Origin of the sequence: Geofilum rhodophaeum (genome assembly GCF_002210225.1) — a bacterium.
Lineage (GTDB): Bacteria > Bacteroidota > Bacteroidia > Bacteroidales > Marinilabiliaceae > Geofilum > Geofilum rhodophaeum.
Map to the genome: position 1 here is coordinate 173,015 of NZ_MWUJ01000004.1, position 57,671 is coordinate 230,685.

Annotated in this window: 46 protein-coding genes and 1 tRNA gene (2 of these 47 running past the window's edge); 21 read left to right on the forward strand and 26 right to left on the reverse strand. The window is 50.3% G+C overall.

Features of this window, described 5'->3' with window-relative positions; all coding sequences use genetic code 11:
- Window positions 1–704, reverse strand: the 5' portion of a protein-coding gene (locus B4W65_RS05785) for an HU domain-containing protein (RefSeq protein ID WP_158522785.1). 217 nt of this gene lie to the left of the window's left edge; only the first 704 of its 921 coding nucleotides appear in the window; the start codon lies at window positions 702–704; its stop codon lies beyond the left edge, outside the window.
- 148 nt (window positions 705–852) lie between these two features.
- On the opposite strand from B4W65_RS05785, the gene galE reads away from it, so the two are divergent.
- Both galE and rfbB read left to right on the forward strand, forming a co-directional pair.
- Entirely contained in the window at window positions 853–1,878 is a 1,026-nt protein-coding gene (gene galE / locus B4W65_RS05790; RefSeq protein WP_088654178.1) for a UDP-glucose 4-epimerase GalE, read from the forward strand.
- 53 nt (window positions 1,879–1,931) lie between these two features.
- Entirely contained in the window at window positions 1,932–2,984 is a 1,053-nt protein-coding gene (gene rfbB, locus B4W65_RS05795) for a dTDP-glucose 4,6-dehydratase (protein ID WP_088654179.1), read from the forward strand.
- A gap of 81 nt (window positions 2,985–3,065) precedes the next feature.
- Here rfbB and glmS read toward each other — a convergent pair whose 3' ends face one another.
- The 3 genes from glmS to B4W65_RS05810 form a co-directional block, all read right to left on the reverse strand.
- Window positions 3,066–4,901 (reverse strand): glutamine--fructose-6-phosphate transaminase (isomerizing), encoded by a 1,836-nt coding sequence (gene glmS, locus B4W65_RS05800; protein ID WP_088654180.1) that lies wholly within the window; start codon window positions 4,899–4,901, stop codon window positions 3,066–3,068.
- A gap of 29 nt (window positions 4,902–4,930) precedes the next feature.
- Complete coding sequence (locus tag B4W65_RS05805; protein ID WP_088654181.1) at window positions 4,931–6,916, reverse strand: DUF4954 family protein; 1,986 nt, start codon at window positions 6,914–6,916, stop codon at window positions 4,931–4,933.
- A 207-nt stretch (window positions 6,917–7,123) separates the two neighbouring features.
- Complete coding sequence (locus B4W65_RS05810; protein ID WP_088654182.1) at window positions 7,124–7,405, reverse strand: GNAT family N-acetyltransferase; 282 nt, start codon at window positions 7,403–7,405, stop codon at window positions 7,124–7,126.
- Window positions 7,406–7,525: 120 nt separating this feature from the next.
- Here B4W65_RS05810 and B4W65_RS05815 point away from each other — a divergent pair, with 120 nt between their 5' ends.
- The 6 genes from B4W65_RS05815 to cdd all read left to right on the forward strand — a co-directional run bounded on the left by B4W65_RS05815 (window position 7,526) and on the right by cdd (window position 12,384).
- Window positions 7,526–7,867 carry a DUF5684 domain-containing protein gene (locus B4W65_RS05815; RefSeq protein WP_088654183.1) on the forward strand — a complete coding sequence of 114 codons (342 nt, stop codon included), beginning with the start codon at window positions 7,526–7,528 and terminating at the stop codon, window positions 7,865–7,867.
- Between the two features lie 211 nt (window positions 7,868–8,078).
- The gene (locus B4W65_RS05820) at window positions 8,079–9,467 is read left to right on the forward strand and encodes a glycoside hydrolase family 28 protein (protein ID WP_088654184.1); all 1,389 of its coding nucleotides are present in this window, start codon (window positions 8,079–8,081) and stop codon (window positions 9,465–9,467) included.
- Window positions 9,468–9,664: 197 nt separating this feature from the next.
- Window positions 9,665–9,738 (forward strand) — tRNA-Met (locus B4W65_RS05825).
- Between the two features lie 198 nt (window positions 9,739–9,936).
- A complete protein-coding gene (fmt, locus tag B4W65_RS05830) occupies window positions 9,937–10,890 on the forward strand; it encodes a methionyl-tRNA formyltransferase (RefSeq protein ID WP_088654279.1) in 954 nt (317 codons plus the stop codon).
- 52 nt (window positions 10,891–10,942) lie between these two features.
- A complete protein-coding gene (locus B4W65_RS05835) occupies window positions 10,943–11,893 on the forward strand; it encodes a glucosaminidase domain-containing protein (protein ID WP_088654185.1) in 951 nt (316 codons plus the stop codon).
- A gap of 11 nt (window positions 11,894–11,904) precedes the next feature.
- On the forward strand, window positions 11,905–12,384 hold the full coding sequence (gene cdd / locus B4W65_RS05840; RefSeq protein WP_088654186.1) for a cytidine deaminase: 480 nt from the start codon (window positions 11,905–11,907) through the stop codon (window positions 12,382–12,384).
- 25 nt (window positions 12,385–12,409) lie between these two features.
- On the opposite strand, the gene B4W65_RS05845 is transcribed toward cdd, so the two are convergent.
- From B4W65_RS05845 to bcp, 12 genes are all read right to left on the reverse strand, one after another.
- Entirely contained in the window at window positions 12,410–12,610 is a 201-nt protein-coding gene (locus tag B4W65_RS05845) for an exodeoxyribonuclease VII small subunit (RefSeq protein ID WP_088654187.1), read from the reverse strand.
- A complete protein-coding gene (gene xseA / locus B4W65_RS05850) occupies window positions 12,610–13,998 on the reverse strand; it encodes an exodeoxyribonuclease VII large subunit (RefSeq protein ID WP_088654188.1) in 1,389 nt (462 codons plus the stop codon). The genes B4W65_RS05845 and xseA overlap by 1 nt, the downstream gene beginning before the upstream one ends.
- Window positions 13,999–14,015: 17 nt before the next feature.
- On the reverse strand, window positions 14,016–14,825 hold the full coding sequence (locus B4W65_RS05855) for a toxin-antitoxin system YwqK family antitoxin (RefSeq protein WP_146697720.1): 810 nt from the start codon (window positions 14,823–14,825) through the stop codon (window positions 14,016–14,018).
- A 94-nt stretch (window positions 14,826–14,919) separates the two neighbouring features.
- Window positions 14,920–16,827: a molecular chaperone DnaK gene (gene dnaK / locus B4W65_RS05860; protein WP_088654190.1), complete on the reverse strand. Its 1,908-nt coding sequence runs from the start codon at window positions 16,825–16,827 to the stop codon at window positions 14,920–14,922.
- Window positions 16,828–17,308: 481 nt separating this feature from the next.
- Entirely contained in the window at window positions 17,309–18,547 is a 1,239-nt protein-coding gene (locus B4W65_RS05870; protein WP_088654192.1) for a bifunctional 3,4-dihydroxy-2-butanone-4-phosphate synthase/GTP cyclohydrolase II, read from the reverse strand.
- 11 nt (window positions 18,548–18,558) lie between these two features.
- Entirely contained in the window at window positions 18,559–20,022 is a 1,464-nt protein-coding gene (locus B4W65_RS05875) for an LptF/LptG family permease (RefSeq protein ID WP_088654193.1), read from the reverse strand.
- Between the two features lie 85 nt (window positions 20,023–20,107).
- The gene (locus tag B4W65_RS05880) at window positions 20,108–20,497 is read right to left on the reverse strand and encodes an START-like domain-containing protein (RefSeq protein WP_088654194.1); all 390 of its coding nucleotides are present in this window, start codon (window positions 20,495–20,497) and stop codon (window positions 20,108–20,110) included.
- A 41-nt stretch (window positions 20,498–20,538) separates the two neighbouring features.
- Window positions 20,539–21,504, reverse strand: a complete 966-nt coding sequence (locus B4W65_RS05885) for a glycoside hydrolase family 43 protein (protein ID WP_088654195.1) — start codon at window positions 21,502–21,504, stop codon at window positions 20,539–20,541.
- Window positions 21,505–21,515: 11 nt separating this feature from the next.
- Window positions 21,516–22,349: a CvfB family protein gene (locus B4W65_RS05890; RefSeq protein ID WP_088654196.1), complete on the reverse strand. Its 834-nt coding sequence runs from the start codon at window positions 22,347–22,349 to the stop codon at window positions 21,516–21,518.
- Between the two features lie 82 nt (window positions 22,350–22,431).
- The gene (locus B4W65_RS05895; RefSeq protein WP_088654197.1) at window positions 22,432–29,400 is read right to left on the reverse strand and encodes a fibronectin type III domain-containing protein; all 6,969 of its coding nucleotides are present in this window, start codon (window positions 29,398–29,400) and stop codon (window positions 22,432–22,434) included.
- Window positions 29,401–29,589: 189 nt separating this feature from the next.
- Window positions 29,590–30,606 (reverse strand): recombinase RecA, encoded by a 1,017-nt coding sequence (gene recA / locus B4W65_RS05900; protein ID WP_088654198.1) that lies wholly within the window; start codon window positions 30,604–30,606, stop codon window positions 29,590–29,592.
- Window positions 30,607–30,725: 119 nt separating this feature from the next.
- Window positions 30,726–31,181 (reverse strand): thioredoxin-dependent thiol peroxidase, encoded by a 456-nt coding sequence (bcp, locus tag B4W65_RS05905; RefSeq protein WP_088654199.1) that lies wholly within the window; start codon window positions 31,179–31,181, stop codon window positions 30,726–30,728.
- Window positions 31,182–31,331: 150 nt separating this feature from the next.
- Between bcp and B4W65_RS05910 the strand changes: the two genes are divergently transcribed.
- The 4 genes from B4W65_RS05910 to floA all read left to right on the forward strand — a co-directional run bounded on the left by B4W65_RS05910 (window position 31,332) and on the right by floA (window position 35,756).
- Window positions 31,332–33,920, forward strand: coding sequence for a PD40 domain-containing protein (locus tag B4W65_RS05910; protein WP_088654200.1), 2,589 nt, complete (start codon window positions 31,332–31,334; stop codon window positions 33,918–33,920).
- Window positions 33,921–33,983: 63 nt separating this feature from the next.
- Window positions 33,984–34,259, forward strand: coding sequence for an ATP-dependent Clp protease adaptor ClpS (locus B4W65_RS05915; RefSeq protein WP_088654201.1), 276 nt, complete (start codon window positions 33,984–33,986; stop codon window positions 34,257–34,259).
- 24 nt (window positions 34,260–34,283) lie between these two features.
- Window positions 34,284–34,742: an NfeD family protein gene (locus B4W65_RS05920; RefSeq protein WP_088654202.1), complete on the forward strand. Its 459-nt coding sequence runs from the start codon at window positions 34,284–34,286 to the stop codon at window positions 34,740–34,742.
- Window positions 34,743–34,748: 6 nt separating this feature from the next.
- A complete protein-coding gene (gene floA / locus B4W65_RS05925) occupies window positions 34,749–35,756 on the forward strand; it encodes a flotillin-like protein FloA (protein WP_088654203.1) in 1,008 nt (335 codons plus the stop codon).
- 102 nt (window positions 35,757–35,858) lie between these two features.
- Here floA and B4W65_RS05930 read toward each other — a convergent pair whose 3' ends face one another.
- The 6 genes from B4W65_RS05930 to B4W65_RS05955 all read right to left on the reverse strand — a co-directional run bounded on the left by B4W65_RS05930 (window position 35,859) and on the right by B4W65_RS05955 (window position 44,081).
- A complete protein-coding gene (locus B4W65_RS05930; RefSeq protein WP_088654204.1) occupies window positions 35,859–36,233 on the reverse strand; it encodes a heavy-metal-associated domain-containing protein in 375 nt (124 codons plus the stop codon).
- 30 nt (window positions 36,234–36,263) lie between these two features.
- Window positions 36,264–36,650 carry a DUF302 domain-containing protein gene (locus B4W65_RS05935; RefSeq protein WP_088654205.1) on the reverse strand — a complete coding sequence of 129 codons (387 nt, stop codon included), beginning with the start codon at window positions 36,648–36,650 and terminating at the stop codon, window positions 36,264–36,266.
- Between the two features lie 27 nt (window positions 36,651–36,677).
- The gene (locus B4W65_RS05940; RefSeq protein WP_088654206.1) at window positions 36,678–38,456 is read right to left on the reverse strand and encodes an efflux RND transporter periplasmic adaptor subunit; all 1,779 of its coding nucleotides are present in this window, start codon (window positions 38,454–38,456) and stop codon (window positions 36,678–36,680) included.
- A gap of 1 nt (window position 38,457) precedes the next feature.
- Window positions 38,458–39,693, reverse strand: coding sequence for a TolC family protein (locus B4W65_RS05945; RefSeq protein WP_088654207.1), 1,236 nt, complete (start codon window positions 39,691–39,693; stop codon window positions 38,458–38,460).
- Entirely contained in the window at window positions 39,680–43,513 is a 3,834-nt protein-coding gene (locus B4W65_RS05950) for an efflux RND transporter permease subunit (protein WP_088654208.1), read from the reverse strand. The genes B4W65_RS05945 and B4W65_RS05950 overlap by 14 nt, the downstream gene beginning before the upstream one ends.
- 160 nt (window positions 43,514–43,673) lie before the next feature.
- Window positions 43,674–44,081 carry an HYC_CC_PP family protein gene (locus B4W65_RS05955; protein ID WP_146697721.1) on the reverse strand — a complete coding sequence of 136 codons (408 nt, stop codon included), beginning with the start codon at window positions 44,079–44,081 and terminating at the stop codon, window positions 43,674–43,676.
- 187 nt (window positions 44,082–44,268) lie between these two features.
- On the opposite strand from B4W65_RS05955, the gene B4W65_RS05960 reads away from it, so the two are divergent.
- A complete protein-coding gene (locus B4W65_RS05960) occupies window positions 44,269–44,751 on the forward strand; it encodes a glutathione peroxidase (protein WP_088654210.1) in 483 nt (160 codons plus the stop codon).
- 102 nt (window positions 44,752–44,853) lie between these two features.
- Window positions 44,854–45,294 (forward strand): MarR family winged helix-turn-helix transcriptional regulator, encoded by a 441-nt coding sequence (locus tag B4W65_RS05965; RefSeq protein ID WP_088654211.1) that lies wholly within the window; start codon window positions 44,854–44,856, stop codon window positions 45,292–45,294.
- Between the two features lie 7 nt (window positions 45,295–45,301).
- Here the strand turns inward: B4W65_RS05965 and B4W65_RS05970 are convergent, their stop codons facing one another.
- Window positions 45,302–46,261: a calcium/sodium antiporter gene (locus tag B4W65_RS05970; RefSeq protein WP_088654212.1), complete on the reverse strand. Its 960-nt coding sequence runs from the start codon at window positions 46,259–46,261 to the stop codon at window positions 45,302–45,304.
- Window positions 46,262–46,351: 90 nt separating this feature from the next.
- Here B4W65_RS05970 and corA point away from each other — a divergent pair, with 90 nt between their 5' ends.
- Window positions 46,352–47,494, forward strand: coding sequence for a magnesium/cobalt transporter CorA (gene corA / locus B4W65_RS05975; RefSeq protein ID WP_088654213.1), 1,143 nt, complete (start codon window positions 46,352–46,354; stop codon window positions 47,492–47,494).
- 73 nt (window positions 47,495–47,567) lie between these two features.
- On the opposite strand, the gene B4W65_RS05980 is transcribed toward corA, so the two are convergent.
- From B4W65_RS05980 to B4W65_RS05990, 3 genes are all read right to left on the reverse strand, one after another.
- Window positions 47,568–48,524, reverse strand: a complete 957-nt coding sequence (locus B4W65_RS05980; protein WP_088654280.1) for a Fic family protein — start codon at window positions 48,522–48,524, stop codon at window positions 47,568–47,570.
- Between the two features lie 162 nt (window positions 48,525–48,686).
- Window positions 48,687–48,929: a hypothetical protein gene (locus tag B4W65_RS05985; RefSeq protein ID WP_088654214.1), complete on the reverse strand. Its 243-nt coding sequence runs from the start codon at window positions 48,927–48,929 to the stop codon at window positions 48,687–48,689.
- A 128-nt stretch (window positions 48,930–49,057) separates the two neighbouring features.
- Window positions 49,058–51,538 (reverse strand): FAD-dependent oxidoreductase, encoded by a 2,481-nt coding sequence (locus tag B4W65_RS05990; protein ID WP_088654215.1) that lies wholly within the window; start codon window positions 51,536–51,538, stop codon window positions 49,058–49,060.
- Window positions 51,539–51,814: 276 nt separating this feature from the next.
- Here B4W65_RS05990 and B4W65_RS05995 point away from each other — a divergent pair, with 276 nt between their 5' ends.
- The 6 genes from B4W65_RS05995 to B4W65_RS06020 all read left to right on the forward strand — a co-directional run.
- On the forward strand, window positions 51,815–52,081 hold the full coding sequence (locus B4W65_RS05995; protein WP_088654216.1) for an acyl carrier protein: 267 nt from the start codon (window positions 51,815–51,817) through the stop codon (window positions 52,079–52,081).
- Between the two features lie 13 nt (window positions 52,082–52,094).
- The gene (gene asnB, locus B4W65_RS06000; protein WP_088654217.1) at window positions 52,095–54,089 is read left to right on the forward strand and encodes an asparagine synthase (glutamine-hydrolyzing); all 1,995 of its coding nucleotides are present in this window, start codon (window positions 52,095–52,097) and stop codon (window positions 54,087–54,089) included.
- A 1-nt stretch (window position 54,090) separates the two neighbouring features.
- Window positions 54,091–55,071: an NAD(+) synthase gene (gene nadE / locus B4W65_RS06005; protein WP_088654218.1), complete on the forward strand. Its 981-nt coding sequence runs from the start codon at window positions 54,091–54,093 to the stop codon at window positions 55,069–55,071.
- Window position 55,072: 1 nt separating this feature from the next.
- Complete coding sequence (locus B4W65_RS06010; protein WP_088654219.1) at window positions 55,073–56,647, forward strand: class I adenylate-forming enzyme family protein; 1,575 nt, start codon at window positions 55,073–55,075, stop codon at window positions 56,645–56,647.
- Entirely contained in the window at window positions 56,634–57,542 is a 909-nt protein-coding gene (locus B4W65_RS06015; protein ID WP_088654220.1) for a N5-glutamine methyltransferase family protein, read from the forward strand. The genes B4W65_RS06010 and B4W65_RS06015 overlap by 14 nt, the downstream gene beginning before the upstream one ends.
- Before the next feature lie 120 nt (window positions 57,543–57,662).
- Window positions 57,663–57,671, forward strand: the beginning of a protein-coding gene (locus B4W65_RS06020) for a right-handed parallel beta-helix repeat-containing protein (protein WP_088654221.1). Its footprint extends 1,422 nt past the window's final position; 9 of the gene's 1,431 nt are visible here — the first part of the coding sequence; its start codon is at window positions 57,663–57,665; its stop codon lies beyond the right edge, outside the window.

The window sequence follows — 57,671 nt, forward strand, 5'->3', positions numbered from 1 at the left end:
AGATGAAAACGACCACTCGCCTCTGGTTCAGCAATCGTTTCAACGGGCACTTCAACGACAAGTTCCCCGGCCAGCAGCTCAGCTGTATCCTCAGCAGGCGCAGGCGCAACAGGCATACCTTCCACCGCAAAGGAAGCCAGACTTGCAGTAGTTAACCCGGGCATCCTTAACTCGGGGGTAGCCAGAAAAAAGAGGCCAGCGAGCATAGCAGCGGCAGCCACCCGATAGCGTGAACTTACCTTAGGCAGCGAACGCAAAGATCTGCCTGCCTCAATTCGAGCGGTCCTGCGACTATCTACAGGCTCAAAACGAAAACTCGAAAGTCCAAAGGCTTCGGGCAAAAAGGAAGTCTCCTCATTGGGACTGAAAACCAAGTTTCCAATTACATCGGCACGCAAACTCCCAAGTTCATCGAGAACAACGGTTTCACCTCCGGCTACCCGCGCACGAACCTGTTCGCTGAAAGCAGCCACTTTTGCGGCAGCTTCTTCAAAAGCGAGCTTCTCACGTTGCGCCACAAAGTGTGCCAACAAGCCGTCCTGATGCAAAAGGCTGCGGTTAAAACCGATTTCTTTAGCGGGGGGACTGAACCAGTGCTGGGAGGGGTGCAAAGTCACTTCCTTACGATTGGCGACAAAGCCACCCAGTCCGGGCACAATAACACAGTCGTGGTAATGCAATAGTGCTGAAAGATATTTCTCCATTGGGTTGAACATATTTGCAAATATAAACAAAAAGGTGGGCCGAAGTCCAGTTATTTTTAAACATCTGTTCATACAATGTTGATAAAACACGGCCTTTTATCACTATTTTTACACCTCCAAAAAATGCAAAGCGATTAAACTGAGAAAAATGAGTAAGAAAATTCTGGTTACCGGTGGAACCGGCTATATTGGTTCCCATACCGTGGTGGAACTCCAAAATGCAGGCTTTGAGGTAGTGATTGCCGATAATCTCTCCAACTCCAAAATAGAGGTGCTCGACGCCCTGGAACAAATAACCGGGATTCGTCCACTTTTCGAGAAAGTGGACCTCTCTGATGCCCAGGCCACTTCGGAAATGTTCGACCGGCACGGTGACATAAAGGCCATCATTCATTTTGCCGCCTTTAAGGCTGTGGGCGAGTCGGTTCAGAAACCCTTGGAGTATTATCGCAACAACCTCAACTCCCTGATGAATATTCTGGACAATATGCGGAGCAGGAAAATTAAAAATATGGTATTCAGTTCCAGCTGCACCGTATATGGACAGCCCGATCAACTTCCGGTTACCGAAGAAACCCCTCGAAAACCGGCCGAATCGCCCTATGGCAATACCAAGGCGATTGCTGAAGACATCCTACGCGATTTTTGCAAAGTCCATCCTGAAATCTCCTGCATTGCCCTGCGTTACTTCAATCCCATTGGCGCACATCCCTCCGCCCTGATTGGCGAATTGCCCATTGGCGTACCGGGCAACCTGGTGCCCTTTATTACCCAAACAGCTGCCGGCATAAGAAAAGAGCTGAGCATTTTTGGCGACGACTACCAAACTCCCGACGGTACAGCCATTAGGGATTACATTAATGTGGTGGACTTGTCCGAAGCACACGTGGTGGCCATTAATCGTCTGCTGGAACAAAAAGCAGTGCAAAACTACGAGTTTTTCAATGTAGGAACGGGAAATGGCCTTTCGGTGATGGAGCTGGTACAAACCTTTATTCGGGTAACCGGGGTTAAGCTGCCCTATAAGATTGCCCCCCGTCGCCAAGGGGATATCGAGAAAATCTGGGCCGACACCACCATCTCCAACAAGGAATTGGGTTGGGAAGCCAAAAAGACGGTGGACGAGACCCTGCTTTCGGCCTGGAATTGGGAAAAAAGAGTAAGAGGCCTTTAAAACTTGCCCTTGATGCCCTAAACCCCTATCTTGGCTGTTTAAAATCAAATAGAATGAAAAAAATACTTGTTACCGGCGGAGCCGGATTCATCGGCTCCCACGTGGTACGCCTATTGGTCAACAAATACCCCCAGTACAAAATAGTCAACCTCGATGCCCTCACTTACGCAGGAAACCTGGAGAATTTGAAGGACATCGAGCATGCCAGCAATTATGAATTTGTGAAAGGCGACATTACCGACCCAAAAACCGTTGGGCGCCTATTTGCCACCCAAAAATTCGACGGCATCATTCATCTGGCTGCAGAGTCGCACGTCGACCGAAGCATCAGCAACCCCATGGAGTTCATCACCACCAACATTGTGGGTACCGTAACCCTGCTTAATGCAGCACGCGAGCAGTGGAAGGACGACTTCGGAGGCAAACTGTTTTACCACATTTCGACCGACGAAGTGTACGGTTCATTGGGTGCCGAGGGCTTCTTTACCGAAAGCACGCCCTACGATCCGCGCAGTCCCTATTCGGCCTCCAAGGCCAGTTCGGATCACCTGGTAAGGGCCTACCACCACACTTACGGACTGCCCGTGGTCATCAGCAACTGTTCCAACAACTACGGGCCCAACCAGTTCCCCGAAAAACTGCTGCCCCTGGCCATCAACAACATCCTGAACAAAAAGTCCATTCCGGTTTACGGCAAGGGCGACAACATTCGCGACTGGCTGTATGTGGAGGACCATGCCGCAGCCATCGATGTGATTTTTCACCAGGGCAAGGTGGGGGAAACCTACAATATTGGCGGCTTCAACGAATGGAAGAACATCGACCTCATTCACCTGCTTTGCAAGGTGATGGATCAGGAGCTGAACCGACCTCAGGGTGATTCGGCCGGCCTCATCACCTTTGTCAAGGACCGTGCGGGACACGATCAGCGCTACGCCATTGACGCCGAAAAACTGAGCAGCGAACTGGGTTGGAAACCCTCCCTGCAATTTGAGGAAGGGCTCACCAAAACCGTACGCTGGTACCTGAGCAACCAGGAATGGATGAATCGTGTGCTCTCCGGGGCCTACGAATCGTACTACAACGAGCAATACGGCGACCGCTGATTCTTGCGGAAGCACTAAAACAACAATGGCCGGTCGCTTACGACCGGCCATTGTTGTTATAACTCAGCACCGGGGAGTCCTTTATTCTACAGTGACCGATTTGGCCAGGTTCCGGGGTTGATCTACGTCACAGCCCCGCATTACCGCAATGTGGTACGAAAGAATTTGCAGGGGAATGACCGCCAGCAAAGGCGAAACCGCTTCGTGACAGTCGGGTATTTCAATAACATGATCCGCCATCTTCCGGATGGCTTTATCTCCCTTACTCACAACCGCAACGACCTTGCCCTTCCGGGCCTTCACCTCCTGAATGTTGCTCACCATCTTCTCGTAGCTCTGGTCGTTGGCCGCCAAAGCCACCACCGGCATTTGTTCATCGATGAGGGCAATGGGTCCGTGCTTCATTTCTGCGGCGGGATAGCCTTCGGCATGGATGTAAGAAATCTCCTTGAGTTTCAGTGCCCCTTCCAAAGCCACCGGAAACAGCAAGCCTCGCCCCATGTACAAGGCGTTGGTAGCGCCCTGGTACACCGCAGCAATTTCAGCAATAGCCTTTTCGCTCCGCAAGATCTCTTCTATTTTATCGGGCACCTGAATCAACTCATGAATCAGCTCGCGGTAAGTGTCGGACGACAAGACCTGTCGCTTGCTGCCCAGCAGCAGCGCCAGCATGGTCAGCACCGTTATCTGCGAAGTAAAAGCCTTGGTAGAAGCCACCCCAATCTCGATGCCGGCGTGGGTATATACCCCGGCATCGGTCTCCCGCGAAAGCGACGAACCCGCCACATTACAGATCCCCAAGATGGTAGCCCCCGTTTCCCGCACCTTGCGGACAGCTGCCAAAGTGTCGGCCGTCTCCCCGCTTTGCGAAATGGCAATTACCAGATCGTCCCGGTCCAGAATGGGATCCCTGTAGCGAAACTCCGAAGCGTATTCCACCTCAACCGGAATGCGCGCATACTGCTCCAAAAGATACTCTCCCACCAATCCCGCATGCCAGGAAGTCCCACAAGCCACAATAATGATGCGCTTGGCCTTAATGAGTTGGGGCATTACATCCAAAACGCCTCCCAAAAACACCTTGCTCTCGTCCATGGCAATCCGGCCCCTGAAGGTATCGCGAATGGTCACGGCCTGCTCATGAATTTCCTTCAGCATAAAATGCGCGTAATCGCCCTTGTCAATGTGGTCGATCGAGAGATTGATCTTTTGAATATCCGGCGTCTTACTGTCGTTATGCAGGTTCTTCAGGTCGAGCTGATCGCGTCGAATCACCGCCACTTCTTCGTCCTTTAAATACAGCACCTGATCGGTATATTCTACAATGGGCGTGGCATCGGAAGCCAGAAAATACTCATTCTCTCCAACGCCGATCACCAGGGGACTCCCTTTACGGGCGGCGATGAGCTGTCCGGGTTCGTCTTCGCAGCTGATGACCAAACCGTAGGCACCTACCACCCTGGTAAGGGCCAGGCGGACCGCCAGCTCGGCACTCACGGCCTGTTCCAGATAAATGTTTTCGATCAAATTGGCCAACACTTCGGTATCGGTCTCACTCTCAAAACGATAACCCCTATTGTTCAACTCCTTACGCAAGTGCGCATAATTCTCAATGATGCCGTTGTGCACCACAAAAAACTTTCCATTCATAGACCGGTGGGGATGGGCATTGAGGTCGTTGGGGGCCCCGTGAGTGGCCCAGCGGGTATGGCCCATACCCACACTGCCCGATATGTCCTGATCCTTGGACAGCTCCTCCAAATCACGCACCTTGCCCTTGCATTTATACACATGGGTGCTGCCGTTGAGCAGGGCAATCCCTGCCGAATCGTAGCCCCGGTACTCCAACCGCTGCAAACCCTTTATCAAAATGGGGTAGGCGGTCCGCTCCCCCACATATGCCACTATTCCACACATATACTTATTGTTTTACTTTACTTTTTAACTTAGCCCAAACGCTCAAGCCGCTCCATCACCAGCGCGGCCAACTTGCTTTTCTTATCGATGTGCTCCAATATATCGGTAACGGCGGGGTGACTGTTGAACTCTCCGCGTACATTTTCAAAATCGCTGGCCCGGGTATCGGCGCTGCCGTCGATACCAAAACCGGTCTGCGATTTCAGCGTGAATTCCTTACGGGCATCGCGGTACATCATCTCATCGAGTTCCACCACCGCCTTTTTCCAGTCCTCCACAAAAGCAGCCAATTCAGCAGCGGTAGCGACCGTCACATCCAAGCCCACCTCCGATTTCAGTCGTGGAACAATCCAGTTCCAGGCCCAGGTAAAATACTCGTCCTTCCAACTCCGATACAGCGCATTCAAATCGCTGGCCTTACAAATCTTGCCTGATTCCACATCTTCCACAAACTGCAAAACCACCTCTTTGGGCACCAACAAACCGGCCATATCTACCCACTCACCATTGCCTATGGGACCACTGTTTTGGAGGACCTGCCGCATTTCCTCTTCATTGTTGTAGCTGCCGGTCTCCAGTTTCTTCACCAAACCATTCCCCAAAAACTTGACAATACCCTTGCGATAAATGCGAATGCCGCGTTCGAGGGCCGAATCGGTTATTTTTACACTATTGTACATATAGTATTCCGACGCGGGTCCCGAAGTCCTTTTCAAATCCTCCAGGACAGCCACCCCCTGCAGCATCTTTTGAATGGTATAGGGACTCAGCAAATTAAAAACAATGGAATCGATCAACTCGGGACTCTTGCGCCGGTCGCGACGCGGCCACTTACGGGCATCTCTGATGGTCCCAATGCTGCGCAGGTTAACTGCAGGGGCCAGATAACTCTCATCGGTATTTTCAATCAAATAGGAAAAGGGCAGGGCCGAAGTGTCGGGATTACGGTAATGACGCCCCATAACTAAAGAAAAGGCACCAATTTTGGCGGGCCACAAAAGGTAGGAATCGCTGGTGGTTTTACTGCCCCGCTCCACAACTCCCTGGTGGATGGGGCCCAGTTTATACATGTGATTGCTCTGGTTAGACCCGCTCCCGGCATTCAGGAAGGAATAATAACCGGCAATCAATAAAGTTGATTTGTGGTGTGACACGGTATAGGGACCGGCAAAAATGGAACAGGCTTCGCCATGGAAGCCCTGACAGTTGGCAAAAAAGACCGAATTCTCAGCCGAATATTGCTTGCCCAAAACGGTGCCCTGCCCTACAAAGCACTTGCTGATCATGGTCGATTCGGTCACCACACTGCCGCAGGAGGTGATGAAATCTTCGGCTATTACCCCCGGACCAATGTAAGCAGGATCTTCGGCACAGCTGTTGATGCTCCCGTTGGTAAGTCGGTAGATGCCCTCGATTTCGGCGGCGGGACCAATATTAATGTTCAAAAGGGTGCGACAATTCACCAGATGGGCAGCGCGACCGATGCGTCCACGGTCGCTCCGCATGCTTTTGGCATAATCATCGACCATGTCCATCATGTGCCGGATGAGCTCGGGCCTATGCCGGTAAAACGCCATCAAATAAGCCGTGTGGGCCGACAAGTCGTTGTACATAGCAATTTCTCGTCCACCCGTTTCATTCAGCACCGCCACACGAACGCCGTTACCAAAACTGCTGTCGCCGGTAACCGAAAGTGCATCCACGTTTTCAATAAGCACTTCCTCCTCTATATCGTAGTTGGCCAGCTGATTCTTTATTTGATTGATGTACACATCATCGCCAATGGTACAATTGTGAATGGTGGCGTTATAAAGACCGGCTGTTTTGGGCACACCGCCCTGAGCAACAAATTGCTTTTGCAACAAACCAATCCGTATCTTCCCCGAAAACTGGACGTTGCGGATGTTGTGGGTACGAAAACCCTCCTTCACTTCCACCTGCGACCAATCCCCACACCAACATCCATTCTGCTCTAAAGCTGCGGTTTCCTCCGCTGTAAGATTTCGAAATGCCATAATTTCCTGTGGTTAAAAAACATTCCGAAAGTAGACATTATCGGGAAAGCAGACCAGAAACGAAAGAAAACAAAATCAACAGACAATAAAAAACGCGACAAAACACTCCATTTATAAGCTATCGAAACACTACAGCTTTGCTTATCGAGGGCAGCATCACGCACCAGGCACAAAAGCAGTAAAAAGAAAGCTTATGAAAGACCCCAGCTATTGATCACTTTTCAAATCATTCCATTCAGGATGGCGCTTGAAGTACACCACCGTGTAAGAACAGAGCGGCAAAACCTGCTTCCCTGCTTCCCGGCACCAACGCAACGCCCCTTCGGTAAGGCGGGCAGCCACCCCCTGACCTTGCAGTTCTACCGGAACAAAGGTGTGTGTAAAAGCCAGACTTCCGTCGTCCTTTACCTTATAGTCGATGTAAGCAGTCGTACCCGAAAGCGCCAATTCAAAACGCCGGACCGCTTCATTATGCATCACTTTATCCATAATCTCTCCTCTAATGGTTTCTCAATAAAACAAAATACGGGCACTAATGTTAACACATTTGCATGCTTTTTGTTATAATCGAGCCCGAAAACATTCACAAAACATCCTAAATTAAGTAATATGGACAACCTATTTCTCTACAGCATGCTTTCCATGTTGTTGACGCTGGTGTCAATAGCCACCTTTTGGCAAATTTTTGAAAAAGCAGGACAAGCCGGATGGAAATCGCTAATTCCTGTTTACAACATCCTTGTATTTTTACAAATCATCAACAAACCCTGGTGGTGGATCTTCCTCTTTATGTTGCCATTAATCAATCTGATTTTCGGCATTTGGGCCACCAACCTGCTGTCCAAACGCTTCGGACTGAGTGCCTGGTTTACCTTGGGCATACTGTTTCTGCCCTTCCTCTTTCTTCCCGTTTTAGCTTTTGGAAAGGCCCGCTACCAAAAACAAGACTGAGCCGGACTGATTTTTTTGGTAGACAAATTGACCATTTTACGACAACAAATCAGTAAACCGCGCTCACACAACAAACAACAAACAACTGGCACACTGAATCTTACCTAAACAAAAAAGAACCTTACCACAAGACACGGCACTTTATAAAACGGGTACAAGGGGCTATATTTGTAAAAAACAAACCAAAGTTTTACACAATAAACCTCCAACAATGAAAAAGAGCCTGCTACTATTGGCCTGTTGTTTGCTGGCCTTGCCTGCCATCGTTTCAGCAGAAAACGACCCCTGGAAAAGGGCCGACGAAATACTTCAAAACATCAGTGATCCTGTTTTCCCCGACCGCAGCTGGAACATTACAAAAAGCGGCGCCAAACCCGGTCCACGACACGACAACACCCGGGCCATAAACCGCCTGATCGAACGCGCCAGCAAAGCCGGCGGTGGCAAAGTCATTGTTCCTGCAGGTGAATTTTACACCGGTCCCATCACCCTTAAAAGCAACGTTAACCTCCACCTCGAAGAAGGTGCCGTACTCAAGTTTTCGAATGACCCCAACGACTACGTACCCTTTGTACGTACCCGCTGGGAGGGACTTGATGTAATCAACTACCGCCCCCTCATTTATGCTTTTGAGGAAACCAACATTGCCGTTACCGGAAAGGGGGTTCTGGATGGCCAGGCCGGCAACGAAAGCTGGTGGTGGATGAAGGAGAAAGAAGAATTCGGCTGGAAGGAAGGCATGAGCAGCCAATACCAAACCGGACGCCCCAAATTGATGAAAATGGCCGAAGACAACGTGCCGGTAGACCAACGGGTGATGACCAAGGACGGTCTTTTGCGTCCCCAGTTCGTGAACCCCGTCAGCTGCACCAATGTACTTATCGAAGGCGTGACCATCATACGCGCCCCCTTCTGGGTAATTCATCCCATTTTTTGCGAAAATTTAACGGTCCGCAACGTAAGCGTTAACAGTCACGGCCCCAACAACGACGGCTGCAACCCCGAATCCAGCCGTAACGTACTGATCGAAGGCTGTGAATTCGACACCGGGGACGACTGTATTGCCATTAAATCGGGACGCAACAACGACGGACGCAACAACCCCATCCCAAGCGAAAACATCATCGTACGTAACTGTCACATGAAAGACGGACACGGCGGCGTGGTTATGGGCAGTGAAATCTCTGCAGGTGTAAGCAACGTGTTCGTTGAAAACTGCACCATGGACAGTCCCGAACTCGACCGGGTCATCCGCATCAAGACCAACACGGTAAGGGGTGGCTATGTGCGCGACATCTATGTACGCAACATCGAAGTCGGCGAATGCAAGGAAGCCGTATTCCGCATCGAGCTGATGTATGAGCGACGCGACGGCGATGGCCCCTACATGCCGGATATCCGCAACATTGTGCTCGACAACGTAAACAGTCAGAAAAGCCGCTACGGGGTTTTCATCGAAGGCCGAGAGGAAGATATTGTTGTGTCGGACATCTCCTTCATCAATTGTGACTTTCACAACGTGGAAATACCCACCCGCATTAGCGGTTCGAAAAACATCAAATTTAAGAATGTCAGCTTTACTGTTGACGAGGTTCAATAAAGCCTTGAAGATTTCATCGAGAAGAAGTGTTCAATAGTGTGTGAAAATCCGCAGCACCCAGGTGTTGCGGATTTTTTTGTGTTTGAAAACAAGCTCCTTGCGAGTGGGCCGGCGCATTTTGGGAATTTTTACCAAAAGATAGTTGGAAGAAAAGGAAGAATCACTTACATTTGCACACGCAAAAACACAGGAGCAATGCCGAGGTAGCTCAGCTGGTTAGAGCGCATGATTCATAATCATGAGGTCGGCGGTTCAAGCCCGCCTCTCGGTACTGAAAATCAAAGGGTTGCATTTTATGCAACCCTTTTTTATTCACCCTTGTAATACAAGCAACAATACAGCAGTTCTTCTTCTGTCGACCTTTTGAAAGTTTACTAATCAGTAAACGCTTCTTTCAAAACTGAAGCCCCGTGTCTAAGCACACCATCAAATGCAGAAAAAGCCCTATTTTTGTAAAAAACAGTGCAGCATGGAAAAATTACGCGTCGTGTTTATGGGCACTCCCGAGTTTGCCGCCCACCATTTGAAAGTGCTTTTTGAAAGCGGAGCCAACATTGTAGCGGTAATCACAGCACCCGACAAACCGGCAGGCCGGGGACGCAAACTCAGTGCTCCCGCCGTTAAAACAACAGCCCTGGAGCTGGGTTTGCCCGTATTACAGCCCGAAAAATTAAAGTCCCCCGACTTTTTGGCCGAATTACAAAGCTACCGAGCCGATATACAGGTGGTGGTTGCCTTCAGAATGTTGCCCGAAATTGTTTGGAACATGCCCAAATACGGCACCTTTAACATGCATGCCTCTATGCTGCCCCAATACCGGGGAGCAGCCCCCATCAACTGGGCCCTGATCAACGGAGAAACCACCACAGGCGTGAGCACTTTCTTTCTGAGTCACGAAATAGATACCGGCCACCTGATTTTTCAGGAAAAGGTGCCCATCACCCCTGAAGACAATGCCGGCAGCTTACACGACAAACTGATGACAGCTGGTGCGCAACTGGTGGTAAAAACCCTCGCGGCCATAGCGAATGGAAAGGTGCAAGCCATCCCACAAACAAACCATGGGGACTTAAAGCCGGCGCCAAAGATATTTAAAGACGATTGTCGCCTCAACTGGACCGACAGCGCAGTAAATATTCACAACAAGGTAAGGGGACTGAGTCCCTACCCGGGTGCATGGACCTTGCTGCAGAACGGGGACAAAGAAGCCCTCAACCTGAAAATATTTGAGACCGAAGTACTCGAAGGTTGGGAGCAGTTGGCTCCGGGACAAATTCACTGCGATGGAAAAAACACCTTTATTGCAGGCACGGGCCAGGGCGCACTGCTGCTTAAAGAAGTACAACCCGCCGGCAAAAAAAGAATGCCCATCAACAGCTTCCTGTGTGGCTTCAACTGGCTGCCCCAAAACCTGCTCCTGTAAAACTATTTCCTTATATTTGTTGCATTCAGTAAACTTTTCGAAAGCCAGAAACATGCATAAACTCCCTTTTCTCCACCTCATCACGCTCAGTCTGCTGTTGTTGACCTCCGGATCGTTATGGGCCCAACGCATTACGCGCCAACAATACATCAATACTTATAAGGACTGGGCCATACAAAGCATGCAAGAAACCGGCATACCTGCCTCCATTACGCTGGCGCAGGGCATTCTGGAATCGGCATCAGGGAACAGCAAGCTGGCGCGGGAGGACAACAACCATTTTGGCATAAAATGCCATGGCGACTGGAAGGGAAAAAGAGTTTACCATCACGACGATGCCCGAAACGAGTGTTTCAGAAAGTACGAATCGCCCTATGAATCCTTTCGTGACCATGCCGAATTCCTTACCGGCAAATCGCGCTATGCCGATTTATTTAAACTGGCCACTACCGATTACAAAGGATGGGCGAACGGGCTGCGCAAAGCGGGCTATGCCACCAATCCGCAATATGCCCGGCTTTTAATTAAAATCATCGAGGACGAAGAACTTTATCGTTTCGACCAAAACATTACAGAAACTGCCCGGCGATCGAACCGCGACCTGGAAAGACGAAAAGACAGCGACGCCCTGGTGATTGACCCCTATACAACACGGGAAGTTAAATACAACAATGGCGTTAAATACATCGAATTGCAGGAAGGCGACAGCTTTTCGTCACTGGCAGAGATGTTTAAACTGAGGGCGTGGGAACTGCCCCATTACAACGACTTGCCCAACAATGCAGACCTGAGTAAACTGCGCATCCTATACATCACTTCCAAACGGCGTAATGCGCATCCCGACCACCCCTACCATACCGTACGGGACAACGAAACCATGCACGAAATCAGTCAGATGTATGGCATACGCTTAAAACGCTTGTACCACCTCAACCGTATGGAAGAAGGCAGCGAAGTGGCCCAGGGGGATCGTCTGCATCTCCGGCGGAGAGTTAAACCTTAAGCAGCAGGGAAATGGAGACGCAAAACATCAGCATCAAGATCAGCAAATACACTTCCCTGGAGGAACTTTCAAAGGAGGAACGCCTATTGATTGAGGCCGCCAGGGAGATTGCCGGCAAGGCCTATGCCCCCTACTCTCGTTTTCAAGTAGGCGCTGCCCTTTTGCTCGAAAATGGAGAAGTGGTCAGCGGCAGCAACCAGGAGAACGCGGCCTATCCTTCGGGTCTCTGTGCCGAGCGGGTGGCTCTTTTTTGGGCCGGAACGCACTACCCCGACACTCCCATTAAGGCGATGGCCATAGCAGCCCTCAAAAACGGAGAGCCTGTAGCCCGCATTGCCGCACCCTGCGGGGCTTGCAGACAAGTGATTAGTGAAAGTACGCACCGCAACAATACCCCCTTCTCCCTGCTCTTGGTCGGAAAAAATGAAGTCTTAAAAGTTGCGAACGCCAACGACTTGCTTCCCCTGTCCTTTGGTCCCCAGGATTTGTGAGCCAAACAAGGAGGTGTGCGCCCGGCTAAGCCTCAATATCTTTAAGCACTTTCTCAACAGCTTCTTCGGTCTGCAGCAGCTTTTGCCGACAAAAACCAATCAGCTCGGCTACCCGCCGCACCTTCAAACTCAAATCATCAACATCCAGCGCCTCCCGTTCCATAAGCCCCAGGGTCTCCTCGATCTCAGCCAAAGCCTGGCTGTAAGTCCTGTTTTCCTCTGCCATTATTCCTTTATTTTTACTTCAATAACCTTACTTTCTACCCGGCCGTCTCTAAAAACGGTCTCCAAGACTTCGCCGGACTGCAGGACTGCTGCCTCCTTGATTACTTTTCCGCCACAGAAGCTCATCGAATACCCCCGTTTAAGCACCTCAACCGGATCGTTCAGGCGGTTGGCCCTTTCCAACATTTGAAGCCTTTCCCCGGCCCGTTTAATCGCAGAACGACTGCCGCCCGACAGACGCTCAGAGGCTCTTTGCAACTCGCGACGACCATCTGCCACCCTACGGGCAGGGGCTTGTTGAAGCACCCGAACAGCTTGCTGCAAACGCTGGTGTTGCTGTTGCAAAAACAAGGCGCCAACACTGGGCAGACGACGAGCCAGCGTTGCCAGGGCATACTTTCGGTCACTGAGTATACGACGCGCCAAAGGAGCGGTCTGATAGGCCAGCTTATCCATACCCTGGCGATGTATCTGCAACTGTTCTCTGGTCGCCGTTTTCAGCAATCTGGCGGCCGACTCCACCCGCTCCAACACTGCTGCAGCACCTGAAATTAAAAACTCTGCAACTGCAGTAGGAGTCTTGGCCGAAGTATGCGCCACCATATCGGCCACCGAAACATCGCGATCGTGCCCAATTCCGGTAATCACCGGCAGCGGAAACTGCGTGAGGTGATAAGCCAAATCGTAATCGTCGAAGCAAAGCAAATCGAGAGCCGCACCACCGCCACGAATCAGCACCACCACATCAAAATGTGCTTCATAGGTATAAATCCTGTCCAACGCTGAAATGATGGAAGACGGCGCCTGCTCCCCCTGCATCAAAGCAGGAAAAAGCTTGCAGTAAAATTTCAGCCCATACGCATTGTTACTCAACTGCTGAATAAAGTCGCCATAACCCGCTGCGCTCTCTGATGAAATCACCGCAATGCGCTGGGGAACCAGGGGCAAATCCTGCCCTTTATTCATATTGATTACACCATCTGAACGTAGGCGCTGCAGTACCTCCTGCCTTCGCTGCTCCAGGTCGCCCAGAGTATAGGCCGGATCGATGTTACGTATTTGAAAACTCATGCCGTAGAGCTCCTGAAAATCGACCACCCCCTGAACCAGAACTTTGATGCCATTTCCCAGGGGGCGACCGGTTGCGGTCTCAAAAAAAGGCTTGATGCTTCGGTATTGATAGGCCCAGATCATGGCCCGCAAACGAGCTACCACCTGGTCGCCGGAAGGGTCTTTTTCTACCAGCTCCAAATAACAATGCCCATTGCGGTGCTCCCTGAACTCCGCAATTTCGGCACGCACCCACAGCGCTGTTGGGAGGTTCGACTTGAGGGTCTCCCGAATGCGTTGATTCAGTTCCAGCAAAGAAATTCCGGATGCTTGTGTCATGGTTCTTTCATCTTAATTCATCGCCCTAAGAAATACTCCTCCGGCGAAGCACTGTACTCTTCAGGGTCGCGCAAGCGCCCCCTGTTTTCTTCAAAAATCCGGAAGCGCTCTTCCTGCTGCTTATCCAAAAACTCCCGTTCCTGAGCTGATCCATTAACATAGGTCAGCTTGTAATCGAGATGCCCCAGCGCATTAAAAAACAACCAGGGCCCTTCCATTTCTCCTTCCTTATACATGCCGTGAATTTCGCGGCGGCCATTCTCATAATAAACCGTGTAGGCACCATGCAAAACTCCGTTCCGATAGGCGGCCTCGAATCGAACACCTCCAGAAGGATAGTAGGCCACTTCTTCGCCATCTTGTTGCCCATTCGTCCACTGCGAAACTCCGGCCACTTTCCCATTCGAATAGTAAGTCACCGATTGGCCATGCTTTACATTGTCTTTAAAATGTTCCTCCGAGATCAAGCGGCCACGACTGTTGTAAAACTTCCACAAACCGGTTCGTACATTGCCGGCATAAGCGCCTTCAGCTGCCAGACGACCGTTCTCATCAAACAGCTGACCTTCTCCTGACAGACCTTCAGCATCGTAAACAATACGGGCCATCATCCGACCGTTGGCGTGATAGCGGGTCATTTCGCCAACGGGACGATCATCTTTAAAGTTTGCCCGATACATCAGTTGTCCATTGGGATAAGTGCGTTCCCAAAGACCCTGCTTCCGGCCCTCAGCATCGGTACGATTGGAGGCAGCGCCCTGCGCCACCGCATGTGTCATCCCCAGCATACAAAACAGTAAAATCACACTGAAAATCTTTCGCGCCATAATTCCAACTATTAAGGAGTAAAAATAGAAAAAGTCTCCCACTTGGGGAGACTTTTTCTCTATCTTATGTCCGTTTCATTCCGAAACGAGCCACTTATTTCACTTCTTCGAAGTCCACATCGGTTACTTCGTCGTCGCCGCCCTTATTGTCTCCCGAAGAAGCCTGACCGGCATCTCCCTGGGGCTGTCCGCCCTGTGCCTGACTGGCGTTGTACATATCCTGAGAGGCCGCCTGGAAAACGGTGTTCAACTCAGTAGTTGCTGCATCAATGGCGGCAATATCCTGAGCCTTGTGCGCCTCCTTCAGCTTATTGAGTGCAGCCTCAATGGGCTCCTTCTTATCGGCAGGCAACTTATCGCCGAACTCCTTCAGTTGCTTTTCGGTCTGGAAAATCAGACTGTCGGCAGTATTCAGTTTATCGATGCGTTCCTTGGCCTGCTTGTCTGCCTCGGCATTGGCATCGGCCTCTTCTTTCATGCGCTTGATTTCCTCATCGGACAAACCGCTGGAAGCTTCAATACGAATGCTCTGCTCCTTACCGGTTCCTTTGTCCTTAGCTTTTACATGCAAGATGCCGTTGGCGTCGATATCGAAAGTCACCTCAATCTGCGGAACACCACGAGGTGCCGGGGGAATGCTGTCGAGGTGGAAACGACCAATGGTTTTGTTGTCCTTAGCCATAGGGCGCTCACCCTGCAACACATGAATCTCTACTGAAGGCTGATTGTCGGCTGCAGTGGTAAAGGTTTCCGATTTTTTGGTAGGAATGGTCGTGTTTGATTCAATCAATTTGGTCATTACGCCACCCATGGTCTCAATACCCAGTGAAAGCGGTGTTACGTCGAGCAAAAGTACATCCTTTACTTCTCCGGTAAGTACACCACCCTGAATGGCAGCACCCAAAGCCACTACCTCATCGGGGTTAACACCTTTTGAGGGCTTCTTGCCGAAGAAATTCTCGACCAACTCCTGAATGGCAGGAATACGGGTAGAACCTCCAACCAAAATAACCTCATCGATATCGGAAGCGGTCAGTCCGGCATCTTTCAGCGCCAACTTACAAGGCTCAATGGCACGCTGAATCAAACGATCGGCCAACTGCTCAAACTGTGAACGGGAAAGTGTCTTCACCAAGTGCTTGGGAATTCCGTCCACCGGCATAATGTAAGGCAGGTTGATCTCGGTACTTGTACCACTCGAGAGTTCCACTTTGGCTTTTTCAGCAGCATCCTTCAGGCGCTGCAAAGCCATGGGATCTTTGCGCAGGTCCAAACCCTCCTCTTTTTGAAACTCATCGGCCAGCCAGTTGATGATGACATCGTCAAAATCGTCGCCACCCAGGTGGGTATCTCCGTTGGTCGATTTCACCTCAAACACTCCGTCGCCCAGTTCCAGGATAGAGATGTCAAAAGTACCCCCGCCAAGGTCGAACACCGCTACCTTCATGTCGCGGTCCTTCTTATCCAAACCATAAGCCAAAGATGCGGCGGTGGGCTCGTTGATGATTCGGCGCACTTTCAAACCGGCAATTTCTCCGGCCTCCTTGGTAGCCTGACGCTGCGCATCGTTAAAATAGGCAGGAACGGTAATAACGGCTTCAGACACTTCCTGTCCCAGATAATCTTCAGCAGTTTTCTTCATTTTCTGAAGCACCATGGCCGAGATCTCCTGGGGAGAATACTGCCGATCGTCAATTTGCACACGGGGCGTATTGTTGTCGCCCTTCACCACCTTATAAGGCACACGGGTAACCTCATTTGGGATGTCGCCATACATGGTACCCATGAAACGCTTGATCGAGTAAACGGTTTTTGCGGGATTGGTAATGGCTTGCCTTTTAGCGGGATCTCCTACTTTGCGCTCACCATTCTCCACAAAAGCTACGATTGAAGGCGTGGTTCTTTTTCCTTCACTGTTGGGGATTACAACTGCCTCATTACCTTCCATTACTGAAACGCAGGAGTTGGTAGTACCCAGGTCAATTCCAATTATTTTTCCCATTTCAAAATTTATTTTATTCTGTTATTTTGAGTTGCTGTTTATTCAGACAGCAGGATATAAACAAAGCCTGTGCCATTCAACACAATCCCCCTTTTGGTGCAAATATGACACCCCAAACAGCCCAAAACAGTCCTCCCCTGTCACCCAAAACTGCCAAACCGTCAGTCCGCCCGCCCACAAGGCCTCCCAGGACAGAGCAGCGGGGGCACGGGTGCCCCGAGGCTGCGGACTTCAGTCCGCTTTCCAAAACAGGCGCTACACGCCTGACCGCTTCCTCCCAATCATAACGCAAGGTCTCAACCCTGGGGGCGTGAGGCAGCCTGAGGGCGTGAGGGCGTGAGGCAGCCTGAGGCAGCCTGAGGCAGCCTGAGGCAGCCTGAGGCAGCCTGAGGGCAGCCTGAGGGGGGGGCCTGAGGGGGGCCGCCCCGCCCCCAAAAAAAAAGTGGACTTTCGTCCACTTTTTTTTATCCGTACATAGCACCTACTTCTTCTGATACTTAAAAAACTGCAGATTGTGCCCCATCCTGGTCTTCTTGGTATGCATGTAATACTCATTATGTGTATTCGGTTGCACCTCTATGGGAATGTTCTCAACGATCTCCAAACCATAACCTTCCAGACCAATACGCTTAATGGGATTATTGGTCATCAGACGCATTTTACAAACCCCCAGCTCACGCAGAATCTGAGCACCCACACCATAGTCGCGTTCGTCGGCCTCAAAGCCCAATTCTACATTGGCATCCACTGTGTCTAAGCCTTCTTCCTGAAGTTTGTAAGCGGCAATCTTGCTCATTAAGCCAATGCCACGTCCTTCCTGATTCATATATACAATAACACCACGCCCCTCCTTTTCAATGGTTTCCATAGCCTTGTGCAACTGCTCCCCACACTCACATCGTAAGGATCCGAAAATATCGCCGGTGGCACAACTCGAATGGACCCGAACCAAAACAAGCTCACCGGGCTCCCATTCTCCCTTGATCAAGGCCATGTGCTCCAGTCCGTTGGACTTTTGTTTGAAGGGAATAAAGCGGAAGTCACCATAAGCGGTGGGCAAATGCACCTCAACCCCCTTCTCTACAAGACTTTCCTGCTTTAATCGATAGGCAATCAAATCACGAATGGCGATGATCTTCAAATCAAATTTTTTAGCCATTTCCATCAATTGGGGCAAGCGGGCCATGGTGCCATCGTCGTTCATTATTTCGACCAAAACACCTGCTGGTTGCAGACCAGCCAAACGGGCCAAATCAACAGCAGCTTCGGTGTGACCGGCACGACGAATGACGCCTCTTTCTTTGGCCATCAAGGGGAAAATATGCCCGGGACGGCCCAGCTCTTCTGCAGTCGTCTCAGGTTTGGCTAAAGCCCGGAGCGTTTTGGCCCGGTCAGAAGCTGAAATACCTGTGGTACAACCCTCTCCCAGCAAATCTACCGAAACAGTAAAAGGAGTTGCGTGCAAGGAGGTATTTCGGCCTACCATCATTTCCAGGTCCAGTTCTTCGCACCTGCGCTCCGACAAAGGGGCGCAGATGAGTCCCCTTCCGTACTTAGCCATAAAATTGACCTTTTCGGGGGTTATCAACTCGGCCGCTGCTATAAAATCTCCTTCATTTTCACGGTCTTCATCATCCACCACAATAATCAACTCGCCTTTTTTTATGGCGGCAATGGCTTCGTCAATGGTATTCAACTGAAACGCTTCGTTTAATGACATTTTATCAATTTTTATTTTCTAAAAAAACGCGCCCTCAATTTTCTCAGGGTAGCGTAATACACATCGGCATTGAGTAAGGCAGAGTCGGTGGCCGACTTATAGGTAAGAAAGATTCCTACCGGAAGGAGGACTACGGAGGACAACCACATCCCCTGATAAACGTGCCACACCCCATCTCTGGCAAACTTAACACCCATGGTGTCGATGACATAGTAAACAATAAAAAAGAAGATGGATATGACCACAGGCATACCCAGGCCCCCTTTACGTATAATTGCTCCAAGCGGAGCACCGATAAAAAAGAAGATGAGACAGGCAAAGGACAAGGTAAATTTGCGGTGCATTTCCATCAAGTGTCTGCGTACCCGCACGTCTTCCCGCTCAATGAAGCGCATTTGATCGTCGATAACCTGCTTGTGATCCCTGGCCGACCGAATGGCATTTTGAGCCACCAACAAACGCCGGTTGGCCTCCAGACTGTAAAACACAGAATCGGCATTAACAACCAGGGCACTGTCCACGGCATGAAGTCGTTGATCCCGGGCAAGAGGCACCCGATTAAAATGCGTTGCAGAGGAACGCTCCTCCAGAGAGCTTACATACACTTTACGTTCTGTGCGAATGGAGTCCAAATCATGCGTAAGCTGAGACAGGTTTTTCATACGGTCCCCTCCTCTAAAGAGATTCTCGTCGGTTTTTGAAAAATCGAAACCTTGCAGTTGCATAATGGCAACCTGCTCAGCAAAACGATCCACCCGATACATACTGTTGTCCTTCCTTTGCTGACGCGAACGCTTTGCATTCATCTCCGGGGAAATGCGCTCATCATAAGTCATCCCGTCAAACAAAGTCAGCATCAAGTGCTTTTTATCGGCCGACACCTGCAACCTCCCCGAGTCAGCCATTGTTACGTTGCTGTTGGCCGCCAAACGATCGCGGTGATCGTATATCATCACCTCCTTCAGCAAATTGCTTTCCTGATCCTTCTCCTCCACCTTTATGCTGAAATCATCCACCCCCTGATAAAAAACCCTTTCCTTAATATCCAGCTCCAACCTGGTTTCCCGAATACCATGCAAGATACTGACCAGTTTCAAATTGGCTACCGGAAGCACATTATTAGAAAAGGCGTAAGCCAGGCCCGAAATAACAACTGTTAAAACAATCAGGGGCTTCATTATTCGAGGAAGCGAAACGCCGGCAGCTTTTAAGGCAGTCAATTCGTAATTTTCACCCAAATTACCAAAGGTCATCAGCGCGGCCAACAATATGGCCAGGGGCAGCGCCATAGGAACAACCTGCAACGAAGCATAAAACAAAAGCTCTACCAAAACTGTCCATTCCAAACCCTTCCCTACCAGGTCGTCGACATAACGCCACAAAAACTGCATGACCAGTATAAACATGGCAATAAAAAAGGTCATCACCAAGGGACCGGCATAACTCCTGAAAACAAACAAATGCAGTTTCTTCATAAGCCTTTCAACAAAACACCCGCAGCACGTTCTACCGTGCCCGGGTGCAAATTTAATGATTACAAATCAAATAATGAGCCAAAAACTAAAGGGAACCCAAACCGTGCTTCAAAATTTCAATTTGACGATTCCAAAGTTCAATACTGTCTTCCTGCTCATCCTCTTCCACGTGGTCAACAACGTGCAAGGCTACATCTCCGGTCAGTTCATCCACATTAATGCGAAACTCGAACCAGGCACCCTCCAAATCTTCGTCCAGCCAATTAAAGCGAACCAATTTGTTCTCCTTTCGCAACGTTTGCTCTGCACGCTGCGCACTGCCTTCCCACTTAAAAGTATACACCTTTCCTTCTACCCCTACGTCATTGGCGAACCATTCACTTAACCCGCTGGCAGTACTGAGTCTGTTAAACAGGATGCCAGGAGTAGTATTAAGCAGGTACTCCATTTCGATCATCACTCTTTCTTCTGCCATTTTTAAGCCTGTTATAGATTAACTTTCACAATATACTGTTTTTAGTCTTCAAAAGAAACAACACCAATCTTATCTCCCGAATCATCCACTTTGAACAAACGGGGATGCCTGATGTAGCGCCCCTCTTCTTCACGGTGACTGTGCAAGACCATCAACAGCTCTCCACTAAAAGTGCGAAACATCATCCCATGTCCAAAATTCGGTGGCGTCAACGGCGCTTGTTCCTGTATCCAGGGCCCCGCCAAGGTTCCGCTTTCTGAATAGGCCACCCCCTGGGTATACACATCGTGGATCCAACTGGTCCATAACATACCCAGCTTCCCCGTTTGTGTACGAAAAACCCAGGGCCCATCGGTCACCTTATTGGGAACCTCTTCCCCCTGCTGATTCCGCTCGCGACTCCATGGGGAATCCATGGCTCTAAAAAGCACTTTGGCATCTCCCACCGTCCCGCTCAAATCCGCCTTCATCTCCACCATTTCTACTGTTCCATTCCAGTTTTGCAGCCATTCGTGACAGTACAACATGTAGGGAACCTCCTCCTCGATCCAAAGCGTGGCATCCAGGGTGGGCATCCCGGCTGGCAAGTACTCTTCCTCCCCAAAGGGCACATAAGGCCCCTCGGGGTGGTCGCTTACCAGCACATGGCAGGCCCTTCTCTCAATAGCGTTGCCCCGCACAGTGTCTATCACCACGTCTCTGTTTGTAAATGTTGCAAAGAAGTAGTACCTACCCTTGTAAGCATGAATTTCGGCAGCCCAAATCATGGGCTCTTCCCCCATCCAGGAGTCGGGATCATGCTGAACCACGTCATAGGGGCCGGTCCACCATTCTAAGTCGGCGCTTTTCCATAACTGCCCCCCGGTTCCGGTCATATAATAGGTGTTGGTTTGGGCATCGGCCAGAATAAAAGGGTCACTCAGTCTGATATCGCCCAGACGAACCTGGCTATTAATTGTACCTGGCAGCCAAAAAAGGACAGCCACCCCAAAAAGCAGTAATCTCATAGCATATTTATTTACAACTGTTTGATGCCATCGGGCAAAAGTTCAATAAGTCGCTGCTTGTACAAAGCCCCGATGGCCTTTTTAAATGTTTTCTTACTCATGCCCAGTCTTTGTTCAATGTCTGCCGGAACACTCTTATCGGTCAGGGGCAAAAAGCCACCGGCTTTTTGCAAGGCATCCAGCAGCTTTTGCGACAGCTCGTCCACCTTTTCATAGCCGGGACGCTCCAGCAAAAGGTCGATTTTCTCATCTTCCCGAACCCGGGCAATGTAGCCCTTGGTTTGTTGCCCCAACTGTAGGGATTTAAACACCTGGTTGTAATACAACAAGCCCGAATGCAGACCATTGATTACCGCCTTGTAGCCCAACTCGGTACGACCCACAATAAACAACTTGACCTCCTCGCCGGGATTGTAGTCGGGCGACACATTATCTAAAAAGCGATCGACCTTGGCAGAGGCCACAATGCGACCGGTTTCGTCGTCGAAGTACACATAAACCGCATAGTAGCGGTCCTTCTCCATTTTCTCCTTCTGCTCGCGGAAGGGAACCAGCAAGTCCTTCATCAAACCCCAGTCCAAAAAAGCGCCAAACTTACTCACCGAAACCACCTTCAACCAGGCAAATTCGCCCACCTGGGCCAAAGGCCGCTCGGTGGTGGCAATCAGGCGATCTTCCGAATCGAGGTGAATGAAAACTTCCACTTCGTCGCCTTCTTTGGTCCCCTCGGGCACATAGCGCTTCGGCAGCAACACATCACCAATGGTATCTCCATCGAGATATACCCCAATGGATACCTCTCGCAAAACCTTTAACTTATTAACCTTACCTATTTCTACTGCCATGCACACGCGCTTTATTATTAGGCTACAAAGATATAAAAAAAGGAGCGGCCTCCGCCGCTCCTTTTCTTATCGTTCTATTTGCTTATTCCTTCACCACTTTAAAAGTCCTGCCATCTATCATCAAAAGATAAACACCGGTCTTTAGGTGGCTTAAGTTCAACGGTGCCTCACTAAGGAGAAAGTCCATCAGTCGCCGGCCCGACAAATCGTACAAGACCCCATGGGTGCCGTCTGCCAAATCAGGTGCATGAATAAACAACAAATCCTCCACGGGCACAGGATGCAGTTGAATTTCTGCAGCAGGCTGCCTGATTTCATTAAGTGAAGTAGGCACGACGACGGTGAAGCCATAACCACTGCCTCCGACATTCAAAACACTCTTTGCAGAAATCCACGCAATATAAAATTCTCCCACCTGCAATCCCTCCGTAGGAAACTGCAGGGTTCCGGTACCTGCTGCTACAGAAACCAGTTGCGACGAAAGCACGTTAAAGCGATCGTCTTCAAGCTGCAAAAGAACATCCAATGCTGTATCCGCCTCATATTCGATGTCCTTGGTACCACCCAGGGGAACTTCAGCAGATCCTACTGAAACAATCCGGAAGGGATTCTGCGCTAAAACCAGAACACCGGGCGACAGGGCAAACACATCCGGATTGGTACTTGAAACAACTTTGAAAACAAGGGTTTCGCCCAACCATTCCTCCCTGGTGGCTATGCTTTTGCCGGTAGCGCCATCAAAAGAACTTCCTGAATAGCAATCCAGCAACTGAAACAGTTCTTCCCAATTCTCGCCTCCGTCCACAGAATACAAAACATCCACCTCAGAAAGCATGAAGACATTCCAGGTCAGGTAGATGGAAGAGTAAGCACCATGTACCACAGCATTATTAGCAGAAGGCCTCATAATCTCAATGCGAGGACTTGTATTGGTCAAGCCAAAAACACCGCTGGCAGCAATTCTTTGCCCCTCCGATCCATTGTCGATAAAATCGGTGTATCTTAATTCCAATCGATAATTCCCGGTGGAGAGGGTACGCGGTAAGCGAAGGGCCAGACTCCCCTCCTCCTCTGTAAGCTCAGACATTCCAAGAAAGTTGCTGTTTTCTGAATCCTCATCCACCAAATAGATGTTCACCGACTTTGGTGTACAAGCAAAGGAGTAAGTCAGATTAAGCACCACTTCTTCCTCTAGGGAGAAAACGGTCCCTTCCTCCACCTCAGGTAAATTAATCTCGAGCGGCAGGCAGGGGGTATTTAGGACAAAGGGGGCAGACCAGTCGGACCACAACTCATCATCGCACTGGTTGCGCCAATACACTTCGTAAGCAGAAGCGGGCGACAGCCCCTCAAGGGCGTATTCTCCAACAGCACCATCCAATTCCACAACGCTGCCCTCTTCAGCCGGATCAAAACCGAGCGGGCCCCACATCAACTCCACATTGTAAGGAAGGGCAATCTGCTCCCACAACAAAGTAGCCGAACCAGAGGTCAGGTCCTGCACCCTGAAACCAAAAGGCCGTTCACAATCGCTTTGCCAATCAACTTCGAGTGCCCCGAGATAAAGCCTGTTCCAATTTTGATTGGTCGTATTTCGCAACCTCAGCGCAAGGCGCCCGCTGTACGACCCTGCATTATCGAGGAGAACCACATAGTCTTTCAAAAGCGAAGAAGCAGCCACCAGATTCAGCGTCTCCACCAAATGGAAGTCCTGACCGTCCCACACACCTATATCCAAAGCCCCCTCACCATATTCCAGAAAAAGTTTAAGATGCATCTTCATAGCCGACAAATCTCCATCCAGTTCGGGCAACAGCGCGGTAACATACCCCTCAGAACCACTGACATAAAACTCTAAGAGCGCATGTCCGGATGGATAATTAAAAGAAGTGCCAAACCTATTGTTTGGACTTGAGCCCTGTAGTGTGTCCCAACAATAAGGGCTGAATCCCCTTTGCAGATCAGACCAGTCGGCCACATAGGGAAGCAATTTAACCCCGTCACAGGCCGTAAAGGAAGAAACCTGCTGGGATGCCCGACTATTTCCATAGTCCTCTCCACACAACGAAGCTACAGAGAAGGTGTACTGGACTCCGGGAGTCAGTCCCTCAACAAGGAAAGGAGGAGCCTGTTCTACAAGCAGCTCCTGCCTATCGTAACTGTTACTGTTCACAGGCCAATACAATAAGCGCCAGGTTTCCGCTCTCTCTGTAAGCGCCCAATCAACCAAAACCGACTGAGGCGAAACAGGCACGACACTGAGTTCATAAGGGGCGGGACAGGCCACTTCGGTAGAGAACAAATAAGGTTTAGACCACTCCGCACCGTTGGTGCACACAGGTCGTACAACCACCTCGTATCTGGTATCCGAAAGCAGATTGATTAACTCCTGCCCCGGACTTTCAGTCTGGTACAAATCACCCTCTGTCTCCGGGTCAAAGCCAGGCGCGCCTACTCGTAACTCCCAGGCAGCTTCTATCCCCAAGGGGACCCAGCTGATTTGTGCAGCATCATGTGTAACACTACTGGCCATCAGCTGAGTAGGAGTTTCACAATCCGATTTTTCCTGAATAGAGAAATCTTTGATGCCTAAAAGTATTTGAATCTCGCTGTTATTGATTAAACGCAAAGCCAAAAAGGAGTGCCCCTCGGGCAAAGCAGGCAATTCAAAGCCTATTTCCATGTTAACCGAATTGGCGTCAAGCTCCCGACTGATAAAAGGAACAAAACTCGTGCTGTCCGTAGCGGAAGACATACTGCCCACCTGAATAAGTCCCAAAGCACCCCGGACATCGGAAATATTAAAACGCAGCACAGCTCCATCCAGAAGCTCGCCAACCTGTGGCAAGGCATGAGTAGTCACCCCTGTAGCAAAATCGTAGTACATTGCTTGTGAGCCCCAATCGATATAGTAGTAACTGGACCAGTTGGATACAAAACGCCAGCAACTTGATTTGCCGTTCTGGCCAAATTCCGCAAAATACGGAAGCGTCAGCGAGCTGCAAGTTGTGGTAAAGAAAGTGGAGACTTTTCTACTGCTGACACCTTCATCGCAGATGGCACCGACTGTGACACTATACTGTGTCCCTGGCTCCAAACCGTCGAGGGCCAGCATTGGCGCTGAGGTAGTCGTGCTGTAAACAACTGTCTCTTGTCCATAATTCATAGAAACCCGAACCTCCCACTCACTCGCATTAGAAACGTCGGTCCAGCTGAGCTGCGCAGTTTGGTCGCTTACCTCAGTTACAAGAAGATCAACAGGTGGTAAACAACTGCCGGGCTCAAAATAAGTCCAATCGAGCACAAAACTTCCTGAGTTGCTGCTGTACCCTCCCAAGATAAACCAAACCCGTTGCGTAACTTCGGTATGGTTGTACCAAAAAACCGGTGCCGTATCGGGTTCATCGATACAGGCAATTTCTGTAGTACCTGGACAGTCGCCACCCCAGCGCAAGCTGTGACGGGAATCAAAATTGTTACTTAACGGAGTCACCTCAATGGCTGCCCCGGCTTCCACATCGTAATAAAAAATCAGGTCGTTGGAGTTATTCATGTAACACAGGCTAAAGTCGTTATTAGCCATTGAAGTCGACCCTGAATAAGGCGCCGTCAATTCGGCCAAATTCAGTGCACTGAAACAATCGTCGCCCGGCACAGCCAAGCGTACAAGCAGTGGGCCCTCCCAATCCGACACCAGCTCACCGCCACAGGTACTGCGTACATAAACATCGTAATCCTGTAGTTCCTGTAAATCACTCAAAACTGCGCTGGCCTGATCCAAAGCCAGCAGAGTGCCGGATTCAGAAGGATCAAAACCGCTTTGGCCGTAAATGACTTCCCAGTTGTTTTGCGCAGGCAAAGAACTCCATTCCACCTGCACCAATGCTTCCGTCTTCTCTGTCACACGCAAGTCCCAAGGCTTATAACAGCCCGGGTCGGCGGTAAGCAACAAATTATCCAGATAAGCATTCATATAATCTCCAGACTCCGATGCAGAAATACGGAAAGAAACATAGCGGTGGGTAGCTGGCACCGTGCCCAAAAGCAGTCGGACCTTTTGGCTGGAATACGTTAATGCTTCCTCCTCCATGACCTGCAGAGACAAAAAGGTAGCAGGATCAGCGGGATCGGACATCAGGCCGATTTCAAAACTTTGCTCCCCACTTCCATTCCTTGAAAAGTTGATATCAAATTCCAGGAAGGCTGCACTCAAATCTGCAGCAAACTCGGGACTGCTGAAAAAACTCTCTCCTGCACGAACGTAAAAACACAGCCTCTCGCTGCTTAAATAATGGCTACTGCTGCCTGTTTGAACCGTCCTTTGCCAACAAGGGTTGAGTCCTTGTGAAAAATCATCCATATAGGGCAGTTCGAATGCGCTGCAGAGGGTGCTGAAAGAGACTCTGCTGCTCCAATCCGACACCTCATCGCCACCACAAAGGGACCGAACAAATAAATGATAAGAGGTCGAATGCTGCAAATCATTCAGCTCCACCGAAGTTGCTTCAAGTCCCTCAACCCGTGTTCCCGAACCCAGCGTAAAACCAGCCGGTCCGTATTCCACTTCCCACGACGCACCATTGCCGCCGTCGGTCCAACCAACGCTAGCCGAAGAGGTCGTTATGGCAGATACAGAAAGCGATCGGGGCACTCTGCAAAACACCAAAGTACTGAAAGTTACCGGAGTCGACCATTCTGAAGTGAGTTCCTCACTGCACAGGGTACGAACATAGGCCTGGTAGGTAGTCTCCGGCAACAGGTCGTTCAAAACCACCTGCTGCTCTTCAACAACAAGCTGCTCTCCTTCAGATTCGGGATCAAAGCCTTCGGGACCATAAATCACTTCCCAGTTGCTCGAAGGAAGAAATACATTCCAGGCTATGGTCGCCGTATTATCGCCGATATTATTTGCACGCACCGACCGGACCGGGACACAAACACCCGCAGGATAGACCTGCCAATCGAGCACAAAATCTCCGAAAGCACTGCTGTTGAACCCGCCCAACATAAACCAAACTCGTTGCCTCTCTTCAGTAGTGTTGGTCCAACCAACGGGCGCGGTGTCGGGATCATCTACACAGGCAATTTCTGTTGTACCTGGACAAGCACCGCCCCAACGCAGGGTGTGCCGCGAATCAAAGCTATTGGAAACCTGCCCAACAACAAGACTTTCCCCAACTTCTAAATCGTAATAAAAGACCATCTCTCTGGAACTGCCCATACCACACAAACTATAGTCGTTACTGGCCAATGACGTCGACCCTGAATAAGGAGCGGTGAGCTCGGCCAAATTCAGGGCACTGAAACAATCGTCGCCCGGAATGGGCAAGCGTACAAGCAGTGGCCCCTCCCAATCCGATACCAGTTCATCGCCACAGGTGCTGCGCACATAAACATCGTAGTCCTGGGCTTGCTGCAAATCACTCAAAACTGCGCTGGACTGATCCAAGGCCAACAGGGAGCCAGATTCAGAAGGATCGAAACCGCTTTGGCCGTAAATGACTTCCCAGTTGTTTTGCGTAGGCAAAGAGCTCCATTCTAACTGCACCAAAGCTTCCGTCTTGTCTGTCACATGCAAGTCCCAGGGCTTGTAGCAGCCCGGGTCTGCGGTAAGCAACAAATTATCCAGATAGGCATAAATGGTGCTGCCAGACTCCGCAGTAGAAATACGGAAAGAAACATACCGGTGGGTAGCGGGCACCGTGCCTAAAAGCAGTCGGACCTTTTGAACGGAACTCGTCAAGCCTTCGTTCTCTATGACCCGTAAAGAAATAAAGGTAGCAGGATCATCGGGATCGGACATCAGGCCGATTTCAAAACTTTGCTCCCCACTTCCACTCCTTGAAAAGTTGAGATCAAATTCGAGGAAGGCTGCACTCAAATCTGCAGCGAACTCGGGACTACTGAAAAAAGTCTCTCCTCCACGAACGTACAGTAGCAAACGCTCACCGCTTAAATAGTGGCCACTGCTGCCTATTTGAGCCGTCCATTGCCAACAAGGGTTGAGGCCCTGGGAAAAATCATCCATATAGGGCAGTTCATTAATTCCGCAAAGGGTGGTGAATGTGGCTCTGCTGCTCCAATCCGACACCTCATCCCCTCCGCAAAAGGAGCGCACATACCAATCGTACCTGGTTGAATGCTGCAAATCACTCAGCTCCACCGTAGTCGCTTCAAGTCCCTCAACCCGTGTTCCCGAACCCGGCGTAAAACCAACCGGTCCGTATTCCACTTCCCACGACGCACCATTGCCGCCATCGGTCCAAGCAATGGTCGCCGAAGAAGTCGTTATGGCGGAAACAGAAAGCGATCGGGGTGGTCTGCAAAACGCCAAAGTACTGAAAGTTACCGGAGTTGACCATTCTGAAGTAAGTTCCTCACTGCACAGGGTACGAACATAGGCCTGGTAGGTGGTCTCCGGCAACAGGTCGTTCAAAACCACCTGCTGCTCTTCAACAACCAGCAGTTCTCCTTCAGAATCGGGATCAAATCCTTCGGGACCATAAATCACTTCCCAGTTGCTCGAAGGAAGAAATACATCCCAAGCTATGGTCGCCGTATTATCGCTAATGTATGAAGTACGCAGTTTTCGAACCCGCAAGCAGTCTTCGTTAGTAAACACCTGCCAATCGAGCACAAAATCACCCGAGGAATTACTCCAGCCACCCAATACAAACCATACCCGTTGTACCTCACCGGTTGAATTCGTCCAGCTCACCGCTTGGGTATCCGGATCGTCAAAACAAGCTATCTCCGTTTCACCTGGACAAGCACCGCCCCATCGCAAGGTGTGACTTGAATCAAAGCTATTGGAAACCTGCCATATAACAAGGTTTTCTCCTGCCTCCAAATCGTAATAAAAAATGAGATCCTTGCTGCTTCCAAAATCACAAAGATTGAAATCATTGGTAGCGGCAGCTGTGCTTCCAGAGTAAGGTGCTGTTAAATCAGCAAGATTCAGGGCATTGTCACAATTATCGCCCGGAACCGTTTGGGCAATACTGTTGAGGGAAAAACACAACAATGCCACAAGAAGTAGAGTTTTTTGCATAATTTTGGTATTGGTTAGTAAAAATGAGCCGAGCAATTTACTCAATCCGTCAAAGATTCTGGGAGACAGATGACAAACAGATTGTTTTTTATGACAAACGGCTATTTTTTTTACATAAGAAAAGGGAGCGGCTGGTGCCGCTCCCTTTTCTTTTCGTCCAGCAAAAGCCCCTTGGGGCTGCGCTAAAACCTATACTTTTGCTTTAATGGCTTCCACTATTTTGGCTTCCAATTCTTCGGCCAGTTCGGGGTTGTCCAATATCAAATCCTTAACGGCTTCACGTCCCTGGCCCAATTTGGTTTCACCATAACTGAACCAGCTGCCGCTTTTCTTAACGATGTTCAAATCTACGCCCAGATCCACAATCTCACCGGCTTTAGAGATGCCCTTACCGTACATAATGTCGAATTCGGCCTTGCGGAATGGCGGCGCTACTTTGTTCTTGACCACTTTAACGCGGGTTTGGTTGCCCACCACCTCATCGCCGTTTTTCAACTGCGAAATACGACGGATATCCAAACGGATGGAAGCGTAAAACTTAAGGGCGTTACCTCCGGTAGTGGTTTCGGGGTTACCAAACATCACACCAATTTTCTCGCGCAACTGGTTGATGAAGATACAGCAGGTATTGGTCTTTGATATGTTAGACGTAAGTTTTCGCAGCGCCTGAGACATCAGGCGCGCCTGCAAACCCACCTTGTTTTCACCCATTTCACCTTCAATTTCGGCCTTGGGGGTAAGGGCAGCCACCGAGTCGACCACCACCAAATCTACTGCTGAAGAGCGAATCAATTGATCGGCAATTTCCAGGGCCTGCTCGCCGTTATCGGGCTGCGAAATCAGGAGTTCTTCAATGTTCACGCCCAATTTTTCAGCATAAAAACGATCAAAGGCGTGCTCCGCATCAATGATGGCAGCAATACCACCGGCTTTTTGCACTTCGGCAATGGCATGAATAGCCAGCGTGGTTTTACCCGAAGATTCGGGCCCGTAGATTTCAATAACCCGACCGCGTGGGTAGCCGCCCACGCCCAATGCCAAATTAAGGGAAACAGAACCGGAAGAAATCACCGGCAGATCTTCAACTACGGAATCGCCCATACGCATGATGGCGCCTTTTCCGTACGATTTTTCAATTTTATCCATCGTCAGCTGAAGGGCTTTCAGCTTTTCCTGATTGGCTTTACTTTCTTTTTGTTCCGACATTTTATTTTGTGTTTAAGGCGGTTTTTTTCGCATCGTGAAGGTACGAAAAAATCCCTACACAAAGGAAATATTTCTCTGCGACCTATCCCACTCCTCAAAAAACTGGAGACTGCAAGCAGCTATGATTCAAAAATTTGCACCGTATGGTTCTTCGTATCTACCTTGGCGATAATCTGCTCAATCACGCCCTTTTCATCGATAATAAATGTGGTGCGAAACACCCCCATATAGGTGCGTCCATACATCTTTTTCTCGCCCCAAACGCCGTAGGCCTGCAAGATTTCCTTTTCCGTATCGGCCAACAAATGAAATTGCAAACCATACTTCTCAGCAAAATTCTTGTGCGACTTTTCGCTGTCGGGACTCACGCCAATCACCTCGTACCCCTTATCGATGAAACTTTGGTAATTATCGTTGAGGTTACAGGCCTGAGCGGTACACCCTGAGGTATTGTCCTTCGGATAAAAATACAAAACCACTTTTTTCCCTCGAAATTGCGCCAGGCTCACTTCTTCTCCGCGTTGGTTACGGCCCGAAAAGGCTGGAGCCTCCATGCCTTCTTTTAAATGTGTCATCTTCAACTTGGTTTTATTGTTATTACAACTAAAGCAACAAGATAGAACAGGATTTTGTTGCCCAACAAAGCAGCCGAAAATTAAAATAATTGCGGCGCTTTGACTAATTTTGGGCTTTAATATGTGTAAACCCCAGACAACACTTAAGTCATGATAAAAAAAGCGATACTGCTCCTTTTCCTTCCTTTCCTGCTCCTCCTTCCCCTCCAGGCCCAAACAAGTCCCTCGGCCACAGAAGCCCTGTCGCTATACAACACGGGGAAATACGCGGAGGCGGCCACCATGTATCGCCACTTGCTCGAACGAAATAACCGGGATGCGCAGCTTAATTACTACTATGCGCTTTCCCTTATACAACTGAAGGAGCGCCCCGATGAAGCCCTCCAACGCATGAAACTGGCTGCAGTAAGGCCCCCCGAACCGGAAGTCCACTACCATTTGGGCTACCTCTACCAAAGGGTTTATGAGGTAGAGATGGCACGCACACATTACCAACGCTATCTGGATCTGAGTAAGACAGGCGCCCCCTTCAGGGACGATGCTGAGCGCGGTATAAGCGACTGTGCAGCAGCCGAACAGCTGATCAACAAACACTTCGACATAGAGGTCCTGCAAAAAGACACCATCCCCTTCGAAGCGCTGAAAAACCATTATGGTCTTTCCAGGGATGCGGGCCAATTGTTGAAAGCGGGTGATTTTTTTCGTGTGGGCGTAGATCCGAATCAAATCATTTTCAGAACAGAGCGAGGCAACGAAGTGTTTTTTCCGCTGCTCGACAGCAATGGAAATTACGATTTGTATAAAATTGTACGCTTGATTGATGCATGGACCGAAGCTGAAAAACTTCGCGGCCCCATCAACAGCGAACACAACGACCTCTATCCCTTTTTACTGACCGACGGAACGACCATGTATTTCAGTTCGGACCGACCGGGTGGTATGGGGGGACTGGATATTTACCAGTCTTTTCTGGATCCGGAATCGGGGAGTTTTTCAGAACCGGCCAACCTGGGCCCTCCTTTTAACTCTCCGGATGACGACTTTCTGCTGGTTCCCGACATTTATGCCGGCAAGGCTTGGTTTGCCACCAACCGGGGGGTCAGCGACACGATGGCAGTAGTGACTCAAATCGTATGGGATCATCAGGTGGTGCGCAATTTAACGCAGGACGTCAACCAGATAAAAGTACTTGCCAAACTGCCCGTTTCCTCAACCGCCGTAAGCCGAACCTCATCCACGGTGGTAGCGGGCAAGGAAGCTGTACCCCAAAAGAAGGACGAGCTGTTTCATTTCTCTGTTAACGACACTCTGATATATAGCCGTTATGAGCACTTCCAGAGTTCCGAAGCCTTGTCGGCCTTCCGTCGGGGCTACCTCCTGAGCCAGCAGCGCGACAGTCTGACACGCCTTATGCAGGAAAAGAGACAGGCCTACAGCCAAAGCTATCACCAAGACGAATTAAAGCGATTGATCGACCAAATAGTGGATCTGGAAAAAAAGACCTATGGCCTGGAAGACCAAATTGAACCGCACTATCGGCAGGCACGTCAAAAGGAACTGGAGTACATTCGTCAACTCTTGCGAGATGGGCGTTATGCTCCCCGCAGCTCGGCCCGTCGCTTACCCAAGGGGCCGCCAAGCGAACTGGAGCAGCTGCTGACCGGAATAAACGCAGGCGACCTCACCTTTTATGCCGACGATGAATTCCTCCAAAAAAGAGAAGACCGCCAACTGCTGTATGAAACTTTTTATACGGCCAATGAAATCCCCGAATTGCAGCGCGCCGATTCTCTGACGGTATGGGCGGGCCTGCTCAATTTGGAGTCGGGTCGCCTCCTGGAAGAATCACGCCTGGTAAGCGCCCGCCCCATAAGTATGCGCGACAGAATGACCAAGGATATTGAGGAGGAAATGAGTCGCGAAATGGAAGATCTCATTTTTAAGGCGCGTAAATACCGGGAAAATGCCTTAGCGCTATACGAAAAGGCCTTGGATTACAAATACGATAAGTTCTACCAAAAGGCGCTTGAATTAAGTGGCAATTCGGTTCATACCGGAAGCGAAGAGCTTACGGCACGAGCCCAGACGCACTACGAAGAAGCCGAAAAGGGCATTGCACGACTCGAAGCCAGAAACCCCGAGCAACTGGAACGCTTGCTGGCCTTAAAAAAGCAAGGCGTAGATATGCTCGAAGGATCTCTGACGATGCAAATGGCCGGAGAGCCTGCCTATACAGCCAACCAGCGCGGGAGCGCAACCACCACAAACACCCGCTTTCTTGCTCAACAAGGCGTTGTTAGCCCCAGCTATCCGGCCATACATAAAGGCGAGGCCAGTCCTCCGGCCGACATTGTTGCAGGCGCCTTCAAGGCTCCGGACCAGGCTGTGCAAACAACCGCCACCGAAAGACCTCTTCAACCAGACGTTTCGGCTGCCCCCAAGGCATCCTCTCTGCAAACACCTGCAGTCCATCGCAACGATCAGCCGGTGTACAAGGTGCAGATTGGCGTATTCCGCAACACCCCCAACGCCACAGCGCTGGCCAAAATTCCTGCGATCAGCCAAATGCCAATGCCCGACGGGCAAGCCAGTAAATATTTCAGTGGGGAATGGACCAGCTATGAAGCCGCCAAAGCCAGCGTAGAGGCCATTCGTGAGGCAGGCTTCCCGGGCGCTTTTGTGGTGGCCTTTTTAAATGGGGAGCAAATTCCCTTGGAAGCAGCACGAGCCAGGCAATAAATATCCGAGGCTTGCAGCCTTTTTCAATAAAAATGCGTATTTTGATGCAAATTTGAATGTGCTATGGTACCTAAGGATAAAAAGTACGAGCAAGAAGGGCAGGGAAAGGAGCATCTGGAAGAGCGCTTACTGATTTTGCACAACGACGAAGTCAACACCTTTGACCACGTAATTGCAGCCCTGCAGGACGTGTGCCAACACGATAAGGAGCAGGCCGAACAATGCGCCCTGCTCACGCACCTGAAAGGGTATTGTGAAATTAAACGCGGAGTTTTGACCGAGCTGGAAGATCTTCAAAACCTGCTGCACCAAAAAGCACTGACCGTGACCATCGACTAAGCATATAACATTTCATTCCTTGCCATGACCATCATTATTCTGCTTATCCTTACCGGCATCTTACTTCTGGTACTGGAGTTTTTTGTTTTTCCGGGCATTACACTTGCCGCCCTGGGTGGTTTACTTATGATTGGGGGAGGTGTTTTTTTGGCTTATGGCACTTACGGGACGACTACCGGACACTGGGTATTGGCCCTGTCGCTGATGGCGGCCCTATTGGTTCTGGTCCTGGCCCTACGCAGCAAAACCTGGCAACGCTTGTCCCTGAAAACAGAGGTAGGCAGTCAGATTGAAACGGTAGAAAGCGGCCTGCAAAAAGGCGACAAAGGCATTTGCCTTACCCGTCTAAACCCGGTGGGAAAAGTTCTTGTTGGAGAACAGGAGGTAGAAGCCCGCTGTCCCGACAACTACGTGGATGCCGGAACCGAAGTTGAAATTGTGAAGGTCTTTAAGACCTACGTAACTGTAAAACCTCTAAATTAAATACTTATGGAACAATTCGGAACACTGGGACTGATAGGTGTAATTGTCGTCCTGCTATTTTTGTTTCTTTACTACGTCCCTATTTTACTGTGGTTCTCAGCTCTGGTAACCAATGTAAAAATATCGCTGCTGCAACTGGTGCTGATGCGCATTCGTAAAGTGCCGCCAACGGTCATCGTCAGGGCCATGATTGAAGCCCACAAAGCCGGTTTGCACGATGTGAAGCGCGACGAACTGGAAGCCCACTACCTGGCCGGTGGTCACGTAGAAAAAGTGGTGCACGCCTTAGTTTCTGCATCCAAAGCCAACATCGATTTGACCTTTCAAATGGGCACCGCCATTGACCTGGCCGGCCGCGATGTATTTGAAGCCGTACAAATGTCGGTCAACCCCAAGGTGATCGACACACCACCGGTAGCTGCTGTAGCCAAGGACGGCATTCAGCTCATCGCCAAAGCACGGGTTACTGTCCGTGCCAACATCAAGCAACTGGTTGGGGGTGCCGGTGAAGAAACGGTTTTGGCCCGTGTAGGGGAAGGCATCGTTTCTTCTATTGGTTCGGCCGTTTCGCACAAAGCCGTATTGGAAAACCCTGATTCCATTTCCAAGGTGGTACTGGGTAAAGGACTCGACGCAGGTACTGCATTTGAAATTCTCTCCATCGACATTGCCGACATCGACATAGGTAAAAACATTGGTGCCGAACTGCAAATGGACCAGGCTGAAGCCGATAAAAACATTGCCCAGGCCAAAGCCGAGGAGCGTCGTGCCATGGCCGTGGCCGAAGAACAGGAAATGAAGGCCAAGGCGCAAGAGGCACGTGCCAAAGTAATTCAGGCTGAAGCCGAAATCCCCATGGCTATAGCCGATGCTTTTAGAAGCGGCAACCTGGGTGTTATGGACTATGTGAAGTACCGCAATGTAGAAGCAGATACTGCCATGCGGGACTCCATTGCCAAACCACCGCAAACAGGCTACCGTCCGCCGAAAGGCAAGGACAAGGATGACAAATAATAAGCTACACAACTAAGAAGGGGCTGTCAAGAATTTGACAGCCCCTTTTTTTAATTTAATAGTTCGTTATGGTTTTATATCAAAATAACGATCTATTATTTTTTAATGATTATGACCTTCATGTCCCTTTAATTCCTTTTTAGTCTCTGTGCGGTCATACTTGCAGCATCCGGGAAGTTTTTCATAAACCTCATCCTTAGCCTTGTGCTTTTCGGTGTCGTGACCAGCCTTAGCAATGGCTTTGTGAATGGCATCCAATTGGGCCACTTCATCATCAAAAACCACTTCAATTTTCTGGGTTTCACGATCCCAATCGGCTTTGGTTACGCCCTCAACGGATAGTGCAGCCTTTTCGATGCGGCTTTCACACATGCCGCACAGTCCCTTTACTACGAACTGCTCTGTTTTATTGGCGGCAAAAACCACGGTTGTTGCCATCAATAACATAACAAATAAACTTAAAACTTTAGTCTTCATCTTTCAATTTTTAAATGATAACAATAATAATTAGAGCGATGCAATGACCCGCTCAAGCCGTTTTTTAATATCCCCAGCGATATCTGCCAGGTGAGCGTTCTCAACTGACATCATAGAAGCTGCAGGATCTACTGCAGCCACTTCAATTTGATGTTCGCCCACCTGCTGAAGTATCACATTACATGGCAGCATTGTGCCAATCTTATCTTCCTGTTGAAGGGATTTATAAGCACTGGGCGGGTGGCAGGCACCAAGAATTTTATAGGGTCTGAAATCTACATCCAGCTTCTCATTCAGTTTTTCCTGAATATCAATTTCAGAGAGAACACCAAAACCCTCTTTCTTTAGTGCCTCTTTGACTTGTTGCACTGCCTCATCAAACTCGGCAGCAATCATCTTACTGATGTAATAAATCATAATGTCTGATTTTTAGGGTTCGTAGAATCAATGGTTATGGCTTCCACCAGGGGGAGGATTGTCAGCGTGATTAGGTGCAGCAACGGTCAGTCCTTTGCGATATGTTTCCAGCACTTCACCACAGTTTAACATCATATCCCCAAAATAGGGATTTAAGATTTCGTCCGATTCACTGAGCCAGTTGGCACCCTCATCATCAAAGGCCATGGGGCAATATTGCTTATAAACCTTATCAATTTCCAGACCAAACTTTTCGGTCATATCAAGAATTGCTTCTGAAAGCAGCTGGAAATGTTCGCGTTGCACTTCAATATCATCCGCCCTGTTGATATGAGCGGCCGCTTCTGCCAGCTGTCCGTTCAGTGGCATCCACTGATCGTGAGCCTCTCCTTTCAGCAAGCCCATATTCACACTTTCCAGGACGTCTTCCATCTTTTTGGCTGCTTCTTGTGCAGCAACCACATTATCCTCAACGAGGGCATTTTTCACCCCAAAGTAAGCATTTGCCAAATTGGTGATTTGCTCTCTGAAAGCCAGTGGAGTCTCCAGACTCTGGGTGCCCGGGCGGTTCATCATACTTGGTTTGCCGGCCAACTGTGCAGCGGCATCCACACTAAAGGTGCCATTGGTGACAACTTCCTCACCGGCATCCAGACCGGAAGCGATTACAAATGCGCCTCCCAAATCAGCCCCTAAAAGCACCTCTCGCATCACAAAGCTGACGCCCTGGTCGGATTCACTTTTGACATAGACGACCGACTTTTTGCCCGTCCACATAACGGCACTTTTGGGCACCACGAGGGAGGACTGGTGGGCCGACAGCTTAGATTTCACAATGCCGGAAGCGAACATCTCGGGTTTCAGTTTTTGATCCGTATTACTCACTTCAATCCGTGCTTTGGCAATGCGCGTCCGGGGATCAATGACCGGATCGATGTAATTCACTGTGCCGGTGAAAGTTTCTCCCGGCAGGGATGAGATGCTGTAGTCGACAGTGGCCCCCCGCTTAATCCAGGGCAGATCCGACTCGTAAACATCAAACAGCAGCCAAACTTTGGACAAGTCCGTTATCTCATAAACCGCTTGTCCCCGCTGAACATAATCGCCTGAACTGACCATCATGCGGGTCACATAACCCGAGGTATTGGCCAAAATAGGGAAAGTGCTCTCGGCCTGACCAGATGCCAGCATCTGGTCAATTTGCCCATCGCTCAACTTCCAGTTTTTCAGCTTTTCTTTGGCTGAAGAAAAGAGGGCCGGCTGCGTGTCTTTAATTTTCTCTGCCTCAAATAACTCCTGCTGGGCCGTGACCAGTTCGGGCGAATACACATATGCCAGCACCTGACCTTTAGAAACATGGTCGCCCGTAAAGTTCACCATCAACCTTTCAATTCGGCCCGGAAAATGGGCCGGCTGGGTATAAACCAAACGCTCATCGGCCTGTACTTTGCCGTTTAGCCGAAGGGTTTTAACCGACTCGCCAGTGGTAATCACTGTCGTTTGCACGTCTGCCAGCTGCATGGCCGTTGGCGACATCCTAAGGGCATTGACATCGGAGTCGTCTGCCCCATCGGCCTCCACCGGAATAAGGTCCATCCCACAAATGGGGCAATCCCCGGGCCCATCCTGTCTGATTTGCGGGTGCATGGAACAGGTATAGGTGTTTTCCCCTTCAGCATCCTGGGCGTGGTCGTGTGTCGCATCCTGACTGTGTGAAGAGCCGCCAAAGACCAGCCATCCCAGCAAGAGACCGAGCACAAAAACGGCCACCACTATGAAAATATTTTTCTTGTTTATTGCGTTCATCTTAACGAGTTTTAGCGGTAATGTAATTAACTTCTTCAAGGGCTATAAAGTACTGACTTAGAGCAGTAGTATTCAATCGTTCATACTTCAGCAGTTGTTGTTGAATGCGCAAGACTTCTTCAAAGTCCTTTCCCGAATTGCCATAGGCCGACAATAGCAGGTTCATGGCCTGGCGCGTTGCAGCACTTTGTTGCGCATACAGGGCCACCAAATCGGCCTGCTGCTGCAGCTCAAAGGTGGCCCGGTGATATGCCGCAGTCAATTCATTGGCCAGCGCCTCCTGCTCAAGGGCAGTGCCCTCCTGCATAAACCGGGCTTCCTGGCGTGCGGCCCTGTACTTTTTTCTGAAAATGGGGATGGTGACTGTCACCATGGGCATCAGGACATCCTTCCCATTATCTTCCAAAACCATATCGCTGCGCTCATCCACCAGAACATAATCCAGTCCCACCCCAATTTTGGGCAGACCTTGTTTAAGCGCCACTTTTTCGGCAGCTTCGGCCGACTTTAACTTCAAATCCAGAGCTGCCATGCGGGGATGATTCACCAACAAGGAGTCCTTACGGTAATCCATAAGCATGTCACCAGCCGCGAGGGAATCCGCCACCACAACTGGTTCGTCATAGCCTCGGTTCAATAGGGTATTGAAGCGACTGGTAAGACTCGCTTCCTTCTTATCCAATATTTCCAGTTGCGTATTGGCCTCATTGAGTAACAAATCCACACGAATAACATCCACCATGGCGCCCATGCCATTTTCATATTTTTGCGTCGTCGTGGTTTTAAAGGATTCCAGCAGGCGGATGTTCTCCCGCTCCAAAAGTCGAAGCTTTTGGAGCTCGTACAACGGGTACCAGGCTTGAGCCACACGGAAATACAGCGCATTACGGGCATCCAGAAATTCCTGAAACTGCGCCTCTGCCGCTAAGGCTGCCACATCGCCCTGCGCTTTAAGGCTTCCGAACCAGGGAAACATCTGGGTCAGCGAAAATCGGGCCCTTTGCGCGCCCACCCGAGTTTCCACCGGCGAGATAAAGTAGCCGAAAGAAAAAGTCGGATCGGCCAGCGACCTGGCCTGGGGGATGCGCTGCAAAGCCGCCTCATAGGCCGCATACTTCGCCTTCAGCCCCGGATTATTCTCCGCCGCTATTTGGTAATAATCCTCCAGGCGCTGGGCGTTGCCGCCCAGGCCTGTCACCCAAAAAAGCACCAGAATAAAAATATTATTTCTGTTCATTGTCTTTCAGTTTTAGCTTACGTTCTTCGCGCATGCTGTAGAGCACCGGAACAATAAAATAAGTAATGGAAGCCACCAGCATACCTCCGAAGGCCGGAATGGCCATGGGTACCATAATGTCGGAACCCCGACCCGTTGAGGTCAACACCGGCAACAAAGCAATGATGGTGGTGGCGGAGGTCATAATGGCCGGTTTGATCCGGCGTTGCCCTGCTTCTACAACCGCCGCCCGGACTTCCTTCAGGCTATTGGTTGCGTTGCGCTTGAAGCTCTGGTCGAGGTAAGTCCCCATGACCACCCCATCGTCGGTGGCCAGACCAAAAAGGGCAATAAAACCGACCCACACTGCCACACTCAGATTCACCGTCCCCATTTGAAACAAGTCGCGCATGTTGGTGCCAAAGAGCGAGAAATCGACAAACCAGGTCTGCCCATACAACCACAGCATAATAAACCCGCCACTAAAGGCCATGGCCACACCGGTAAAAATCATCAACGCCGTTGTAACCGAGCGAAACTGAAAATAGAGAATGAGAAAGATAATCACCAGCACCAGGGGCACGATGATCGATAAGCGCTTTTCGGCGCGTACCTGATTCTCATAACTGCCCGAGAATTTATAACTCACACCGGCAGGGACTATCAGCTCCCCCGAACCAATCCGATCCTGAATGGCCTGCTGGGCATCGTTGACCACATCCACTTCTGCATAGCCATCCCTTTTGTCGAACAGCACATAGCTCACCAGAAAAGTCTCCTCACTTTTAATCATTTGCGGTCCCTGCAGGTATTCAAAATCGACCAGCTGAGCCAGCGGTATCTGGGCGCCTACGGGGGTGGGCACCAAAATCTTACCCAGCGATTCAGGATCCTCCCGCAGCTCACGTGGATAACGTACCCGCACCGGAAAGCGCTCCCGACCTTCCACAGTCGAGGTAATGGCCATACCGCCAATGGCTGTTTCAATGGTTTGCTGCACATCCGCCACATTCAAACCATAGCGGGAAATGGCCTCCCTATTGATATTCAAATGCAGATAGGGCTTGCCGATGACACGGTCGGCAAAGGCCGCCTCGGCCTTGACCGAGGGTACCTCTTTCAGAATCCCCTCCAGCTGCATGCCAAAACTTTCGATGGTCCTCAAATCCGGTCCGTAAACCTTAATACCCATGGGCGCCCGCATGCCCGTTTGCAGCATGACCAGACGTGTTTCGATGGGCTGCAATTTGGGGGCAGAGGTCACACCTGGAATTCTGACTACCTTAACAATTTCGTCCCAGATGTCATCGGGCGACTGGATGTGCGAACGCCAGTTGCGGAAATACAGACCACGGGCATCCGGTATCAGGTCGCTTTTCTCAATTCCTTGTTCCAAGGCCGACGCATTATCAAGGGCTTCTCCTGCAAGGGTCAGGAAGCGGTCTTGACCATCCGTTTTAAAGCGCATGCGCTGTCCACGCTCGTTCAGAATGTATTCGGACTTGTAATTGATGACATTTTCAAACATAGAGACCGGTGCCGGATCGAGGGCCGACTCTACCCGGCCTACCTTCCCTACCGTCAGTGCTACTTCCGGAATATTGGTCAGCAACATGTCCAATTGCCCCGCCACTTTGCGGTTATATTCCACACCCGAATGGGGCATGGAAGTCGGCATCAACAAAAAACTACCCTCACCGAGGGAAGGCATGAACTCCTTCCCTATGCCCGGCAGACCGTGCGCCATTGTTGACCAGACTTTGTTGGTTCGAACATTCCATCCTACCTGGTCGAAGCCCTTTGCCACAAAGCCAAAGACGCTGTTAAAACCCAGCCAGATGGTCATCCCAAACACAATCAGCACTAGCGGAATCAGCATAAACTTGGCCTTGTGCGCCAAAGTCCATCGTAAGATGGGTCGGTAATAATACTCCAATGCCGCAAAAAAGCCAAGAATCAGTCCCACCAAAACCGCTACAAAAACAATGTTCAAAAGCGTGCTTTTTCCGGGACCCAACGGCAGCCAGTAAGTAGCCAAAAGCCAGATTACAGCCAGCACCGAAATAATCAGTTCGGCATGTTTCAATAAGCGATGGTACCAGGCACTTGAATCTTGTTCTTCCACCTTGTAAAAACACTTGGCCAGTCCCACAGCCCCAAAAAGCAACAATACAACACCGCCCCATACTGCACCAAAAATCAGGCTCCCAATACCGATAAGCACTAAAAGGGCGTTGCCCCATTTAATGAGACGCTTGTCCTTAATTTTAAAACCAAAGAAGATATGCGCCAGCGTGGGCAATATAAAAAGTGCCACCAGCAAAGCCGCCACCAGGGCAAAGGTCTTGGTAAACGCCAAAGGAGTAAACAGTTTGCCTTCGGCTGCTTCCATGGTAAAGACCGGGATAAAACTCACTATGGTGGTAGCTACTGCGGTGAGAATGGCCGAGGACACTTCTGCTGCCCCCTTGTACACCGTGGTCATCATTTTTTGACCCGGTGGGGCCTCATCCACATGCTTGATCACATTCTCCGAGAGAATAATGCCCAAATCGACCATGGTGCCAATGGCAATGGCAATGCCCGAAAGGGCCACAATATTGGCGTCCACCCCAAAATAGCGCATGGCAATGAAGACCATGAGCACGGCAATGGGGAGGAGACTGGAAATTAGTATGGAAGCCCTCAGGTTATAGATCATAACGATTATAACCAGAATGGTGATGAGTATTTGCAGGGAGAGCGCCTCCTCCAAAGTTCCCAAAGTTTCGTATATCAGTTCCGTCCGATCGTAGAAGGGCACTATAGTTAGTTGACTTTCCACCCCATTGGCCAGGGTTTTGGACGGAAGCCCCGGTGCAATCTCGGCCATTTTATCCTTCACATTATTGATCACCTGCAAAGGATTGGATCCGTAGCGGGCCACCACCACGCCACCGACTACTTCGGCCCCGTCCTTATCGAGCAGACCCCGACGGGCTGCCGGTCCCAGACCAACCACCGCCACATCCTTAACTCTGATGGGCACATTGTCCTGCACCGCCACTACAGCCTGCTCCAGGTCCTCAAGATTTTTAACGTATCCCAGTCCCCGTACCAGATACTCGGCCTGATTGATCTCGATGGTCTTGGCGCCCACCTCCTTATTGGATTTTTGCACCGCCTGCATCACCTGATGCAAAGGAATATTGTAGGCTTGCAGCGCATTGGGGTTTACATCGATTTGGTACTCCTGAACAAAACCCCCAATGGAAGCCACTTCAGAAACGCCCTGGGCGGCGTTGAGTCCGTACTTCACATAAAAATCCTGCACCGTTCGTATTTCGTGCAGATCCCACCCCCCGGTCGGATTCCCTTCCTTGTCGCGGCCTTCGAGGGTGTACCAAAACACCTGTCCCAAGGCCGTAGCATCGGGCCCCAACGCCGGTTGCACCCCTTCGGGCAACAAACCCGAGGGTAAGGAATTCAACTTCTCCAGAATGCGCGAACGCGACCAATAAAATTCCACCTCTTCATCAAAAATGAGGTAAATACTGGAAAAGCCAAAGATGGAAGAGCTTCGAATGGATTTCACGCCGGGAATTCCCAGCAGAGCCGTGGTTAAAGGATAGGATATCTGGTCCTCGATGTCCTGCGGCGAACGACCGGCCCAGGAGGTAAATACGATTTGCTGATTCTCCCCAATGTCGGGAATAGCATCCACCGGCACGGGGTCACGCGGCAGAGCGCCCGTATTCCAGGCAAAGGGAGCGGTCGTAATTCCCCATACGACCAGCAAGGCCAGCAGCAGAAAAGTGACCAGCTTATTCTCTAAAAAGAATTTAATGATATGATTAAGCATGATGATGCTGATTTAATGATGGCGACTTAAGCCAATGCGTTTCCAATAGCGTCCATAGAAAATCCCAAAGTCGGGTCAGCGCCACCCAAAGCAAGGCCAGCACTATAGCGACAGGAGATTATGGCGGTCAACCCGGTGGCTGACCCCACTAAAGGAAAAATCAAATCAGGTAAACCTGAATGACACTCAGTTTGACTTCATGCAAAAGATCGGGGGGATGGGCATAAAAGTGTCTGCCCGACAAAAGCGGGACAGGATGCCCAATGATAAGTAGGGGTGAAAAAGTTTTCAGAAGGTCTTGTTCGGCAAGCGACCATTCAGGTTTTGAGGCAAGCTGATACTCATCGACCTCCATCAAAACCCGATGATTGTCGCAACAATCTGACGAAAAAGAAATGTCCTCTTCAAAAGGCAAATCACAAGCCTCCATGCCACAGCCGACCTCACTGTGGGCACTTGTGAGACTAAAACCGGCCAGTTCTCCACCACAATAATGGAACACCCCTCCTCCCGAAACGGAAAAGAGCAGTGTTAAGAGAATGGCCAATATGGTCTTTAGTTTTTTCACCGGCTTATTAGAAATAGCATTCACAAAGGTAGGGAGCTGCGTGTTCAAAAACCACCTACCTCATAAAATACAACGTTAATATTAGGTTAAGGTTCAAAAAAATATTTTTATATCGCAAGCGATATAAAAAACAATGTCTATATTTGTATCGCGAACGATACAAATAAACTTCATAAAACAAATCAGCATGAGCACAGCATTTTATTCCTTCACAGCAGAAGACATCAAGGGACAAGAAATCAGCATGGATGCCTTTAAGGGCAAAACCGTGTTGGTGGTGAACACCGCCAGCAAGTGTGGGTTTACCAATCAGTTTGAGGGACTCGAAGCCCTTTACGAAAAGTATAAGGACAGGGATTTTGTGGTACTGGGTTTTCCCTGCAACCAGTTTGCCAATCAGGAACCGGGCGATGAGCAATCGATTGTAAATGGCTGCATGCTCGATTACGGAGTAACCTTTCCCATGTTTAAAAAAGTGGATGTGAACGGCGACAACGCCCACCCGCTTTACCAATATTTAAAAAAGGAACTCAGCGGTATCTTCGGTGGTAAAATCAAATGGAACTTCACCAAGTTTCTGATTGATGGAAATGGAAAACCCGTCAAGCGTTTTTCACCCTACTACAAGCCGGAAGACATCGACCGCTATGTCGCAGAACTGGTCAACTAATCAGCCATGACTTCCCCAAATGCCGCAATTGCCGAACAAAAGACCAGCACTTTTGGGGCGATTGCGGCATTCTAAGTAAATTTGAACAAATAATAAAACAACATGCCGCACCAGCAACTACTTCTCAGCAATCAGCTGTGCTTCCCCGTTTACGCCGCCTCCCGTCTCATCATCAGGGAATACCAGCCCATGCTCGACAAGCTGGGTCTGACCTATCCGCAATATCTGGTATTGTTGGTATTGTGGGAAGAGGATGGGCAAACGGTGAATGAGATCGCTCGGCGACTCATTCTCAACACCAACACCATTACCCCCCTGCTCAAGCGCATGGAAGCGCAGGACTTGCTGAGCCGCCAGAAGGGAACCGACGACACACGCACGGTTGTGGTGCGATTGACCGAAAAAGGCAAGGCGCTGGAAGCGGAAGCTTCCTGCGTTCCCGAACAGCTCGTTACGGGACTAAAAGACACGCCGTTGTCGGTAGAGGAACTGCAGCAACTTAAGGCACGGCTCGACCAGCTCATCACCCTTTTGAACCGTTGAGGCGATATTAATTACGCAAGCCCACATACACCATGTAGCCCGCATAAAGCAGCAAAAACAGCAAACCCTCCCAACGATCGAGTACCCTGCGCTTACCCGTAAACATGGCCAATAACAATAAGACGGTCCCACCCAGCAACAGGCCCAAATCCAGGTTAAAAGCAGAAGTATAAGGCATGGCTTGGATGCTTGCACCCACCCCTAAAATCAAAAAGATATTGAAAATATTGGAGCCCACCACATTGCCAATGGCCATGTCGGCACTGCCCTTTCGCAGCGCCACCAGAGAAGTCACCAACTCGGGCAGTGAAGTCCCCATAGCCACAATCGTCAACCCAATCACCTTTTCACTCACAGCAAACATACGGGCCAAGTCCACCGCCGAGTTAACCACCCAGCGGCCCCCTATGATCAAACCTGCCAATCCCCCCACAATCAGCAAGGCAGCCACCAGTGGCTTTTTGGTGGCAACAGCGCCCTCTTCCACCTCCACGCCGGGTGCCTGCATAGAGCGATAAATGTAGTAGAGAAAAAATCCAAAACACAGCAGGAGCACCAGGCCGTCTGCCCGACCCACCATCAGGCCATCTCCTCCCCGCCAAAACTCGTTGGCCAGCACCAAAAGCAAGAGCGCCGCAAAAAGGGAGAGCGGGATTTCTCGTCGGATAACACCCACCTGCACCTGCAAGGGTTTGACCACCGCTGTAAGGCCCAAAATCACAAAGAGATTGAAATTATTGCTGCCAATGACGTTGCCCAGCGCAATCTCGGAATGCCCGTTAAGCGCCGCCATAACACTAACCACCAGCTCCGGCGCCGAAGTCCCAAAAGCAACAACAGTAAGCCCAATCACCAACTCCGAAATGCCGTACTTGCGAGCCAGGGAAGAAGATCCCGTTACCAGCCAGTCGCCCCCTTTTACCAAAAGCGCCAGGCCGGCCAACAATAAAACCAGGGAAAGCCACATAAGTAAGTGCTTTTATAATTCAGGCGAAAGTTAAGAGAAGAACTGGTTTTTTTTCACTATCATGCATAAAATTAAGCGCACTTTTCAACAATGACAAAAAGCAAAAGCAAAGCAAGAGGGAACAACAAGGTGAAGGACGTGTTGCGCCTTCGACCCGTGATTAAACTCAAACGCAAGGCACCGGGCCAGGCACCGGGGACCATAGAACACACCGGTGTGCAACGTATGGAAAGCGTACAGCTTACCGTGCACGATTACAGCGACCAACACTGCGACCAGATTGCCATTCGCAGCATAGAAAAATCGGCCCCCTACCTCGGCGACCGCAGCAAGACCTGGATTCAGGTACAGGGCCTGCACGACATAGCACAACTGAAGGACATCTGGAGTTACTTTGAGCTGCACCCCTTGATGCAGGAAGACATCGTGAGTGTAAGTCAACGTCCAAAAATTGAGTCCTACCCTGAGCACCTCTTCATTGTATTACGCATGATTGCAGCCCCCACACAGGCTGGTGAAGATTTTCGTTCCGAGCAGGTCAGTCTGGTGCTGGGCCCCAACTACCTCCTCTCCTTTCAGGAAAGCGAGGACCCGGTGTTTGCCCCCATCATCAAGCGCCTGCAGGTGCCCGGCACACGTCTGCGCACCTTGGGAACCGACTATCTGGCCTATGCCCTGATCGACAATGTGGTAGACCATTACTTTTTGGCGCTGGATGCCCTCAACGACAAGGTAGAGCGCCTCGAAGAAGAAATCATGACCCAAAAACAGGACGACTTGCTGAGCGACATCCATGGTTTGCGTCGCGACCTCCTCTACTTCCGCAAATCCGTTTGGTCGCTGCGCGACAGTATGGCCCAATTGCTGCGCGACGAAAGCACCCATATCTCCTCCGAGGTCAAAGTCTTCCTGCGCGACGTGCACGATCACGTGGCCCAGGTCATCGACAACATCGAAAACCTGCGCGAAACGGTTTTCAGCTTGTACGACATGCACATGTCCACCCTCAGCAACCGCATGAACGAAGTCATGAAGGTGCTCACCATCATCGCCACCATCTTCATCCCGCTCACCTTCATCGCAGGCATCTACGGCATGAATTTCAATCCCGAGGCCGGTCGATGGAACATGCCCGAGCTCAACTGGCCCTACGGCTACCCCCTGGCCATGGGCCTCATGCTCATTATGGCCCTGCTCATGCTCCTCTACTTTAAAAGAAAGAAGTGGTTGTGAGTTAAACGCTTTCTGGCAAAAAACGCCTCTTTTTCCTGTCCGTCCGACTGCATGCACCCAGCCGGGGTATCATTTATTTGTATCTGTACCTCGTTGTATTTTTATCACCCATTTTTTCAATCAATCCATTTTCAACTGCAAATTTTAAATCACGACTTGCTGTGGCTGATGAAATTTCTCTAAAATTATTCAAATATGCTTTTCGGGTAAAGAAGTCATTTTTCACGATAGATTTAAACAAAATAATCCTATCCACATTCGTTAAGCTGACGTTTTGTATACTCAACAATTCCTGAAGCGATTCAAGAATAATTTCAAGCATGTATTCGATGAATACGGTTGATTCCCCAGTATTATCAGATTTCCCAAGGGATTCATAGTACTGTTCTTGCCGTTCCTTTATCAAAGACTCAATTGGCAAAAATTCAAAAACAGGATAAGCATCCTTCAAAATCAGAGTTTGCCACAACCGCCCCATTCGACCGTTTCCGTCTATAAATGGATGGATAAACTCCATTTCATAATGAAATACACAACTCTTTATCAGGATTAAGTCCTCATCGTTCTTTAAATAGTCGAACAAATCATTCATTAAAGGTTTAAGCATTTCGCATGGTGGGGCAACATGTGCAAGCTCAGCGCCTTTAACAATTCCGACCGATTTGCTCCTAAGTCTTCCTGCCGATTCAACAAGTCCGTTCATTAACATACCGTGCGCTTCACAGAAAGAATCAAAGTTGTATGGATTCAAGCTATCCAGCTTGTCGTAAACAGCAATGGCATTTTTAACTTCCAGAATATCTTTTTTAGGCCCTATTACTCTTTTGTTTTCAATAATTGCTGTTATTTGCTCAATAGTCAAAGTATTACCTTCAATTTCAAGGGATGAATGAATGGTTTTAATCCTGTTTTTCTTTCTTAACTCTGTGGGAGGCTTGTTCAAATGTGCTGAATTCACCTCTCCGATTTTCTCTGAAATTGAAGCAATTAACTTTAATATCCTTCCGGTAATCTTATAGGGAGGTTTCATAAACAAAACTATTAATAGTATCAAATGATAGTATCAAAGATATTGCGTTTACTTAAAATTGCAAGTAAACAATTGTTTTGTAGTCCCTCCAAAAAGAAGACTCCCCTTCAGGATAATTCATGAAAGGGAGTATAAATCAACACTCAAGCCAAGTCCATAAATCTAAGGCAGGGTGAGTAAAAATCGATAAAGAACCCTGTTCTTCCCATGTTGAATTAAGCCCTCCTCCGAACACCACTCCAAATCATCAAAAAACTCCGGAAGCAATTCATACCCAATGGCAAAGTCAGAATCCGCCTGGTTTCGCCAAAGGGCCAACAAAACATCATCCAAAGATCTTGAAACAATAACAGAATCTATAGTTAAAAACAGATGGCCCGGTCCCACGCCACCCACATTAGTCACTTATTACTTGTTAGACAGTCGAAAATCTGCTTTTTATAATATCCGGCATTCGGGCTGTCAAAAAATAGAAGGGGTGGACCCGAAAGTCCACCCCCTTACAATAACAAGATATTAATCAGGCAGCTGCCCTACACAAACAGATTCAGGCCGGCATCCTCGGTGCGCTCCAGGTAGGAAGCTACGCCGCCGATTTGTACGCCGTCGATCAGCTCATCGGCCTTAACGCCCATTACATCCATCGACATCTGGCAGGCAACAAATTCCACACCGGCATCCATGGCCGACTGGATCATGCTCTCCAGGGTGTCGACGTGCTTGTTTTTCATTACCATGCGCATCATTTTACTGCCCATGCCGGCCATATTCATTTTTGAAAGACCGAGTTTGCGGCTCGATTGGGGCATCATCATGCCAAACATTTTTCCGAACAGGTCTTTTTTAACCACCGGCTTCTGCTCCCGCTTAATGACATTGAGTCCCCAGAAGGTAAAGAAGATGGTCACCTTTTTGCCCGAAGCGGCAGCGCCGTTGGCAATCACAAAAGTGGCCAGGGCTTTGTCGAGGTCGTCGGAGAAACAAACCAGGGTGGCGCCGTTGGCACCGGCCGCTTTGGATGCGGCGGTGGCGACCTTTGGGCGCCCCTTGCGCAGCAGGGCGGAGATTTCGCCGCCGTCCTGGCTGAGCTCGAGCACCTCGTTGCCGGTCACATTGGCCCAGGCCTGTACATCTTTATAGAAGCCGGCATCGGATGCCGTGATTTTCAGCGTTTCGCCAACCGCCATTTCGTCCATCGACTGCTTCAGCTTGAGTACGGGACCAGGACACTGAAGACCACAGGCATCGACGACTTTAAGCTGACCGACTTCAATTTGGGGGACGACAGCCTCTTTTTTCTGTCCCTGGTAAATGTGGTCGTCGTGTCCAATATAATCGTTGGCAAAAATATCCTCATTACTTTGTTTCTGACTGGCTGTATCAAAAGTCTTCAAACCACCCGAAAGGTTGTAAACCTCCTCAAAGCCCTGCTGACTCAGAATGCGACAGGCCACGTGGGCACGGAGTCCCACCCCGCAAAAGGGCACCACCTTTTTGTCGCGCGGCAGCTCATCGAGGTGCTCCCGCAACTCGTCGAGGGGAATATTTACTGCGCCCTCAATGGATCCCAGGGCGAATTCATCGGGGGTACGGATGTCCAGCAAAAACAACTCTCCGGTGGAATCGGCCAGCACCTCGCGCCAGGTAATCATTTTGGTAACATCCTCCAGAATATTCTGGGCCACCATACCGGCAATGTTCACCGGATCCTTGGCCGAGGCAAAGGGCGGTGCATAGGCGTGCTCAATCTCTGCCAGGTCGTATACGGTAGCCCCATTCTGAATGGCCACCGAAAATAAATCGATGCGCTTGTCCACCCCATCGTAACCCACAATCTGGGCACCCAGGAGGCGACCGGTCTCCGGCTCGAAAGAGATTTTAACGGTCATGGGCAGCGCTCCGGGATAATAGCCTGCGTGAGAAGAGGCATGGGTGATGGAATCGATGTGGGGAATGTTGAGTTTGCCCAGCATTTTTCCGGGAACACCGGTTGAAGCCACAGTCAGGTCAAATACCTTGGCTATGGCGGTATTTACCGAACCCTTGTACACCCGCTTGTTGCCGCGCACCAGATTGTCGGCCAAAATGCGACCCTGCTTGTTGGCGGGACCGGCCAGATAGGTGATCATCTTGGTCTGCGTAATGGGATTGGTGAACTCAATGGCATCGCCCACGGCATAGATGTCCGGATCCGAAGTCTGCAAATACTCATTCACCACAATGCCCCCGGTCTGCCCCAGCTCCAGTCCCGCCGCACGGGCCAGACTGCTGTCGGGACGCACACCAATGGACAGCACCACCATATCGGTATCGATGGTTTTGGAAGAGTTCAGTTTTACCTCCAGGCCGCCCTCCTTCTGGGCGAAAGACGACACGGCCGTATTCAAATAAAACTCCACATTCTTGGTCTTCAAGTGCTGGTGCACCAAAGCGGCCATGGAATAATCGAGGGGCGTCATTACCTGTTCGGCCATTTCTACTATGGTCACGTTAACACCCGCCTCATGCAGGTTTTCGGCCATTTCCAGACCAATAAAGCCGGCACCTACCACTACGGCGTGGCGGGGGCGATGCTTCTCAATGTAAGCCTTAATCTTATCGGTATCGGGCACATTGCGCAAGGTAAAGATGCCCTCTGAGTTGATGCCGGGCAACGGGGGTTTTACCGGCTCCGCACCGGGACTCAGTACCAGCTTATCATAGCTCTCGGTATACAATTCACCGGTGCGCAGATTTTTTACCTCAACGGTCTTGGCTGCCCGGTCAATGGCGGTGACTTCCGAAAGGTTGCGCACCTCCATATTGAAACGCTTCCCGAAAGTCTCGGGCGTTTGCACAAACAAATTGTCCCTGTCCTTTATGGTACCGCCAATGTAATAAGGCAAACCACAATTGGCATAGGAGATGTACTCTCCCCGCTCAAACATAATGATTTCTGCCTGCTCATCGAGCCGACGCAAACGAGCTGCTGTGGTGGCTCCTCCCGCCACTCCTCCGATAATTAAATACTTCATGATTCAGGTTTGAGAGTTGTTCTTATATTGTTTAATCCAGTTATTTATCCTTTTAGATATTTACAAAATTAGATAATTACAGAAAAAAAGCTTCATTAATCTCCACCTTTAACATCTTTTGGCAAATAGCAGCATTTCACCTCCAATCGGCACTTGGTCACCACCGCCCACCGTTTCATCAACAAATCGACCTATTTGGTTGAAAACAAAGTGCCTTGCTCTTTACAACGGCCTCTTTTGCCGTAACTTTAATAGCACATAAAAATCTACTGAACCATGACGGATTATCAAAAAGAAATTGCCCAAAAAGTCTCTGCTTTTATCGCCGAAAATTCACACGCCGATACTTCTTCCCTGCAGTCGGACACCCTCCTCTTTAAAGAAGGCATCTTCGACTCCATGGGCTTTGTTTTACTGGTCGATTTTCTGGAAGACCAATTTTCCTTATCCATTGACGACAGCGACTTTACCGAAGAAAATTTTGAATCGGTAAAGGCCATTTGTACTTACGTGGAGCAAAAGGTGGCTGTAAAGGCACTTTGAAAGACCTGAGCCTATGTGCGGCATTACGGGATTTTTAAACCGGGCAGGTCTTTCGACCGATGCCCCGGAAGTTTGTAAGCGTATGCTGGCCCACATCCAGCATCGGGGACCCGACGAAAGCGGGGTTTATACCGATGCGTTGGTGGCCCTGGGCAGCGTGCGCCTGAGCATTGTGGATCTGGAAGGCGGGCAGCAACCGATGACTTTCGCCAACGAGCGCTATTGGTTGGTTTACAACGGAGAAGTTTTCAATCATCCCGAACTGCGCCAGGAGCTAAGCCAATTGGGACATCGCTTTAAGGGACACAGCGACACCGAGGTGCTTTTGCATGCCTGGCAGGAATACGGCCCGGCCTGTCTGCAAAAACTGAACGGACAATTTGCCTTTGCGCTGTGGGACCGCCAAAAGGAGGAGCTGTTTTTGGCCAGAGACCGCAGCGGCATTCGTCCCCTCTACTATTTCACAAGGGGACAGCAACTCTTATTCACCTCCGAAGTTAAGGCGCTGCTGGCCCACCCGGACTTCTCTGCCAGGCTGAACCACGGGGCGCTTGCGCAGACCTTCACCTTCTGGGCTCCCCTCAGTCCTCAAAGTGTTTTTGAAGGCATAAAAGAAGTGCCTCCAGGCCACTACCTGCAAATTGCCCCTCACAAAACCTCCTTGCACCGCTGGTGGCAACTCTCCTTCCCCGCAACACCGGAAGCTTTTTTCCAAGGCAGTTTCGACGAAGCCTGTGAGGAATTGCTCAGCTTGCTGACCGACGCTGTGCGACTGAGGCTGCGTGCCGACGTTCCTGTGGCTGCCTATTTGAGCGGGGGACTGGATTCCAGTGCCACCACGGCGCTCATTAAGGAGCTTGCACCCGACAACCTGCAAACCTTTTCCATTGGTTTTGAGGACGAGGAGTTTGATGAGACCCCCTACCAACAGGAAGTCTCCGCCTTCCTCAACACCAGGCACCAGGCTTTCACCTGTCGCCGCAGCGATATTGGACAGCTCTTTCCGGAAGTCATTTGGCACGCCGAAAGTCCCATCCTAAGAACCGCCCCGGTACCCATGTTCTGCCTTTCCCGCAAAGTAAGGGAACAGCAAATAAAGGTAGTGATAACCGGCGAAGGGGCCGATGAAATGTTGGGCGGCTACGACATTTTCAAGGAAGCCCTCATTCGGGATTTCTGGGCCCGAGAACCGGAGTCGCGCCTACGCCCCCTCCTGCTGAATCGCCTTTATCCCTACCTGCAGCAATTCAAGGGACGCAACCAGTCGATGTTGCGCCTATTTTATGGCTACCGGCTTAAGGACACCGACTCGCCGCTGTACTCCCACCTCTTGCGCTGGAAAAACACCGCCAACCTGCTTCATTACTGTTCTGCGGATCTGCGCGACACGCTCAGTGAGCAGGAAGCCCTGAAGCAGGTCAGCCGTCTGCTGCCGCCCGACTTCGACCAATGGGAGCGCCTGGGACAGGCCCAGTGGCTCGAAATCAACACATTTATGTCGCCCTACCTCCTATCCTCCCAGGGCGATCGGGTGGCTATGGGCAACTCGGTGGAGGGCCGCTATCCCTTTCTCGATTACCGGGTAATGGAATTTTGTGCCACCCTGCCCCCTCAATTTAAAATGCGAGGACTCAACGAAAAATTCATTCTCAAAAAAATGATGGCGGGTCGCCTGCCCCAATCGGTATTGCAACGCCCCAAACAGGCTTACCGCGCACCGGTATCCCGCAGCTTTTTAGAAGGGAAACGACCCGACTACGTCAACGACTTGCTTTCGCCACAAGCCTTAAAGGCGTCGGGCCTTTTCGATGTCGAAAAGGCTGAAAAACTACTCAGCAAGATCCAGCACAGCCCCATGGTGTCTGAAATCGACAACATGGCACTTGCCGCCCTGCTCTCTACCCAGCTCCTCCACCAACAATTTGTCCATCGCTCCAAACCCTTCCCCGTACAAAACGAACCGCGCAATTGTCGCACCCTCATCTGTTTAACTCCCAAAGCACTTTAAAATGAACCATTCCTTCTTCAACAAAAACGTATTAACACTTCAAGATCCGGCTGCCGAATGCCGCCAAATTGCCAACAACATTAAACACGATGTACTGCAACGCCTGCATCGCAGTGGTGCGGTAATCGGAATCAGCGGGGGCATCGACTCCAGCGTGACTGCAGCTTTAACTGTTAAAGCTTTGGGGGCCGATCGGGTATTGGGCATTCTTATGCCCGAGCAGGATTCCAGTCCCGATAGTGCCCGTCTGGCCCACGAGCTGGCCGCTCAACTGGGCATCGAAACGCTTACCGAAGACATTACAGGCGCCCTGCAGGGCTTCCGTTGCTACGAGCGGCGCGATGAAGCCGTTCGCAGTCTCTTCCCCGACTACGACCCGGCAAGTTGGAAAATGAAGATTGGCCTGAAGGAGACCGGCCTCCTGTCCAACCTGCCCCAGATGTTCTACCTGACTGTAATAGAACCCAATGGTAAAGAGCACCAAAAACGACTGCCGGCCCCAGCCTATCGACAGATTGTAGCGGCCTCCAATTTTAAACAGCGCAGTCGCATGGCCATACTCTACTACCATGCCGAAGCCAACCATTATGCCGCCATCGGCACACCCAACAAACACGAAGTGCAACAAGGCTTCTTTGTCAAAAATGGGGATGGCGGCGCCGATGTCATGCCCATTGCTCACCTGTACAAAACCCAGGTTTACCAGCTGGCCCGGACCCTGGAAATTCCTGCAGAAATTATTGAACGCACCCCCACCTCCGACACCTATACGGCAGAACAAACCCAGGAGGAGTTTTTCTTTCAACTGCCCTTCGATCGGCTCGACCTTTATTGGTACGCCTTCGAGAACCACTGTTCTCCCGAAGAAGTAGGGCGTATAATGGGCAATGCCCCCGATGAAATCAATCGCATTTACCAAGGCTTCGACCGCAAAATAAAAACCACCGAATACCTGCGGATGGCCCCCTTAATTCATCAGTAACATGACTGCCATTCCTCAACGGCTGTTGGGCGAGGCTTTATTAAAGACCGCCGCAGCCAGTCCACACAAAGTAGCCATCCTGATTAAGGACCAAAGCTACACCTACCAACAGCTGCGCGATGCGGCCCTTAAACTGGCGGGACACCTGCAGGCGGGGGGACTGCAACGCGGTGAACGGGTGGCGCTGTACCTGAACAACACCTGGGAATGTGCCGTTGCCATTTATGCGGTGGGACTGGTAGGAGGGGTTTTCCTGGTAATCAATCCCCAAACCAAGTCGGACAAGCTCTTGTATATTTTACAGGACAGTGGCGCCTCGGCCCTCATTGCCGAGGGACGATTGGGCAACGAATACCGGCCCATTCTTGCCGAGACAGCAAAACTCCGCCTGCTCATCGAATGCGGCAGTCCTTCCCAGGCGGATTCCGGAGCCATGCCGGCAGCCACCTTTGAAGCCATACAAAACGAAAAAGCTGTCGCGCCTGAAAATCTCCCGCTTTGCATCCCCAACGATTTGGCAGCCCTTATTTACACCTCGGGCAGCACCGGCTTTCCCAAGGGGGTTATGATGACCCACCAAAGTATGGTCTTTGCCAGTTGGAGTTTGATTCAATACCTGCGACTGACCAGTGAGGATCGCATTTTGGTGCTTTCGCCCTTCGCCTTTGATTACGGCCTGTATCAATTGCTGATGGCCGTTACCGTGGGCGGCTCCCTGGTGGTGGAACAATCCTTCACCTTTCAGCAAACCATCTATCAGCTGATCGAAAAGCACAAGCCCACCGTCTTCCCGGGCGTCCCCACCATCTATGCCATGATGATTGCGACCTACAAGAAAAAGCCCTTCAGTCTGCCCTGCATCCAAAAAATCACCAATACGGCAGCCGCCCTGCCGGCTGCCTTCCTGCCCGACTTGCAGCAAATTTTTCCCAATGCACTGATATTTAAAATGTACGGACTAACTGAATGCAAGCGGGTATGCTACCTGGAGCCGGAGCTCGTTAACGAGAAACCCGATTCCGTGGGCAAAGCCATTCCCGGCACAGAAGTCTTTTTACTGGATGCAGATGGTCATCGGGCAGGCCCTGGCGAAAAAGGCATTCTGCACATCCGGGGACCTCATATTATGTTGGGCTACTGGAACAAACCCGAACTCAGCCAGGAAATGCTGCGGCCGGGCGAACTCCCCTACGAACGTGTGCTTTGCAGCAACGACTGGTTCCAAACCGATGAAGAAGGTTTCCTTTACTTTTTAGGCCGCAACGACGACATCATCAAGACCCGCGGCGAGAAGGTGAGTCCCCTTGAAATTGAAAACATCCTGCACCAGATCCCCGGCATTCGGGAAGCCGCTGTTTACGGCATCCCCGACCCCATTATGGGCGAAGCCATAGTGGCCTGCGTATGTACCAACGGAGAGGCCCCCGACGAAAAAGGCATTCAACGCCTGTGCGCCACCAAGCTCGAAGCCTTCATGATTCCCCACCAGGTACGCTTTGTGCCGGAAATGCCCAAAAGCACCAACGGCAAAATAGACAAGAAAATCCTCAAACAAAACCAGCATGTACCTGCTTGAACCCAGTCCCTATGCGCGGGTAATGGAAGACCTGAGCACGACCCTCCATTTCTTGAGCGATAAGCCAGAAGAAACACCGGAGTCCACCCTTCGGGCCCTGTGGCTGAAAGCAGCAGGCACGCCGGTCTCTGCAGAAAAAGCCATGCAGACCCCACTGCCCCAACTCACCGCCCAACAGGAGCTTTTCCTGCAACAACTCATTAACCAAAGAAAGCAAGGAGTTCCGCTGGGCCATTTAAGCGGTCGACAAAGCTTTATGGGCTTGGAGTTTTGCACCGACAGCAGAGCACTCCTGCCCCGAAAAGAAACCGAACTGCTGGCCACCAAGGCCCTGGAACTGCTCCAGTTCCTGGCCGGCCAATACAGCAGACCAAAGGTGCTCGACCTGTGCTGCGGTTCGGGCAATGTGGGACTGAGTCTGGCTGCCCACCAGAGCTCCTGCAGGGTTTACTGCGGCGATTTGTCGCCGGAAGCGGTGGAACTTTGTCGCGAAAACATTGTGCAGCTCGGCCTTAGCGAAAGGGCCGAGGCCCGGGTGAGCGATCTGGGCGCTGCCTGGGACCTGCCCGAATACCACAACAGTTTTCATTTGCTGACCTGCAACCCACCCTACATCACCAGTTCGGGGGTTGATCGCATGGATGCCGAAATAGCCCATAAAGAACCACGACTGGCCTTTGATGGCGGTATGCTGGGCATAAACATCATGAAAAAACTCCTGCACGAAGCCCCCCGACTTCTGGTCCCCAAAGGCTGGTTGGTTTTTGAGCTGGGTGCCGGTCAGGGTCCTTTTATGCAACAACTCATCGACAAAACGGGGCACTACCACAACACCCAAAGCGTGTGCGATGCCGCTGGCACCATCAGAGTGTTGGCGACCCAAAAAAAAGCTTGACAAACCCACTGAATCGCAGTTACCTTTATGCTCGTCTTCTTCCATCCTGTAAAAGGTTCTATGGTAGGTATCCGAATTATTTATGCCCTTGGTTCTGCAGTCCATTTAAAAATTTTAGTTATGCGTGCT

Excerpts from the sequence above, each read along its gene's own strand:
- B4W65_RS05915 (WP_088654201.1), top strand. The coding sequence starts at position 33,984 with ATGGTACCTAAGGATAAAAAGTACGAGCAAGAAGGGCAGGGAAAGGAG.
- B4W65_RS05880 (WP_088654194.1), bottom strand. The coding sequence starts at position 20,497 with ATGGCAGAAGAAAGAGTGATGATCGAAATGGAGTACCTGCTTAATACT.
- recA (WP_088654198.1), bottom strand. The coding sequence starts at position 30,606 with ATGTCGGAACAAAAAGAAAGTAAAGCCAATCAGGAAAAGCTGAAAGCC.
- B4W65_RS05855 (WP_146697720.1), bottom strand. The coding sequence starts at position 14,825 with ATGGCGCGAAAGATTTTCAGTGTGATTTTACTGTTTTGTATGCTGGGG.
- B4W65_RS05935 (WP_088654205.1), bottom strand. The coding sequence starts at position 36,650 with ATGATTTATTACATCAGTAAGATGATTGCTGCCGAGTTTGATGAGGCA.
- galE (WP_088654178.1), top strand. The coding sequence starts at position 853 with ATGAGTAAGAAAATTCTGGTTACCGGTGGAACCGGCTATATTGGTTCC.
- B4W65_RS05870 (WP_088654192.1), bottom strand. The coding sequence starts at position 18,547 with ATGTCATTAAACGAAGCGTTTCAGTTGAATACCATTGACGAAGCCATT.
- B4W65_RS05980 (WP_088654280.1), bottom strand. The coding sequence starts at position 48,524 with ATGAAACCTCCCTATAAGATTACCGGAAGGATATTAAAGTTAATTGCT.
- B4W65_RS06010 (WP_088654219.1), top strand. The coding sequence starts at position 55,073 with ATGACTGCCATTCCTCAACGGCTGTTGGGCGAGGCTTTATTAAAGACC.
- B4W65_RS05885 (WP_088654195.1), bottom strand. The coding sequence starts at position 21,504 with ATGAGATTACTGCTTTTTGGGGTGGCTGTCCTTTTTTGGCTGCCAGGT.
- rfbB (WP_088654179.1), top strand. The coding sequence starts at position 1,932 with ATGAAAAAAATACTTGTTACCGGCGGAGCCGGATTCATCGGCTCCCAC.
- B4W65_RS05995 (WP_088654216.1), top strand. The coding sequence starts at position 51,815 with ATGACGGATTATCAAAAAGAAATTGCCCAAAAAGTCTCTGCTTTTATC.
- bcp (WP_088654199.1), bottom strand. The coding sequence starts at position 31,181 with ATGACACATTTAAAAGAAGGCATGGAGGCTCCAGCCTTTTCGGGCCGT.
- B4W65_RS05845 (WP_088654187.1), bottom strand. The coding sequence starts at position 12,610 with ATGGCAGAGGAAAACAGGACTTACAGCCAGGCTTTGGCTGAGATCGAG.
- B4W65_RS05965 (WP_088654211.1), top strand. The coding sequence starts at position 44,854 with ATGCCGCACCAGCAACTACTTCTCAGCAATCAGCTGTGCTTCCCCGTT.
- B4W65_RS05940 (WP_088654206.1), bottom strand. The coding sequence starts at position 38,456 with ATGAACGCAATAAACAAGAAAAATATTTTCATAGTGGTGGCCGTTTTT.
- xseA (WP_088654188.1), bottom strand. The coding sequence starts at position 13,998 with ATGACACAAGCATCCGGAATTTCTTTGCTGGAACTGAATCAACGCATT.
- B4W65_RS06015 (WP_088654220.1), top strand. The coding sequence starts at position 56,634 with ATGTACCTGCTTGAACCCAGTCCCTATGCGCGGGTAATGGAAGACCTG.
- glmS (WP_088654180.1), bottom strand. The coding sequence starts at position 4,901 with ATGTGTGGAATAGTGGCATATGTGGGGGAGCGGACCGCCTACCCCATT.
- B4W65_RS05950 (WP_088654208.1), bottom strand. The coding sequence starts at position 43,513 with ATGCTTAATCATATCATTAAATTCTTTTTAGAGAATAAGCTGGTCACT.
- B4W65_RS05890 (WP_088654196.1), bottom strand. The coding sequence starts at position 22,349 with ATGGCAGTAGAAATAGGTAAGGTTAATAAGTTAAAGGTTTTGCGAGAG.
- nadE (WP_088654218.1), top strand. The coding sequence starts at position 54,091 with ATGAACCATTCCTTCTTCAACAAAAACGTATTAACACTTCAAGATCCG.
- B4W65_RS05815 (WP_088654183.1), top strand. The coding sequence starts at position 7,526 with ATGGACAACCTATTTCTCTACAGCATGCTTTCCATGTTGTTGACGCTG.
- cdd (WP_088654186.1), top strand. The coding sequence starts at position 11,905 with ATGGAGACGCAAAACATCAGCATCAAGATCAGCAAATACACTTCCCTG.
- B4W65_RS05875 (WP_088654193.1), bottom strand. The coding sequence starts at position 20,022 with ATGAAGAAACTGCATTTGTTTGTTTTCAGGAGTTATGCCGGTCCCTTG.
- B4W65_RS05895 (WP_088654197.1), bottom strand. The coding sequence starts at position 29,400 with ATGCAAAAAACTCTACTTCTTGTGGCATTGTTGTGTTTTTCCCTCAAC.
- B4W65_RS05990 (WP_088654215.1), bottom strand. The coding sequence starts at position 51,538 with ATGAAGTATTTAATTATCGGAGGAGTGGCGGGAGGAGCCACCACAGCA.
- B4W65_RS05970 (WP_088654212.1), bottom strand. The coding sequence starts at position 46,261 with ATGTGGCTTTCCCTGGTTTTATTGTTGGCCGGCCTGGCGCTTTTGGTA.
- B4W65_RS05960 (WP_088654210.1), top strand. The coding sequence starts at position 44,269 with ATGAGCACAGCATTTTATTCCTTCACAGCAGAAGACATCAAGGGACAA.
- floA (WP_088654203.1), top strand. The coding sequence starts at position 34,749 with ATGGAACAATTCGGAACACTGGGACTGATAGGTGTAATTGTCGTCCTG.
- B4W65_RS05910 (WP_088654200.1), top strand. The coding sequence starts at position 31,332 with ATGATAAAAAAAGCGATACTGCTCCTTTTCCTTCCTTTCCTGCTCCTC.
- corA (WP_088654213.1), top strand. The coding sequence starts at position 46,352 with ATGACAAAAAGCAAAAGCAAAGCAAGAGGGAACAACAAGGTGAAGGAC.
- B4W65_RS05930 (WP_088654204.1), bottom strand. The coding sequence starts at position 36,233 with ATGAAGACTAAAGTTTTAAGTTTATTTGTTATGTTATTGATGGCAACA.
- B4W65_RS05920 (WP_088654202.1), top strand. The coding sequence starts at position 34,284 with ATGACCATCATTATTCTGCTTATCCTTACCGGCATCTTACTTCTGGTA.
- B4W65_RS05945 (WP_088654207.1), bottom strand. The coding sequence starts at position 39,693 with ATGAACAGAAATAATATTTTTATTCTGGTGCTTTTTTGGGTGACAGGC.
- dnaK (WP_088654190.1), bottom strand. The coding sequence starts at position 16,827 with ATGGGAAAAATAATTGGAATTGACCTGGGTACTACCAACTCCTGCGTT.
- B4W65_RS05820 (WP_088654184.1), top strand. The coding sequence starts at position 8,079 with ATGAAAAAGAGCCTGCTACTATTGGCCTGTTGTTTGCTGGCCTTGCCT.
- B4W65_RS05835 (WP_088654185.1), top strand. The coding sequence starts at position 10,943 with ATGCATAAACTCCCTTTTCTCCACCTCATCACGCTCAGTCTGCTGTTG.
- B4W65_RS05810 (WP_088654182.1), bottom strand. The coding sequence starts at position 7,405 with ATGGATAAAGTGATGCATAATGAAGCGGTCCGGCGTTTTGAATTGGCG.
- B4W65_RS05805 (WP_088654181.1), bottom strand. The coding sequence starts at position 6,916 with ATGGCATTTCGAAATCTTACAGCGGAGGAAACCGCAGCTTTAGAGCAG.
- fmt (WP_088654279.1), top strand. The coding sequence starts at position 9,937 with ATGGAAAAATTACGCGTCGTGTTTATGGGCACTCCCGAGTTTGCCGCC.
- asnB (WP_088654217.1), top strand. The coding sequence starts at position 52,095 with ATGTGCGGCATTACGGGATTTTTAAACCGGGCAGGTCTTTCGACCGAT.